The sequence below is a fragment of the Pseudomonas sp. P1.8 genome (genome assembly GCF_001269805.1).
Taxonomy (GTDB): Bacteria; Pseudomonadota; Gammaproteobacteria; order Pseudomonadales; family Pseudomonadaceae; genus Aquipseudomonas.
Genome location: NZ_LHVM01000015.1, coordinates 57,672 through 115,342, shown reverse-complemented (window position 1 = coordinate 115,342; position 57,671 = coordinate 57,672). Strand labels below are relative to the sequence as shown.

At 51.9% G+C, this 57,671-nt stretch carries 46 protein-coding genes and 2 pseudogenes (2 of these 48 cut by a window edge); 21 read left to right on the top strand and 27 right to left on the bottom strand.

What is annotated here, in order from left to right; genetic code table 11:
* The 3 genes and pseudogenes from AD668_RS16440 to AD668_RS30005 all read right to left on the bottom strand — a co-directional run.
* On the bottom strand, positions 1 to 444 hold the 5' portion of the coding sequence (locus AD668_RS16440; protein ID WP_053160610.1) for a GNAT family N-acetyltransferase. Its footprint begins 54 nt before the window's first position; only the first 444 of its 498 coding nucleotides appear in the window; its start codon is at positions 442 to 444; its stop codon lies beyond the left edge, outside the window.
* Positions 445 to 604: 160 nt separating this feature from the next.
* Entirely contained in the window at positions 605 to 961 is a 357-nt protein-coding gene (locus AD668_RS16435; protein WP_256220689.1) for a hypothetical protein, read from the bottom strand.
* 183 nt (positions 962 to 1,144) lie between these two features.
* A pseudogene (locus AD668_RS30005) lies at positions 1,145 to 1,315 on the bottom strand (DNA polymerase V subunit UmuC); the annotation flags it as partial.
* A 189-nt stretch (positions 1,316 to 1,504) separates the two neighbouring features.
* Here AD668_RS30005 and AD668_RS16425 point away from each other — a divergent pair.
* From AD668_RS16425 to AD668_RS16415, 3 genes are read left to right on the top strand one after another with little or no spacing between them, the layout of a single operon-like run.
* Positions 1,505 to 2,737: an ABC-three component system protein gene (locus AD668_RS16425; protein WP_053160607.1), complete on the top strand. Its 1,233-nt coding sequence runs from the start codon at positions 1,505 to 1,507 to the stop codon at positions 2,735 to 2,737.
* Positions 2,718 to 3,383: an ABC-three component system middle component 1 gene (locus AD668_RS16420; protein ID WP_053160606.1), complete on the top strand. Its 666-nt coding sequence runs from the start codon at positions 2,718 to 2,720 to the stop codon at positions 3,381 to 3,383. The genes AD668_RS16425 and AD668_RS16420 overlap by 20 nt, the downstream gene beginning before the upstream one ends.
* Positions 3,358 to 5,691, top strand: a complete 2,334-nt coding sequence (locus AD668_RS16415) for an AAA family ATPase (RefSeq protein WP_053160603.1) — start codon at positions 3,358 to 3,360, stop codon at positions 5,689 to 5,691. Before AD668_RS16420 ends, AD668_RS16415 begins: the two co-directional genes overlap by 26 nt.
* A gap of 112 nt (positions 5,692 to 5,803) precedes the next feature.
* Here AD668_RS16415 and AD668_RS16410 read toward each other — a convergent pair whose 3' ends face one another.
* Both AD668_RS16410 and AD668_RS28850 read right to left on the bottom strand, forming a co-directional pair.
* Positions 5,804 to 6,538, bottom strand: coding sequence for a hypothetical protein (locus tag AD668_RS16410; RefSeq protein WP_156322356.1), 735 nt, complete (start codon positions 6,536 to 6,538; stop codon positions 5,804 to 5,806).
* A gap of 815 nt (positions 6,539 to 7,353) precedes the next feature.
* Positions 7,354 to 8,516, bottom strand: a protein-coding gene (locus AD668_RS28850) for an IS3 family transposase (protein ID WP_156322355.1) whose coding sequence is annotated in 2 segments (ribosomal slippage) — positions 7,354 to 8,261 and positions 8,261 to 8,516 — 1,164 coding nt in all. Because the reading frame shifts where the segments join, the coding sequence is not laid out codon by codon here.
* Between the two features lie 155 nt (positions 8,517 to 8,671).
* Between AD668_RS28850 and AD668_RS16395 the strand changes: the two genes are divergently transcribed.
* Positions 8,672 to 9,226 carry a restriction endonuclease gene (locus tag AD668_RS16395; RefSeq protein ID WP_053160597.1) on the top strand — a complete coding sequence of 185 codons (555 nt, stop codon included), beginning with the start codon at positions 8,672 to 8,674 and terminating at the stop codon, positions 9,224 to 9,226.
* A 292-nt stretch (positions 9,227 to 9,518) separates the two neighbouring features.
* Here AD668_RS16395 and AD668_RS16390 read toward each other — a convergent pair whose 3' ends face one another.
* Positions 9,519 to 9,926, bottom strand: a complete 408-nt coding sequence (locus AD668_RS16390) for a hypothetical protein (RefSeq protein ID WP_053160596.1) — start codon at positions 9,924 to 9,926, stop codon at positions 9,519 to 9,521.
* Between the two features lie 510 nt (positions 9,927 to 10,436).
* On the opposite strand from AD668_RS16390, the gene AD668_RS16385 reads away from it, so the two are divergent.
* Positions 10,437 to 11,123: a histidine phosphatase family protein gene (locus tag AD668_RS16385; protein ID WP_053160593.1), complete on the top strand. Its 687-nt coding sequence runs from the start codon at positions 10,437 to 10,439 to the stop codon at positions 11,121 to 11,123.
* Positions 11,124 to 12,717: 1,594 nt separating this feature from the next.
* Here the strand turns inward: AD668_RS16385 and AD668_RS16375 are convergent.
* The 3 genes from AD668_RS16375 to AD668_RS16370 all read right to left on the bottom strand — a co-directional run bounded on the left by AD668_RS16375 (position 12,718) and on the right by AD668_RS16370 (position 15,890).
* Positions 12,718 to 13,239: a hypothetical protein gene (locus tag AD668_RS16375; RefSeq protein WP_053160591.1), complete on the bottom strand. Its 522-nt coding sequence runs from the start codon at positions 13,237 to 13,239 to the stop codon at positions 12,718 to 12,720.
* Positions 13,240 to 13,420: 181 nt separating this feature from the next.
* A complete protein-coding gene (locus tag AD668_RS28835; protein WP_082344494.1) occupies positions 13,421 to 13,582 on the bottom strand; it encodes a DUF1652 domain-containing protein in 162 nt (53 codons plus the stop codon).
* A 1,375-nt stretch (positions 13,583 to 14,957) separates the two neighbouring features.
* Positions 14,958 to 15,890: a LysR family transcriptional regulator gene (locus tag AD668_RS16370; protein WP_053160589.1), complete on the bottom strand. Its 933-nt coding sequence runs from the start codon at positions 15,888 to 15,890 to the stop codon at positions 14,958 to 14,960.
* Positions 15,891 to 15,999: 109 nt separating this feature from the next.
* On the opposite strand from AD668_RS16370, the gene AD668_RS16365 reads away from it, so the two are divergent.
* Complete coding sequence (locus AD668_RS16365; protein WP_053160587.1) at positions 16,000 to 16,251, top strand: DUF2790 domain-containing protein; 252 nt, start codon at positions 16,000 to 16,002, stop codon at positions 16,249 to 16,251.
* 12 nt (positions 16,252 to 16,263) lie between these two features.
* Here the strand turns inward: AD668_RS16365 and AD668_RS16360 are convergent, their stop codons facing one another.
* Both AD668_RS16360 and AD668_RS16355 read right to left on the bottom strand, forming a co-directional pair.
* Positions 16,264 to 17,520 (bottom strand): OprD family porin, encoded by a 1,257-nt coding sequence (locus tag AD668_RS16360; RefSeq protein WP_053160585.1) that lies wholly within the window; start codon positions 17,518 to 17,520, stop codon positions 16,264 to 16,266.
* A 269-nt stretch (positions 17,521 to 17,789) separates the two neighbouring features.
* Positions 17,790 to 19,130 carry an aromatic acid/H+ symport family MFS transporter gene (locus AD668_RS16355; RefSeq protein ID WP_053160583.1) on the bottom strand — a complete coding sequence of 447 codons (1,341 nt, stop codon included), beginning with the start codon at positions 19,128 to 19,130 and terminating at the stop codon, positions 17,790 to 17,792.
* 619 nt (positions 19,131 to 19,749) lie between these two features.
* Here AD668_RS16355 and AD668_RS16350 point away from each other — a divergent pair.
* Positions 19,750 to 20,457, top strand: a pseudogene (locus AD668_RS16350) (thiamine pyrophosphate-dependent enzyme); the annotation flags it as partial.
* A 209-nt stretch (positions 20,458 to 20,666) separates the two neighbouring features.
* Here AD668_RS16350 and AD668_RS30375 read toward each other — a convergent pair.
* Entirely contained in the window at positions 20,667 to 21,179 is a 513-nt protein-coding gene (locus AD668_RS30375; protein ID WP_371259808.1) for a methyl-accepting chemotaxis protein, read from the bottom strand.
* Between the two features lie 1,055 nt (positions 21,180 to 22,234).
* On the opposite strand from AD668_RS30375, the gene AD668_RS16340 reads away from it, so the two are divergent.
* Positions 22,235 to 23,026 (top strand): IclR family transcriptional regulator, encoded by a 792-nt coding sequence (locus AD668_RS16340; protein WP_053160581.1) that lies wholly within the window; start codon positions 22,235 to 22,237, stop codon positions 23,024 to 23,026.
* A gap of 44 nt (positions 23,027 to 23,070) precedes the next feature.
* Here the strand turns inward: AD668_RS16340 and AD668_RS16335 are convergent, their stop codons facing one another.
* From AD668_RS16335 to AD668_RS16310, 6 genes are all read right to left on the bottom strand, one after another.
* Positions 23,071 to 24,417, bottom strand: coding sequence for an OprD family outer membrane porin (locus tag AD668_RS16335; RefSeq protein WP_053160637.1), 1,347 nt, complete (start codon positions 24,415 to 24,417; stop codon positions 23,071 to 23,073).
* Positions 24,418 to 24,547: 130 nt separating this feature from the next.
* On the bottom strand, positions 24,548 to 25,318 hold the full coding sequence (locus AD668_RS16330; protein WP_053160579.1) for an SDR family NAD(P)-dependent oxidoreductase: 771 nt from the start codon (positions 25,316 to 25,318) through the stop codon (positions 24,548 to 24,550).
* Positions 25,319 to 25,351: 33 nt separating this feature from the next.
* Positions 25,352 to 26,665 carry an MFS transporter gene (locus AD668_RS16325; protein WP_053160577.1) on the bottom strand — a complete coding sequence of 438 codons (1,314 nt, stop codon included), beginning with the start codon at positions 26,663 to 26,665 and terminating at the stop codon, positions 25,352 to 25,354.
* Between the two features lie 103 nt (positions 26,666 to 26,768).
* Positions 26,769 to 28,310, bottom strand: a complete 1,542-nt coding sequence (locus AD668_RS16320; protein WP_053160575.1) for a 3-hydroxyacyl-CoA dehydrogenase — start codon at positions 28,308 to 28,310, stop codon at positions 26,769 to 26,771.
* 34 nt (positions 28,311 to 28,344) lie between these two features.
* Positions 28,345 to 29,553, bottom strand: a complete 1,209-nt coding sequence (locus AD668_RS16315; protein WP_053160574.1) for a CaiB/BaiF CoA-transferase family protein — start codon at positions 29,551 to 29,553, stop codon at positions 28,345 to 28,347.
* Positions 29,543 to 30,376, bottom strand: coding sequence for a MaoC family dehydratase N-terminal domain-containing protein (locus AD668_RS16310; RefSeq protein ID WP_053160572.1), 834 nt, complete (start codon positions 30,374 to 30,376; stop codon positions 29,543 to 29,545). Before AD668_RS16310 ends, AD668_RS16315 begins: the two co-directional genes overlap by 11 nt.
* A gap of 286 nt (positions 30,377 to 30,662) precedes the next feature.
* Here AD668_RS16310 and AD668_RS16305 point away from each other — a divergent pair, with 286 nt between their 5' ends.
* A complete protein-coding gene (locus AD668_RS16305; RefSeq protein ID WP_053160570.1) occupies positions 30,663 to 31,082 on the top strand; it encodes a VOC family protein in 420 nt (139 codons plus the stop codon).
* Between the two features lie 219 nt (positions 31,083 to 31,301).
* Here AD668_RS16305 and AD668_RS16300 read toward each other — a convergent pair whose 3' ends face one another.
* A complete protein-coding gene (locus AD668_RS16300) occupies positions 31,302 to 32,210 on the bottom strand; it encodes a LysR substrate-binding domain-containing protein (protein ID WP_053160568.1) in 909 nt (302 codons plus the stop codon).
* Positions 32,211 to 32,338: 128 nt separating this feature from the next.
* On the opposite strand from AD668_RS16300, the gene AD668_RS16295 reads away from it, so the two are divergent.
* The 4 genes from AD668_RS16295 to AD668_RS16280 all read left to right on the top strand — a co-directional run bounded on the left by AD668_RS16295 (position 32,339) and on the right by AD668_RS16280 (position 39,975).
* Positions 32,339 to 33,511: an efflux RND transporter periplasmic adaptor subunit gene (locus AD668_RS16295; protein ID WP_053160566.1), complete on the top strand. Its 1,173-nt coding sequence runs from the start codon at positions 32,339 to 32,341 to the stop codon at positions 33,509 to 33,511.
* An 86-nt stretch (positions 33,512 to 33,597) separates the two neighbouring features.
* Positions 33,598 to 36,777, top strand: a complete 3,180-nt coding sequence (locus AD668_RS16290) for an efflux RND transporter permease subunit (RefSeq protein WP_053160564.1) — start codon at positions 33,598 to 33,600, stop codon at positions 36,775 to 36,777.
* Positions 36,778 to 36,783: 6 nt separating this feature from the next.
* Complete coding sequence (locus AD668_RS16285) at positions 36,784 to 38,253, top strand: efflux transporter outer membrane subunit (RefSeq protein ID WP_053160562.1); 1,470 nt, start codon at positions 36,784 to 36,786, stop codon at positions 38,251 to 38,253.
* A gap of 465 nt (positions 38,254 to 38,718) precedes the next feature.
* The gene (locus AD668_RS16280; protein ID WP_053160560.1) at positions 38,719 to 39,975 is read left to right on the top strand and encodes an OprD family porin; all 1,257 of its coding nucleotides are present in this window, start codon (positions 38,719 to 38,721) and stop codon (positions 39,973 to 39,975) included.
* A 198-nt stretch (positions 39,976 to 40,173) separates the two neighbouring features.
* Here the strand turns inward: AD668_RS16280 and AD668_RS16275 are convergent, their stop codons facing one another.
* Positions 40,174 to 40,629: a winged helix DNA-binding protein gene (locus AD668_RS16275; RefSeq protein ID WP_053160558.1), complete on the bottom strand. Its 456-nt coding sequence runs from the start codon at positions 40,627 to 40,629 to the stop codon at positions 40,174 to 40,176.
* A 272-nt stretch (positions 40,630 to 40,901) separates the two neighbouring features.
* Here AD668_RS16275 and AD668_RS16270 point away from each other — a divergent pair, with 272 nt between their 5' ends.
* From AD668_RS16270 to AD668_RS16255, 4 genes are all read left to right on the top strand, one after another.
* A complete protein-coding gene (locus AD668_RS16270) occupies positions 40,902 to 41,522 on the top strand; it encodes a TetR/AcrR family transcriptional regulator (protein ID WP_053160556.1) in 621 nt (206 codons plus the stop codon).
* A gap of 124 nt (positions 41,523 to 41,646) precedes the next feature.
* The gene (locus AD668_RS16265; protein ID WP_053160554.1) at positions 41,647 to 43,155 is read left to right on the top strand and encodes an efflux transporter outer membrane subunit; all 1,509 of its coding nucleotides are present in this window, start codon (positions 41,647 to 41,649) and stop codon (positions 43,153 to 43,155) included.
* Positions 43,152 to 44,339 carry an efflux RND transporter periplasmic adaptor subunit gene (locus AD668_RS16260; RefSeq protein WP_053160552.1) on the top strand — a complete coding sequence of 396 codons (1,188 nt, stop codon included), beginning with the start codon at positions 43,152 to 43,154 and terminating at the stop codon, positions 44,337 to 44,339. Before AD668_RS16265 ends, AD668_RS16260 begins: the two co-directional genes overlap by 4 nt.
* A gap of 12 nt (positions 44,340 to 44,351) precedes the next feature.
* Positions 44,352 to 45,872 carry an MFS transporter gene (locus tag AD668_RS16255; protein ID WP_053160550.1) on the top strand — a complete coding sequence of 507 codons (1,521 nt, stop codon included), beginning with the start codon at positions 44,352 to 44,354 and terminating at the stop codon, positions 45,870 to 45,872.
* A gap of 177 nt (positions 45,873 to 46,049) precedes the next feature.
* Here the strand turns inward: AD668_RS16255 and AD668_RS16250 are convergent, their stop codons facing one another.
* From AD668_RS16250 to salA, 5 genes are all read right to left on the bottom strand, one after another.
* Entirely contained in the window at positions 46,050 to 46,973 is a 924-nt protein-coding gene (locus tag AD668_RS16250; RefSeq protein ID WP_172681831.1) for a transporter, read from the bottom strand.
* 313 nt (positions 46,974 to 47,286) lie between these two features.
* Positions 47,287 to 48,738, bottom strand: coding sequence for an aldehyde dehydrogenase (locus AD668_RS16245; protein WP_053160548.1), 1,452 nt, complete (start codon positions 48,736 to 48,738; stop codon positions 47,287 to 47,289).
* A 31-nt stretch (positions 48,739 to 48,769) separates the two neighbouring features.
* Complete coding sequence (locus AD668_RS16240) at positions 48,770 to 49,918, bottom strand: NAD(P)-dependent alcohol dehydrogenase (protein WP_053160546.1); 1,149 nt, start codon at positions 49,916 to 49,918, stop codon at positions 48,770 to 48,772.
* A gap of 56 nt (positions 49,919 to 49,974) precedes the next feature.
* Positions 49,975 to 50,913, bottom strand: coding sequence for a catechol 1,2-dioxygenase (catA, locus tag AD668_RS16235; protein ID WP_053160635.1), 939 nt, complete (start codon positions 50,911 to 50,913; stop codon positions 49,975 to 49,977).
* 51 nt (positions 50,914 to 50,964) lie between these two features.
* Complete coding sequence (gene salA / locus AD668_RS16230; protein ID WP_053160544.1) at positions 50,965 to 52,263, bottom strand: salicylate 1-monooxygenase; 1,299 nt, start codon at positions 52,261 to 52,263, stop codon at positions 50,965 to 50,967.
* A gap of 138 nt (positions 52,264 to 52,401) precedes the next feature.
* Here salA and AD668_RS16225 point away from each other — a divergent pair, with 138 nt between their 5' ends.
* Entirely contained in the window at positions 52,402 to 53,301 is a 900-nt protein-coding gene (locus tag AD668_RS16225) for a LysR family transcriptional regulator (RefSeq protein ID WP_053160542.1), read from the top strand.
* A gap of 129 nt (positions 53,302 to 53,430) precedes the next feature.
* Here AD668_RS16225 and AD668_RS16220 read toward each other — a convergent pair whose 3' ends face one another.
* Positions 53,431 to 54,339, bottom strand: coding sequence for a LysR family transcriptional regulator (locus tag AD668_RS16220; RefSeq protein WP_053160540.1), 909 nt, complete (start codon positions 54,337 to 54,339; stop codon positions 53,431 to 53,433).
* A gap of 104 nt (positions 54,340 to 54,443) precedes the next feature.
* On the opposite strand from AD668_RS16220, the gene AD668_RS16215 reads away from it, so the two are divergent.
* Positions 54,444 to 55,397, top strand: a complete 954-nt coding sequence (locus tag AD668_RS16215) for an alpha/beta fold hydrolase (protein WP_053160634.1) — start codon at positions 54,444 to 54,446, stop codon at positions 55,395 to 55,397.
* A gap of 83 nt (positions 55,398 to 55,480) precedes the next feature.
* Here the strand turns inward: AD668_RS16215 and AD668_RS16210 are convergent, their stop codons facing one another.
* A complete protein-coding gene (locus AD668_RS16210; protein ID WP_053160539.1) occupies positions 55,481 to 56,380 on the bottom strand; it encodes a LysR family transcriptional regulator in 900 nt (299 codons plus the stop codon).
* A gap of 106 nt (positions 56,381 to 56,486) precedes the next feature.
* Between AD668_RS16210 and AD668_RS16205 the strand changes: the two genes are divergently transcribed.
* Both AD668_RS16205 and AD668_RS16200 read left to right on the top strand, forming a co-directional pair.
* Positions 56,487 to 57,116 carry an NADPH-dependent F420 reductase gene (locus tag AD668_RS16205; RefSeq protein WP_053160537.1) on the top strand — a complete coding sequence of 210 codons (630 nt, stop codon included), beginning with the start codon at positions 56,487 to 56,489 and terminating at the stop codon, positions 57,114 to 57,116.
* A gap of 20 nt (positions 57,117 to 57,136) precedes the next feature.
* Positions 57,137 to 57,671: the 5' portion of a class III extradiol ring-cleavage dioxygenase gene (locus AD668_RS16200; protein WP_053160535.1), read on the top strand. Its footprint extends 299 nt past the window's final position; the window shows 535 of its 834 coding nt (coding positions 1-535); the start codon lies at positions 57,137 to 57,139; the stop codon falls past the right edge of the window.

The following is a 57,671-nucleotide window of genomic DNA, read 5'->3' as shown; positions in this document are numbered from 1 at the left end:
AGTCATCGCTTGAATATATCGGTAGCCCTGTTCCCTGAAGAAGTCCACGTACTGATCCCTGCAGCGCAGGTGGATTGACTTCTTACCTAGCCCTTCGGCGATGGGCTCAATATTCTCGATCAATGCTTGAAGATAATAATCTCGCTGAAACAACGGATCGACCGCAATTGACCTGATGTGAAAGCAAGGTGCGCTCGCACCCTCATTGCACTGATCTTTGAAGCCTTCTTCCGTGATGTACTCGTCATTCGAGTGGCCAAAATGAGCAAAGCCTACGAACGTGCCGTTATGCTCATAGATGAGGAAGTTCTCGGGGTTGCGTTGAATCCACTCCTGAAAATCTTCCAGGGTCGCGTTTGCGTCGCCGACGCAGGCTGAACTCTCAACGCGAAAACAATTCACTGCATCGTCAGCGGTGGCGGAGCGGTATTCAGATGCCCACATATCAGTACCTCGATGATTCTAGAGGCCTGCATGCTAATCCGTATGCAGACTCCATGCATCACGCCTCGTGAGCCGTAACGACCGTCGTAGAGCCTTCGCAGATAATTTTTCGCTAGATCTGCCTCAGCTGCTGAACGTCTCCGGACATCTCCAGGCGAGGTCAGGAAGCGGACACTCCTTCACGCCTGTTGAGCTGTTCCAGCACCAACTCGAGGAATCGGCTGGCAAAAAAATCCCAGTCCCATTCAGGAGCATCTGAGCAAACGTCGACCAAGCCTTCGAGGCCACCTAGGAAAGCAAGCAGTGAGGTTTGAGCTTCGACCAAGGGTTGCCCGTGTGCAGGCAGGTTGAGTTGAGGCAGGACGTTCTGGATCACGAAATCGCTGCAGTCTCCCACTAGGTAGGTATCTGTGAGTTCCACGTAGTATTCGTGGCCTGCTTCGGACACGACTGCCAGCGAAATCAGCTTCGGGTCTCGGTTGAGCTGATTGAACTCGCAGTCCAAAAACAGCTTCATCCCCTGCCCCCTGTGTGTACCTAGTTCATGCCTGCCGCTGTACAGTTGGCAAAACGATCAAAGCCGGCTGGCTTCTTTTATGACTTTAACCGATTACCCAGACGAGTCTATGCCTGCACTCACAGCAAGACAGGATTGCCAGGTACGAGAACCTGCTGAAGGGGCTCTGAAAACTTGATCCATCTCACTCGCTACCGACTGAGCAGCCGCGAACAGGTCACCGATGATCTCGTTCGGCTGGCTGAGGTCGAGAAGCAGCACCTCGGCCTTGCTGTAGCAGAAGCCCTCCCGATAAACCCGCTCCACGCCCTCCTGAACTGCCTTTGTCAGCAAACGCGTATCGTCCGTTGGGTAACCTACAAGGAAATCTCGCGACAAGGCGGCACTTGCCCTCTTCGACTGAATTTTTTTTATAACAAGAATTTGGCAATAGATAACTGCCTTTAAGGTGCAAAAAAACGCTTACATGACGTACAGCCCTCTTGAAAAGCAGTGATATCATAAGGCCACGCTGACAATTCGCTATCAGTGAAAGGAGTTAATGTGAGTCAAGACGATGATGAAAAGTACCCAGCCAGCGCAGTGTCATCGTGGAGCGGCTATGTGTATCAAGGAAAAATTGCTCTGTATCACTCTCTCATGCTCATCCATGGCGGTGATCTTGACTTCGAGCTCCAGCTTGATAGCAGTGATGACTTTGCGATTTACAAAGACGGCAAAATCCACACAGCCCACCAGGTAAAGGCAAAGATAAGCAGTTACCGCAGCGGTTACATAAAAGCTTTGGAGCAGTCTACTCTAATTGAATTTGATAAAGTAAAAGGCACAAATCGTTTCTTTCACGTCTCCGTCGCCCTTGACGATACAGATGATCACGAGGGAAAGAGCGGTGAGAAAGTAAAGTTTTACAATTATGATAAAAAGCCGTACTGCGGACTTGGTGAAATTGAGGGGATAACCAAAAAAACTATCCGCAATATTTTTGCCGCCCAAAAGATAACTTACAGCGACGATCTAATCGAATTCAACTATTGCCTACTATCTGAAAAGATCAGTACCAAGGCAATTGAAATTCATAGGCTCAATCAAGAGGATCGGGTGGCAGCAAACCAAGCAGCCTATGAAGGCCGCATCTCAGGCAAGGAGATCATGAATGATATCCTCACTAAAAACCCGCACCAAGATAGAGACTACTTCGCTGTTGAATTGAAGGCCAGGCTTCACAGTCATCTGGAAGAGCGACTCGACCAGGCACTGCCAACTATGACTGACGCTACATATGAGCGGGCTCGACGTTTGTTTGATCACATTCGCTCAACCCAAGCTAGGGAGATGAAAACGCTGTGCCAAATGATGAAGCCATCGGAGCGTTTTCAAGGCGTTCAGACAAACGATATCAGGCGGTACACCAAACTCATCCAGGCTATATCTGTGGAACCTATCTTCAATCACCTTCCGCATTACCTCGATAGCGAAAATCGCTTCTACATCCCGACTGCTCTTGATATTGATGAGAGCAAAGAGTGCGAAGCCGATATGATTCGCGAAATGAAGAACAACAGCGACCTACTTAGACTGCTTTTTGAGTACAACCATCTCATTGCAAGCAAGTCAGAAAGCTCATTTACATTTAACACTAAATTCACTCACTCGGACGACTTAGATGACAAAAATGTCGTCGAAAAAATTGAAAGCAATATAACCAAATCACTTTGCATTAGCATAGTGACAAAGGACGACGCGGAGGGTCAACTGAATGATAAAACAACTTATTAATGAGGCACTGGTCGCTCACGATTTCGTGATTGAAACTGAAACAGACACAACGAGCTTTTATGTCCGTAAATCAGCGTCGGCGATTAGGTTTACGGTGCTGCATACCTTGGACGACCTACCTGGGCCAGCCGAGCTGAATGCTAGAGTAAACCAGCTTGCTCCGGAGTCGTTTACTCACAATCCAAGCTTCAAAAAAAATTGCGATTTGATTTGCATTTATCGCTTGGATGTATTGGCCGAATTCCAAGATCATGAGGAAGAAATTTTCGCCATCGAAGAAGACCCCCATTTCTACAAGAAATACATCCTCTACTACAGCGCAGCGGAGGAAAGTGTTCTTGCCAATTTTTCCTATGACAAACTTGTAACGGTCATTGCTGATAAAAAAGAATTCCTAGACTACAAGATGGAACCTTTAAAGGCCACGCAGTACAGCTTTGCCGCAAAAATGTTCATCAAGTTTCCATTTCTAGAGCTACCGCCCCATGAGGGAAATCACGTATCCCTGCGTTTGCAGGCCGCTGAAGCCGTCGCGCAGGCTGGGCTCAGCGACACATACCAAACCATGCAGCAAGTAACAAAAAATAATGCTGACGATTTGATCAAGGAAATGATTCGTAATGAAATGGCAAATATCCAAGATTGAAATCTCTAGCTTCAAAGCGTTCAAGCATATTTCTTTGGATCTCGGCGAATCATCCCTTTTGATTTTGGATGGCCCAAACGGCTATGGTAAAACCAGCATCTTCGACGCCATCGAATTGCTGCTTACTGGCCAAATCAAGAGAATCCAAGATCTTTTCTCGACGCTATTGACGAAAAACAAGAAAGACTACGCAGACAATCTATTCTGGAATAACCGATCCGGGGAAAATGACCTTCACATAAAAATAGAGTTTGTGAACGAAAATCGCAAACTCACTTTGGCTCGTCACTGCCCTGCAAAAACCTTCAAAAAGAAATCTAATAATCGAGCCGACAAGTATGAACACTTCAAACTCTACGAGCTACCAGAGTTCGACTCGCTAGACTTCACACAGCAAAATTCTCGTGAAAATCAGTATCTCGAGGAAGTATTTGGGAAGCATTTTAGAGAAAATTTCTCCTTTCTAAACTACCTGGAGCAAGGTCAAAATCGACTTCTCCACACACGAGTGGACGACCGTAAGACCCAGTTAGGAAATCTCTTCAATATCAGCGACATTGAAACCGAGATCGATACCTGCAATACGATCTCCACTAAACTCACAAAGTTTATAAACGACCCTGAGCGCAAGTCTAAGTCAGAAGCACTTACAGAGGAAATGCAAACCCTTCGAGGCGTGCTGCAAGCTGACCTAGGCACCATTGACTATAAGAAACTATCTACCACAGATGTGCAACCAGTGTGGGATGCGGAAGTTCTGTTTGCAACCTATTCAGCAGTGGATCATTCTATCTACCAAGACTCTGTACGAAAATTCATAGAGCTCTTACCGCTTAAGGCAACTATAAGTACCAGAGCTCACAATGATTCGGTAGACGCCTTTATTGTCCGAAATGAAGAGCCATTGAAAAGACTGGCAGAATTTGGTGTAGACCTTGAGAAGCTAGATGAACAAGACACCATCAAGAAAGAGGTTGATGGTTTAGAAAGCTCGTCGGCTATTATCAAACGCGGCGCCACTGCAGTAAAAACCGAGGATGCTAGAAAGTTAACCAATTGGGCCGAAGGCCGCCTTGAGTGGTTTGAAGGGCAAATTCTGGCTCGTGACAGCCTTCAAAAGCAGAGCACCTCCAATGCCAGCACTATCGCCGAATTGGATCGCCTCAAAAAACTCCTAATCGACCAACACAACAAGGTTAACCCAGACGATCATTTGTGTCCGCTCTGTGGTGCAGACTGGAAAGAACGCCAGTTAATGCTGGATGCCGTTGATGAAAGAACTAGGCGAATCTCCGAATCACTGAGCCAGGATGGCCAAACATTACGCGATCTGATCGCAGCTATGGACGCTGAGCTGTCCTTAATTAACACATTCATCCAAGAGCGTCTTATAGCGCTTACGCCTACTTTCAACCCAAAGCTTCATGAGGCGCTGACGAAGATCAAACCCCGACTTCCAGCCATCGTTCAACTGTTAACAAACCTGAAAGAAAGAAATATCCAGATTACTCACTCATTTACTGAAATAGAAGACGTAGTGAATGAGCGCTTTGAAAAAATTAAAGAAGCGATAGAGGCTAAGAAACAAACCGAAGCAGATGGCCTTCCGCTCCCCGATGATTGGCGAGAAACAGTAAATTCTGCATTCAAAGACCTACAAGACTTCTATATAGTCACTGCGGAAGACCTGAGCAACAAAAACAAGTACATCTCGCTAAAAGCCAATGAAGCACAGAATGCTAGACTTCAAACTTGTCTAACCGACATCAGCACAATTGAGAAAGAAAATGAAGCGGCCAGAAAGGCTCAAAATAAAGTCGACAGATTGCGTGCTACGCTGAAACGAACCGAGGAGGACTACACCGATAAAACAATTGCGGCAATTGAACTAATTTTCCACATCTACAGCGGTCGCCTCATCCAAAACTATCAACGCGGATTGGGGCTGTTCATCGAGAGTCGAGAAGGCACACAGCTTCAATTCCTGACTGCGGAAAGATCTGAACACGACGCTGTCATGTCCATGAGCTCTGGTCAGGTCTCTGCACTCAGCCTTGCTTTCTTCCTGTCGCTCAACAAAGTCTATGCGCGGGTTCCGCTCATCTTGATTGATGACCCGTCGCAATCCCTGGATGAAGTGAACGTCGCCTCCCTAACCGACCTACTCCGTTGCGAACTCAAGCATTGCCAGCTGATCCTGTCCTCCCACGAGGACGACATCTCGGCCTATATGCGTTACCGCTTCGACAGGGCGGGTTTGAGCACGAGCTCACTCAACATGCAGCTCCTAGCTAAGGAAGCCTCGTAACGGTTGTGCCGGCCACCTGGTTGGGGCTGGGTGGCCACAGGACTGGAAGCAAAATGGAAGGCTTACGTGAATTTTTTGGGCGCAAGCAGTCCCACGGGGGCGAGCTATAAATCTACCTTCCAAGCCCTAGAAGGAAATGATCAACGCGTTCGAACAGGTAGGTATTCGGATCAGATCCTTCATCTTTGGTGATCAGCAAATCGATAATCTCGGGCACCGAGAGGGGTATGATCAGCTTTCCATGCTCTCGCATCGCCCCGGCGATCACAGCCTTAGCTGAATCAGCGCAGTCCTCATGTGAAATCACAACTGCGACCTTCCTGAGAGCCGAGGGATATAGGTAACGCTCGGTCGTGACAATCTCGTTCTGAGTAATGGATTTGCTGTAATTTTTGAACTCGAAGACCACGTACCTGCTTCCTAAGTCCTCCAGCATCAGACGCCACACCTCGGCTGCCTTTGCCAAGATTCGGCACACCAGATCTCTACGATGCAAAGTGTCTACGGTACGGGACTGCTCATGCCATCCATGGAGGTCATGTTCAAAGAGATACTTAAGCGCATTGATGCAGGCGTTCTCGAAATCAGTTGCCATTTCCCGGCCACGGTCGATAGCAGCTAAAGCATCGGCCAGCACCTTTCCTCGCTTCGGCTCCGCAGGTGCATCAGCGGCACTGCGTCTCATAAACGTCGGCAAGCCAAGGCTCAAGGTTTCAGCGCTCTTCGGTGTATCAGCTTCGAAAAGCTCCTCAAATTGAGCCAGGATGTCAGGGAACGGAGCCGCCATCTCAAACAGCTTCGTTTCATCCCAAACCTTAACAGTAGGAAATACTTCTGCGACGCGCATAAAACGTGGCCCCATCGGACACGATATTGCCAGCACGATAGTGGATGCCCCCATCCTACTGCCTCTATCAGCAGTGTATTCCAAGGCGCGTTTAAAGGTAGAAGACGGAGGTGGAGAGGAACGTCGATAGAATTTGGTTTCAACCATTGTCAATGCATCTCGCCGACCAAAGACAATGTCAGGCTCTAGGCCCAGTATGTCTTCTGGTTCCTCTCGGACGTTATGTTCACCCAACCGCCTTAGGAGATCTGCGAGGAGAGATGTGAAAGCATATGCTGCTCGAGTATAGGCTCCGCCACGGTGTATGCTGTTCATGAACGCTTCCTTTGCAAACGCAATCTTTCTCAGAATGTTACTGTCGGTTCGGCTTGGATGTTACTGACGCTGAAGCGGTGCGTGCAAGGCGAGGAACCCAGAAGCATTCAACATGGGAAATTCACGGGCCGGAGCACAGGCATGATCGAATCATTCCCTGGCTCTGCTCTACAAATCAGTGGAGCCGGTTCGGTGACGGGAGATATCCGTCTCCAGTGAGACGCCTGAAGGCTGTACGACTTCAGCCTCCCCCTTCTCGATACTAAATACATGAAAGACGCGACTGACCAGTTAGCCTTGCTTGATAAAGCAGGAGCCGCTGCTGAGTCGTTGTGCGAACTACGCACGGAGCAACTCCAAACATTGTAACGTCGAGGTAGCTGAGTGTTCCCTCCCCAACCGACAGACAAAGGCTTCTTGAACTTTTAGACTTGGCAAAGCCAAAGCTTATTGCGATGGGCAGGCTGGAAAAAATGGAAGCTAGGCTCAGCTTGTAGTGGTCAACTAATCCCGGACACGACGTTAAGTTTTTTCTCGGCCTGAGCTGGGGCCAGTCCGTTATTGAATTGGTGCGGTCTAATCCAGTTGTACCGATGCATCAGGTAATGACTGATGTCGCGGTGCGCTTCTTGAGCTGTCATGTAGCCCACGGTCGGTATCCATTCAGTTTTCAAGCTGCGAAACACACGCTCCATCGGCGCATTATCCCAACAGTTTCCACGACGGCTCATGCTTTGGCGCATGCGGTAACGCCAGAGCCGTTGGCGAAACTGGCGACTGCCATATTGGGCGCCCTGATCCGAGTGAAACAGCAGCCCTTGAGGCCTGCCACGCTGTTCGTAAGCCATGTCCAACGCCTTGATGACCAGATCCGCATCCGGCTTGTTTGACAGCGCCCAACCCACAATTCGGCGTGCGTAGAGATCCAGAACGACAGCCAAGTAATGCCATTTCCCTTGAGCCCAGATGTAGGTGATGTCGCCACACCAGACTTGATTCGGCGCCGGCACATCAAACTCTCGATTCAAGATGTTCGGAATGTCAGGCCGCTCAACCGTCGTTTGTTTGTAGGCATGTGATCCAGGTTGTTTGCTAACCAACTCCAGCTCCCGCATCAGGCCACGCACCTTGAACCGCCCGATTTGCTCACCGTCTTCCTGCATCATCGACACGATGCTGCGGCTACCGGCGGCACTTCGACTTTGCGTAAACAGTTCGTTGACCCGACTGCGCAACCGAAGCCGCTCAACGTCCGGAGTTCGGCGCCTGAGGCGGTGGGCGTAGTAACACGAACGAGTGACATCAAAGACTGCGCAAAGCCAATCAACCGGCTCTTGGGGGCTCAGTTGATCAATCAGCGCGTGCGCTCGTGCTCTTCCGACATCAAGAGCGCGGTAGCCTTTTTTAAAATGGATTTCTCCCGCTCAAGGCGAGCGATTCGAGCTTCCGATTCCTGGATTTTCTGTTGCTCTGGCGTCAGCGCCTTGCTCTGCGGAGTCAAGCCGTTGCGCTCCTGCTGGAGTTGGTTAACCCAGCGACGCAACGCGGACTCGACCACCCCAAGCGAGCGACTGGCTTCGATATGGCTATAGCCTTGATCGAGCACGAGGCCTGCGGCCTCGCGTTTGAATTCAGCGGAAAAGGAACGACGTTGTTTGGTCATCAGACACCTCTATCTGGCGAGCATTCTCGCCTAAATGGGTGTCCGGTTTCATTAGACCACTACAGCTCTCAATAACCTCATCGCAGCAGTTTGTGTAGGAACACCACCCACCAGCTGTAAGCTGGAGGGGGCAATCTCAATTTTAAGGACGACAAATGTTTCCACCTATGGCGAACCCCTATCTCGAAATCTCAGCTGCAGAATTTGAGCGGTTGGTCAGGGACTGGATCCTCAAACAGGGTGGTGAACTGACATCGCTGGAGGTGAAGCACGACATTAAGGTCGAGGCCTACGACTCAACCTACCAGATCGATGTGCTGGCGAAATTCCAAGCCTTTGCGGGCGCCGAATTCATCGTTCTGATTGAGTGCAAAAAATACCGTAACGCAGTCGAGCGGGAGCTGGTTCAGGTACTGCACGACAAGGTGAGATCCGTCGGTGCTCACAAAGGTATGTTGTTCACCACGACAGGGTTTCAATCCGGCGCGATAAAATACGCCAAAGCGCACGGCATAGCGCTGGTGTCGATCATTGAAGGCGCAGCTACCTACGAAACTCGCTCCGCGTATCCAGTCGCGGCGCAGCCTCCAGCCTGGCTCAACCTACCGAAATTTGCGCTCTGGCACGTCGGGGAGAATGACGCTGGAAGCATCTCGATGAAATCTCTAGGTCGTGCCGACACGGAGATCAAGGAGATGTTGGGTTATTAGTGCAAACGTGGGGCTCTAGCTACTGATGATCAGGGATGTGTGGGATGTCGGCTCTACTGTTCGAGGAGCGCCTTACTGGCACCAAGCCTCCCCGGCAGGTGAATTTTCAATGATATCAATGGAGATACTGAGCTCTTGCTGCATGTGCTCAAAGACTTTTCCGAGACATGGATGAGCTTTCGATTCTCGCAACGCGTTCACTAGATCCAGCAGCTATCTTCCTTGGGCCAATGGCATATGAATGTCGCAATACACAGTGTCATCGTCGTCTTTTACCATGCCCGTCACTCACTCAATCTGTTCCTGGTTTGTATCTCGCAGCCCTATGCTGCTCCAGATGCCGCATCTCTGCTTCCCACCTAGCCAGGAATTTATCCCAGTCCGTTGCGTAAGGCCCCTCGACCACCCGTGTCGAACCGATGCTCGCCTGCTGGAAACGCTCCCTCCATGGCTGTGGAATGGTCATTTCCAAGACGATATCGATGCCGCAGTTGTGATGCTGCACCGGGACAGAGGCACGAACTTCATTGAGCTCGAGTGACTCACCCATTGAGGGCGTGCCGCTTCGCTCCTGGTCGTCGAGGTCATCAAGGATGGCTAAGGCGTCAGCTGCCTCGGGGTCACCTGGAAGGAATCTGGCAATCTCCCATAGCGCTCTCCGCCTAGTGCGCTCAAGCTTTCGGAGTTCATCGTGGGTCATTTCAGTCTCTTTCAGGTCGGTTGAAGCTGGGCTGCGGTAGTGGCGTGCCGCCGCTGGCGGAGGGCTGTCGTGAACCGAACCGTGGCAAGCCACGTTTCGGCCCTACGGGCTTTCATCCCGCACGCCTGCGCGCTCCGCTTGCTTGGTGCTCGCCTGGAAAAGGTAGTCTGGCGCAGCGAACCTGAATTCTGGCTGCGCTTTCCAGCGGGCGAGGCAAGCGTTGCACTCAGCTCGCAGGAAACCCACTTTTGCTACAACCTGAGGGGTTAGATCCAGTCTTCTTCACGTAAGTGACACATATGCTCTCTCCAGTGGACGTAGTCGTTTCCACTAACCTAGCGCAGGTATGTGTCCGAATCCAGCTCTGGAAGGCCTGCCAACACCGTAACTGATGTAGTGTCGTCCGACGAGACGCGGTTGACGATCACAGGAATCATTCTGACGCATTCGACCAGAGCGCGAAGGTATACTCGCTTTACGTGTGATAGCCACTGGGCAGGTATCTGATTAATGAAGCATGTCCGACTAATCCGTCATGGCGAAAGTGCCGCCAACGCAGGCGAAGCCAGTCGGGATCACGCAAGCATTCCTCTCACGATGAAGGGTGTTGAACAAGCGCACCTGGTGGCTCAGTCGTTCAACCATGCTCCTGCTCTCATAGTCACCTCCCCGTTCTCTCGAGCGCAGGCAACCGCGATGTCGACCGTCGCTGCCTTCCCTACTACCCCGTTTGAGATCTGGCCCATCCACGAATTCACCTACCTTGAACCAGCGCGGTGTGCCAACACTACAGTTGCCCAGAGGCGAGGTTGGGTGGAGGCATATTGGGCCAAGTCAGATCCCGCGTTTACGGATGGTGCTGGCGCCGAGTCGTTCTTTGACTTCATATGCAGAGCTCAGTCCTTCCTAGATCAGCTTGCAAAGCATCCCGCCCAAGACATCGCGATATTTTCGCACGGGCAGTTCATTAACGCCGTAGCTTGGCTGATTGACCGTAAGTCGCTGGTCATTGATGGGCGAGCCATGGCGGACTGGCGTGAGTATGAAATTACCAACCACGTTCCAAACTGTTGCGGCTACATGTTATCGATGCATCCAGACGATTCAGCTTGGAGAGTAAGCCCGTCAGCCCCTGAGGAGCCGCGAATGGAGGTAATTCGAGGCGTACCAGGCAGAGCCTACCAAAGCCGCACGTGATCCTGAACGCCTGCTCATTGAAGAGAGAGCAAACGCCCTATATGAAGCTGGTTATCCGCCACCTGATGATGATTCGGCTATGCATGCTGAGCAAAGACTACAAGCTGCCAGAGAAGCTAGGCAGTCATCCGAGGCAGGCCGCGCGAACGGAAAAACCCAATCTGGGCTTTCGGCCATAGAGATATCCCAGGTACTGCGAGAGGTCACCTTCGGGCGACGAAGCATGACAAAGGTGGGCGAGGCGTCATGGGATGAGACTTATGCCGGCCACTTCGTGATTGATGTAGAGGGTTGGCTGATATCGATCTACAACGACTGCAATGAGCTCGACTACTGCGAGGAGTGCAAGAGTCCAGATGGGAGAGACTGGTCGTTCGATTCAGGTGATAGATACGGGACAGATCCCATTGCGCTGTTATCGACATGGGAGCATCAGAACCTACATCAAATGTTGAAGGCCCTCTAGTCGGACAGGGCATCCTTGGGCGTGCCCCACTGGGGTCGGCTGTCGTGCACCGAGCCACGTAGTGTCTCGGCCCTTCCGGGCGTCCATCCTCACGCCTGCGCGCTCCGCTTGCCCATCGCCCACAGTATATCGACTTGAAGACTGAAGCTGCTGACATCATGTTCTTTCAACATTTCCAACACAGCCCTAATCCTTGAAATACATACTTATACGGATTTTTGCAGACAAAACGTAAATACCGTGCGATTTTTTATTACATTGAATTGGTCTGCCGCCCTCAAACTCGTCGAACGTCAACAGATTCAAGTGCAGCGACTAATTTGTCGCAGAAATCTCTATAAAAAAGGTAAAAAATTTAGACTACTACTCAAGTTTCGAGTTTCGCCTCCGTTTGATTAGTCATGCGACTTATTTTTTGGGAAAATAGAAACTATGAGTACAAAGCTGCCACCAAACAAATTTTTTACTTTCAAATATGGCTCGCTCGAGGGTAACTCGCACGAGTTCACGTTTGCTATCTTCACTTACCCGGACACTTCCAAAGGTGAAGTCATCAGACGATGAAAACAGTTACTGCGTTCTTCTGGATACAGAACCCAACGGCGTAATTTCAATCAAAATCGATGAGTTTCGCTTTAAGTTCACGCCTAAGCAGGCTATGGCGCTGGCCTCAATACTCACTCAGCTATCAAGAGAAAAAGGATGAATTGCCTAGTCAGCCAACGATATACTGCAACCGCGCTCGCTTGATTCGGTGGCCCCTGGGTTGAATAACTGAACGCTCAAAGAGGAGTGTGCATTTGATTGGCCAGTCCGTGCGTGAGTTGCCCTGGAGGGCAGGTTGGAACGGGTGGCTGAGATGTTGGGGCATCGCAATCAAAGCACTACACTGAACTACTTGCGCTTGCCATAGCCAAGTTCGCAGAAGCGATTCGCTTATGGAAACTAAGCCTTGAGGGTGGTTTAGCGCTAGGGGACGGCTATGGTGAGCGATGCCGTTCCCGTATAGAAGATGTCTTGGCCCTATCTAGTTCTCATCCTCCCGCCTGGGGGTTCCGCTTGCTTGCAGTTCGGCCACAACCAGCTTCGCCCGACTTCGCTTCTAGACATTATAGAAAACCCTTCAAATCAAGTTGTCGCGACCTCTTGCGAGGCGTTGAGCAAACCCTCACTTAGCCAGGTCGCATCATCTTGCGTGAACGAGTAACACATGAAGGGGAACACTAACTCGTAACCCCCGTCCTGGATTGTGCAGACCACAATTGACGTTGTGCCTGAAGATGAACCCTCAAAGAAGTCTCCGCTAGCGTCTTCAATCGCAATCTCGCCATTTGCCCAGTATTGGCGGGCGCTCATTCCAGCAAGGCTATGAGTTTTAAACAATCCATTCGGCCGGTTTCCGAATTCGGCTTCATAACTTCCTTCGCCTCCTGAAATAGCCAGTGCTTTTTTCAGGCACGCTGAAATCTCTTGGGCGACTTCAGAAGTGACGCTGAATTTTACGATGTCTAGCTCAATCATGATTCGCGCGGTCGGAAGCAGCTCGATAGCGCAAGTATACGTTTCATCAAATTCCAGTCCGCGCCACGAATCGAACTCTTTAAAAATACGGAAATCAGCGGATGCTTTTGAAGTCTGGAACATGCTCATGGGAATGCCTTATATGGTTGCTCTGATAGATACAAACGGATGCGTTTCGAGAAACTTGAGATGCTTTCTGAAATTATTTCGCGAAGGTTGAGCGGTGGGCATTCCAAATGCTGGTTCTCCTGCGACCAGAAATCGATGAATTTCTCAAAATCGTGAAGGAAAGGGCCTACTTCAAGTCGAGTCAAGTCGATCCAAACACACCCGGGACAAACAGTTCGACACGGCCCGAGGATGGCTCAATCATCTTGATCAAAAGCGACCCTTTAAGGTTCACGGAGCAAGTGCAGGAGTGGGGTAACAAACCACTCTCAACGATATGTCGGAGCTCTAAAGCTGAAATCATTACTGTTCCTTGCCTATAAGTCCCAGGAGTCAAGGACGCGCCGAAGCAAAATTCACGACGAATTGTTTCAGCTGCTCTGACGGGACTTCGTTCTGACTGTCTACTTCCGCCGCTACCTGACAACCTCTGTACTGTGAGCCTGGCGGTATAAAAATAACGGTCAGATGCTTCACGCCCTTGATGGCGAGATGATCCACGAATGACACACAATGAGTCGTGCGGCCGCCGGACGAAGTTATCCCGCCGCTCAAAAGACCCAATAACTATATAAAAATTGTGTCTATTTAGATATTTTTTGACTACAAATAATAGCAGAGGGCCTAGCGGCCCCAACGGGCGAGCTATCACATGCAATCCCAGCCCCACCCGCTCTTTTGTATTTCGCGCTTGAAATCGAGACAAAAAAGACAGTCAAAGCAAGAGCATTAACGACGAAAATGCAAAATGAATAGTAATAGCTATTCAGCCCGAGCCTTGGGAGGCTGGGCCACCGCTGCTCTTTTTTGTCCTCAAATAATAGATCTCCGTTTTTGAAAAATGATTTCAATGGTGGCCATTTGAAATTTTTATAAATTTTCCCCCAGCGGGTCATGAGCCCCAGCGCTTCATAGCGAGAGCAGAAGTACCTGGAGGTTCATGGGCAGGCTGTTATGTACCTGCTGGTTTTGCATGACCTTAAGTTTCAGCAATTGTGCGGCTGTTTTCATGAACGGCTCCGATGCTAATGACGGATAAAAAAATGCAAAAAAAGGGCCTGAAACCGTTTGGCTCCAGGCGCCTTTGCCTGTTCTTATGGGGTGCTAGTGCCTACTTCAACAGCTTGGCGCGCACTGAGCCAGATGGCCTATTAGCCCCATCGATCTTCGTTGAATGAGGGACTGTACAGAGGAATTCGTATCTAGTAACCCAATTCGAATCTCGCAGGCTTTGTGCCAGCCGCCTGCAGAGGATTCAACATCTGGTGAAGTCCGGCTCTCCAACGTAGCGATGTGGTCACGGCGACCTCGATCAAAGAGAATTTCAATGGGTTTTACCCGCATCCAAGAAGAGACGTGTTTACCCTCAAGTCGAATCGCTGAGCTAACTGAGACAAAAGTCCGCTCCACCGCTTCCGACTGGTGCACGTTGTCACGCAGGAAGCTTTACAACAGTGCATGTTCCAGTTACCTCATTGGATTGGAAAGCCGTTTACCAGCTGAGCCGAAAGCGGTAATGCGAGGATCGAATCCTTACAATGTCTTAGTTAAAACTCGGGCGATCAGACAACTGAATCGTGCAAGGAAATTGGACGTTGAACAGACCACGCGCTGCCGCTAAAGCGGCGCAGGTCGTCCCGATGAAGCACAGATGCTCTTGAGAGGCAGCTCATCGGAATTCAACGAGCCCAATACTCTGGGCTCTCGATAACGCTGACATGGCTGGCGAACAACGAAGGCAGATGAACCTGTAGGTATTCCACCCAAGTCCGTACCTTGGCGTCTAGGAAACGTCGAGAGGGATAGAGCGCAAAAATATTGCGTTCCCGCAATCTGCAGTCGGGAAGCACACGAACCAAGGTGCCGTCACGTAAACCCGGCGTCGCACTGAAGAATGGAAGGAGGCTTATACCCATCCCTTCTTCCGTAGCCTTAACCATCGCATCCGCTACGTTGGTACTGAACGGGCCTTCCGGTGAAATCGTTACATCTCCCTGTTCCAATTTGAAACGCCAAATGCCCTCTTGAAAATCCTGAAGGTGCAAACAGCGATGGTCGCTCAATTGGGCGGGTTGCTCGGGAATCCCCTTTTGTGCCAGATATCCTGGAGCGGCACAGACCACACTAAATATCTGCCCAACTGTCTGACAAACCAGTGCAGAGTCCGGTAGGGAGTGGGCAATCGAAATAACAATATCGTGCCCTTCCTCAAGGGGGTCGGGATTATGCTGAGAGAGCGTTAGCGTGATTGAGACATCAGGGTATCGCTCGCTATACCCAGCAATTAATGGCGTGATCAGGACACCGAGACCGCTCATGCAATGTACACGTAGTCGTCCTCTAGGATTGAGATGCGCACCGCGTGCCTCTACCGTCGCTTCAATCACATCTTCCAGGATGTCGCGACAACGCACGAGAAAACGGTCGCCGGATTCTGTGAGGCTTAGCCGCCGAGTTGTGCGGTGTAGTAGCCGGGTTTCCAAATGCTGCTCCAGATCGGCAATCAAGCGGGAAACCTGCGCGCCTGACAGATCTAACGCGTCGGCAGCGGCTGAAAAACTGCCACTGTCTACCACCTTTGCAAACACCGTCATGTTGTTCAGCAAGTCCATTACTTCACGTCCCGATTACTACGTTATGTGTACAGGTCAATCTCTCTGTGTTGCATTTATCTGATTCTCAGCCCTGATAAAATTGGCAGCACATCCAGAGGGTTAAATCATGAACAGCAAACTCATCAAACACATCAGCCTCTCGTTTTTTTTCATCACCACTGGCGCCACTGCGGCAGACAGTATTTCGAGCGCTGCATCCGCTGATACCAAAAGTCTTGATATGCAACGCGTCGTTTCAATCTCTTCGGTACCCGTCAGTTGTCAGGTGGAACCGGTAACCATGGTGTATATTGACAACCAAGGCCTCAGCCATACCATATCTTACAAAGTGATGGGTACCTGCCAAGGTGGCGTCTGATCGGCTCTCCGATCAGAAAAGTTTCCAGGTGTAACTCAATATCAAACGATTCTCGTCAACGTCGGTGCGATAATTAGAGCGCGCCATGACATTGCGAACCCGCACGCCCAGTCCGCTCAACAAGCCATTTTGAAACGCATATCCAATATCGAGGTCACGCTCCCGATCCTTCCCTTCAAAACCACCGCTGGTCTCGACGTTATTACCTTTGATGTAGCGTACAGTAGTAGTGAGACCTGGTATTCCCATGGCTACAAAATCGTAGTCGTATCGGGCCTGCCAAGAACGCTCATCCGTCGACGCAAACTCATACGTAGGTACCTCGTTACCTAACGGGGAAATATTGGCAAACACTCTGGGGAATGCGCTCTCTCCAAACATTGCCTGGTATCCAATGTAAAAGGTATGGCCACCGCGCTTTGCAGATAACAGAGAAAATGCCGCCTTGTTATCGATATTCCCCAGCAGCTCGCTGCCGTCCTCCTTCGCATTGTAATAGCCGAGATTGGCACCTAACACCCAGTCACCCACAGGCTGACTGTGCTTGAGACCAAGGAAATTTTGGGCGTAAATGTCTTTCAGTTGGCCGTGCCACAAACTGACACTGGATCGATTGGAGTTAAAACTGTAATCGCCACCGAAGTAGTTGAATGCATCACTCTCGGCCTGACGTTGAGGCACAAACCCCAACATGGCGATCATCTTCTCATCGCCCGCTTCATTGCGAAGACTGGTGCTGGTCAAGTGACCGGCTTGTAAGCTAAGGCCACCAATCTCACTGGAAGTGATACTCACACCCTGATAACTCGGGGGCAGCAAACGTATGTCGCTGAACGCGAGCACTGGAAGATTGGGCTGCAGTTCCCCGACCTTCAATTCAGTGTTTGAGATTTTTGTCTTAAAGGTTAATCCGAGGCGACTGTAATCATCCGCCGCTCGCCCGTCGCCTTGTACAGGCAGCAAACCAGTATTGACCCGATCAGGGCTACTATCGAGCTTCAGACCCAAAGTGCCTAAAGCATCGACGCCAAAACCTATCGGGCCTGTTGTGTACCCGGATTTGAACGTCAAGATAAAGCCCTGTGCCCACTCCTCGGCTTTAGACTGTTGATTGGCACCGACGATATCAGAATAGTCGCGGCTAAAATAATAGTTACGAGCCTGCACGGTAGCGGTAGAACCCCCGATAAACCCCTGATCCGCCGCCGATGCGGCCAAGGGCATAATAATAAGTGAAAGCAAGATACGCTGGTTGGTCGGTTGGTTCATGTCGTCGCTCTTATTTATTGTTATCGACTGCTATCAGCAGCGTGTTATCACGATCGGTTCATATGCTGGGCATTAGACTTTCGCGACTGGTGCTGTAATCGCACGCCGCATCCAGGCCTTTCTTAGGTGAATACTTTCAGACAGCGCAATACGCAGTCGCCGCTGAAACTTTTATTTTTCGTTTGATTATTTGAAACAACATGCTCTACAAGCAGCATTTTCCTGGGCAAACGAGCCCTCCTTGGACTCGTCTTTCTGCTGACTCACCCTTACGGCGAAACGACTTGCTTGGGAGATAAGATCCGACGGCTCATGGCGTTTTGTATCAGGAAAACCAGTACAGCTATTGCTCCTACCAATCCTGGTATGGCGAAGATCAGGAAGTTCGCCTGAAGCGGCAATGACGAAGCTTGCAATACACCGCCCAGCAACGGGCCAATGATTGCGCCGGTGCGACCCACGCCCATCGCCCAGCCGAGGCCTGTAGCCCGTACCTCGGGAGGATAAAATTGGACGGTACAGGCGTTGGCCAATATTTGCGTGCCGATGGTGCAAGCACCCGCAATGGCGATGAGCAAATAGAGCACTGGTAATGGTGCTTTAAGGGCGAGCAGGCTGAGGGCCAGAGCCCCGCAACTGAAGTAGGCGAACAAGACTTTAGCTATGCCTATTCGATCACCCAACCATCCACCGGCTACTGCGCCGATGATCGCGCCCACGTTCAGCACCACTAGAAACGCCAAACTGGAGTTCAAGCCGTATCCCGCAGCGGTCATGAGTTTCGGTAACCAAGAGCTCAACGCATAGACCATCAGCAGGCAACAGAAAAACGCCAACCACAACATAAAGGTGCTTAGTTTGCGACCATCCCGGAACAGCTTCGCAATCGACACGCTAGTGCCTTTAGCGACTGCCTGGCTTAACTGATCGCTTTCGCTGGGTGCATAACTCGGTGCGACTTGCGCCAGCAACCCTTGGGCTTTTACGGTCTGGCCAGTGCGCAGGAGGAAATCCATCGATTCAGGCAACTGCCGAATCAAAAATGGCAGTACCAGAAGTGGAATCAAAGCCACATAGAACACGGCTTGCCAACCCCACTGAGGTATCAGCACCATACCCAGTCCGGCAGACAACATACCGCCTAAGGAGTAGCCACTGAACATAAGCGCGACTAAGGTGCTGCGCGATTTCTTTGGAGCGTACTCGTTCATCAACGCGACAACGTTTGGCATTACCCCGCCGATTCCTAGACCCGCGATAAAACGACATAACGCAAAAGCCTCCGGGCTTTGCGCCATGCCATTGAGGGCCGTGACGCCGCTGAAAAGCGTCACGCAGATCATGATGGTTTTACGTCGGCCGATCCGGTCAGACAATGACCCAAAAAACAGAGCACCCAACATCATACCGACCAGTGCACAACTACCTAGTGCCCCGGCCTGTATCGAGCTCAGTCCCCACTCGGCCATCAATGACGGCAGCACGACGCCGTAGATCACCAGATCGTAGCCGTCGAAGATGATGATCAGCGCGCACCAGAATAGTACGCGCGCATGGAAGGCGTTGAAGCGTGCCCCGTCAAGCAGGGCTGTTACATCGATTGTACGCATGGCATCGCTCTTTTTGTCATTGTTATAGAGCCGGAGCTTTAAACGCCTCCGGGCTTTGCGCGGTGCCCAATTAGCTGGTTAACCTGCGCGTTGCGCTTGAGTGACACCAGCTATTCAGGATTAGGCATGCGCAGATCATGGCCAACGTGTCGACGGTGATAAATGCAGTGATTCGTATACCCACTATTTCGAGCGTGAATGAGCATAGGGGCGGAGCTGAGTAAGGCGACCTTGCAAACGTTCTGAAGGTGAAGCATTTGATACGACTGCAACTCAATGTCGCCGATTACTCGCCTGCGAACACAGTCTCACAGGGTCATGGATAAAGCTCTTGCATCAGTGAGTGCTGAGTTCGTTTGATTGGGGTATCGAGATCCGTCCAGACCAAACCGAGGGCAGTCTGATGACCTTCCAACTTATGGGGGGGCTGGAAATGACATTGCGTGGCAAAGTCTTCGCGGCACCTGATGGAACGATACCCACCCACAGCCCTGCCGAAACCAGCGCCAGCATCGTCGTGTATTGCCCTAGCTCAGCAGCAGTGTTCAGGTTCGTTTCGAATCCTGCGAGCGCAGCAATCAGTTCGTCATGCATACCCGGCGAAAATCGTCGTGATCGCGACATAGCCGATGCTGTGTGGCAGATCGGCAAAGCGCTGAACGGTACCTACATTGGGGTTTCACCCGCCTGCTGGAGATCCGCGAAGCTAACGAAATCCTGATCACCGAAGGCGCCGACGGCAGCCGCTTCCGGTGTATCCACGCCGCCTGGTCGCTGACATCCGTCGCGTGTTGCCGTAAAAAGGTATCGTCGCCCTGGACAACGGCATCTTCAAGATCTGGTTCGCTCGCAACTACAAGGCGCACAAGCAGAACACTGTGCTGCTGGATAACGCCTTAGCGACCATGGGCGCCGGCTTGCCTTCGGCGATGGCAGCGCACCTTGTGCATCCGCATCGTTCGGTAATTTCGGTTTGTGGTGACGGTGGTTTCATGATGAACAGTCAGGAACTGGAAACCGCTGTGCGCCTGGCATGCACATCACTGTGGTGATCCTGCGGGACGACGGCTACGGGATGATCCGCTGGAAACAGGCGAATATGGGGTTCACCGATTTCGGCCTGGATTACGGTAACCCGGATTTCGTCAAATACGCCGAAGCCTATGGTGCCAACGGCCATCGTGTGGAAAGCGCTGCAGGCCTGCTACGACTGCTGGAACACTGCATCAACACCCCGGGCGTGCACGTGATCGACTGCCAAGTCGACTACAGCGAGAACGACCGCATTCTCAATCATGAGTTATCTGAACGCTCGCTGAGCGCCTGAAGGAAGATGCCGCCGAGTAACTTTGATTCGGTGGAACACGATGTCTGCTAAAGAGGCACAAAAGCAAAGCCCCGGAGGTTCGCGGCTCCAGGGCTTCTATTTTCGCCCCCATCCCTTAATGTTGGCGAACGTGGCCGGCACAATACCAGTAGCTATTGGATTTATCTCTACGACCATGGATAAAAGCTTTCGGCAAGCAAAGCGTCGGTTTATGGAACAAGAGTCTGACGCCGACTTCCCCGACCGGGAGAGGACACGGGCACTTGCACCAACTCGGGCACCAACGACTCCACCTGACCTGCCAGCAATCGTTGTTCGGCTAGTCGCGACATGACCCTTTCTACAATCTCCATTCGCGCCACGGCAGCGTCACGCAATCCTTGCATCGACTGCAGGGCCTCGTCGGACTGCGCTAAGCCGTTGCGCGCCGATACGCTGAGGTGGTCGATCCCGCCACGGGCGTCTTCGGCCGTACGCTCCAGACTTTGGGCAATCTGGTGAATCTGGGCACTGGAATCGGCGACGCGCCTAGAAAGGTTTCGCACTTCATCTGCCACCACGGCGAAGCCGCGACCATGCTCGCCCGCACGAGCTGCTTCGATTGCGGCATTGAGGGCCAACAGATTTGTTTGCCGAGCGATGTCTTGGATGCTTCCGACCAACCCGCTGATTTGCACGGACTGCCCACCTAGTTCGCCGAAGGCAAGAGCCAGGTGTTCCATGGACTGATCGAGCTCGCAAAAGATAGCGGCTGAGGCTTGGATACTCTGCGTACTAGCGCTGACTTTACTTCCTGCGTCGCGGGCTAATTGGTTAGCAAAACGCATATCTTGTTCGGTCTCCTCGATTGCCTGGCTCAATTCGCTGAGATTATTGCGTAAACGGGGATCTAGCATCGGGGGCTCGGGCTTTGAAACTGCATTGACAGAAATCTCTTGTGGCAATACGCGGGTTTCTACCGGCACCTCAACCTTCACCTCGATTACTTGCACTTTTACGAAGTGATATAGCCAGCCTGCAGTCACCATCGCCAGAACGATGAGCGACAAACTGGCGAAAATGTACTCGGGATAAAATCCTGCGACAAGGCAGGTTATGACTGCCCCGCCCTGCACCAGAGCTGCAAAGCGGGTGCGCGTTGTGAATTTCGACATCATGATTCCCCTGCCCGCATGTCCATAAAGGCTTGCCGAGCTAGATTCGTTATTGTTTTTGGTATGACCCGCGGTGACCTGTCCGGATGCGTAGGGCAACCGCCGAGGATTGCTCTTCCAGCATGCAAGCAAGCTTTGGGCAATTAATGTTAGCCGGGGGTTGAAGGTCGGGACTATCCGATCTGTGTAGACCTCTATCCGTTTTAAAATCTGTTTACTTTTCTTCCTTCATTCCGCATCGACTATCCAGAGGTGTCTCGAGATATAACTGGTGAATCAAAATCAGCTAAATGCCGTATTACATTTAGGTTCATCGCCTTGAACCGGCACTGCCCGAGTGCTCGCAAGGAAGTCACTCGTTTTATATTTGCTTGACCAAGTGCATAGGTGAATGTAGTGTAGGCTTCATTAATGATTGGGCGGGGTCAACTGGTGGTAAATCCTTACAGGCCCCACCGCGTGGGACTATGTTGAAGTCCACCCAGACTCTCGCTTAGCACCGAGTGCCATCAATGCACCTCTAATCGGGTACCGTCAGGGTCGGTACGGCATTACTAAAAGTGGTGTATGGCCCCCATGCTGCTCCCAGAATTTACTTTCGACGTTTTGAATGGAACAAGAATATGAGTGAAGAACTCGTAGCTAAAACAACAGACTCTGAAACCAAAGCTTATGCAGCGCCAGCGCTTGAAAAAGGACTCGATATCCTTGAGATGCTGTGCGCGACTGAGCAACCACTTACGCAACGTGAAATTGCTCAACGACTCGGGCGTAGCGTAGGAGAAGTTTATCGAATGATAAACTGCCTTGTAGGCAGAAACTACGTCAGTTTGCTAGATGACTCCTACAGCATTACAACCAAGTTATTTGAACTTGCTCATATGAATCCGCCTACGCAGCGTCTCTTGAATGAGGCGAGGCCTATTATGCATAAGCTTTCGAACGACCTGGAACAATCTTGCCATCTGACGCTGTACGGTCAAGGGAAGCAAATGGTGATCGCGAAAGTTGATGTTCCTAGCGGAATGGGATTTAGCGTGCGCGTAGGTGCTGAGCTTGACGTTATTGTATCGGCGTCTGGTAGGGTGCTACTAGCTTTCCAGGATAAGGGTGTGAGGGAGATTCGAATCGAAGAATCTCTCGCGAGAACTCCGGAATACCAAGATCCGCAGTTAGACATGGTGCTTGAACGAATTAGGTCTGATGGCTTTGAATCTGCACACAGTATTCAAGTCAGGGGGCTGCATGCCATCAGTTTTCCGATCCTTGATGTCAATAACCACGCTATTGCAGCATTAACAGTGCCTTACTCCGAAAGGATCGATCAGCGAGGACGTAAATCGATATCCGATGCTCAGATATCGCTGGGCAATGCGGCTAAGCTGCTATCAAGTAGAGTGGGCGGAAAACAGTAACCAAGCAGGGCTGGCAAGCCAAGTTGCGGCTTGCCGCCACATGTTTATTTGAATGAATATGTATAATTCAGATAGAGACGCGTTTGGTCTACGTCAGCCCCACCTTGACTGCCCGGAACTTCAGTTCTGAAATTCCCTCGCATGAGAGAAGCGCCAAAATCCTTCAAAGGCCCGGACTGAATGACATAGTCAAGTCTCATATCCCTCTCCCACTCGCTGTACTCTCGCCCATTTCCCGTTCTGTCCTTAATATTTTCGCCTTTGAGGTAAATAAGAGACGCCTTCAAACCAGGAATACCGTTCGCAACGAAATCATATGAATACTGGCCAAAAGTGGTGTTTTCACCAGCTCGTATGAATGTGTTCGCCATTACATCGGTAAAAAGATAAACAGAGGCCCCACCCTGCCCTTCGAGACTATTTTTTCCGTCTCGCACGCTTCCGGAATTAACATAGACCATGCTTCCATCATCGCTGACGCTTTGGTAGCCCAGCAAAAGTGCATGCCCCCCAAAACTATAGGTCAACATAGCTGCCCATGTTTGGTTTTCCACTTCTCCGGGTTTACTTGCGAAGCCACCAGCATTGTTGAATACATATCCGTTCGACCCCGACTTACCATCTGAGCCATTGTCGAAATACCGGAGATCCCCTTTCAGTGTATGCCCTGGCATAATTTGATAGGTGTACACCAAGCCTGCAAAATCCTGCACGTAATAATCTTTAAGCTCAGCGTGATAGTATTGGAGAAGAAGATCTTTAGTGGGTGACCAGTCACCACCGATAAACGTGAAGCTGTTTGAGCCTCGCGCGCCACCGTTGACGGCTAGTGCCGAATAATTACTAGAGGCTCGGCTACTCCCATCTGTGATTTTTCCGCCAACCAGGTTGAGCCCATTCAATTCCTTTACGCTGAGGATTCCTCCTTCAAACGCCTGAGGCATGACCCTAGAGTTGTTGGAGACAAGGATGGGTAGGTTCGGCATCAGCGCATTGCCTATTTTCAGCTCAGTCTGCGATACCTTGAATTTTGCGTTACCGCCTAGCCTAGCCCAGGTATCGACTGGAGAGCCGTCAGACGTAACAGGAGTAACTGTGTTAACCGTCGACGCTGATTGGTTGTCGATTCCACCACCCAAATTGAAAGCAGTGAGCGCTTGAACATCAAGCCCAAAACCCACAGTCCCCTCAGTAAACCCAGAAGCAAAATCTGCCCTAAGGCCAAGGGCGGTCTGACGTTGGTCAGCCCCACCAGCTTCCCTTACATCATTCTCAAAATAAAGAGACCGGGCCCCGACTGAAGTTTTGGCATCCTCTAAGAAACCAGCACTCAGACAATTGGCGCTCAAGATGGTGAGCGAAGTAGCTATCGCGACCTTTGTAACTTTCACTTTAATGCCTCTTGTATTTATTATTTTAATTTTGGCAGCATGCGTCAACGCCGGTGACATATCGCCTCCAGTTGCACACTGCCAAATTTTTGATTAAAGCTTTAGCGGGAACCTAAAAATACGGTAAATATTAATGAATATGGCTACCCCCATTAACGTCTACCGTCGACCCGGTAATGTAAGATGAGTAGTCAGACGCCAAGAACATACACGCGCCGGCAATATCTACTGCGCGTCCGGCTCGCTGCAACGGAATGGACGCGACAATCTCCTTGTATTTATCGGCGCTCATACCATCGATCATTCCAGTCTCCGTCATCGAGGGGCAGACAGTGTTCGCCCTTATACCGTGAACTCCAAACTCTCTCGCGATGGTCTTGGTCAGACTAATCACTCCACCCTTTGATGCCGCATAATGAGCCCCACCAACCAAGCCGCCTCCACGCTGAGCAGCGACAGAGGCAACATTGATAATAGAACCGTAACCCTGGGTTTTCATTATTCGAAGCGACTCCTTCGACAAGTTGAAAGCCCCTTTCAAGTTTATGTTTATCATCCTGTCAAAGTCTGGCTCTTCAATTGATAAGATCGAAAGTGATTGCACGATTCCGGCGCAGTTCACCAGAGCGTCAACTTTGCCAAACTCTCTGACCACCTCATCAAAAAGACCTGCACAATCCAAGGAGCTTGAAATATCACACTTTCGGCCGATGAGCACCGAGTTCATTTGGTTTTTCTCATCGATAGTGTGTTTTATGGTGGCTGCAACGTCTTCATCCATGGCAACGTCGACAGCAATTACTTTTGCACCTTGACTTGCAAAGAGATCAGCAACCGCAAAACCAATCCCTCTAAGGGAAGCTGCCCCAACCACAACACATACTTTATCTTTCAAAATCATTATGACTCTCCGAATTTTATACGGCAGTTAAGTTCAGCGTGACATTTCTAAGTGACGAGTTTCTGGGCTGAAGATGATTGCGATCATTGCCACGCTGATAATCACAGCACAAAAAATTGTGACGGGCAGCGTTGATCCACCACTGTTTTGAAGCAACCAGGCGACGACAAACGGAGTTGGGCCACCTGCGACTAGGTTCGCGCCGGTGTACGCTGCCGCAGATCCGGAGTAACGGACTTTAGTTGGGAATGGCTCAGCAAAAAACGCAGGCTGCACCCCAGATTGAATTTGCAAAAAGCCTACAAATGCGGCCATTGCGGCGAATATCACGTACCAGTTTTTGGTATCGAGTAGCGAGAAGTAGATCAGTGAGACCAACAGCATCATCACCGAAGCGAATAACATGACCGGTTTTCTGCCCAAGCGATCACTCATGGCGCCGCCACCGATAACCATCACTACCGCCAACAGGTTTGCGCCAGCCAAGCAAAGGAAAGCCATCTGGCTGTCCATTCCTAGGTTTTTAGTGAGGTAGCTAAGAGAGAACACAGTGATTACGTAAAAGCATGCGGTCGGGGCACACCAGATAACCAATAGTCGCAGGATAGTCCTAGGGTACTGTTTGAAGACATCAAGCCCTGAAACCTTCTCTGTCACTCCTTGGGATTGAGCCTTCTTGAATGCCGGTGTTTCAGTCACGCGCATCCGAATATAGACTCCGACAATTACTAGCAGGAAACTCATCCAGAAGGGAATACGCCATCCCCAGCTCTCGAACTCAACGATGCCCATGACAGCGATAAGCCCGAACATCATGCCGTTCGCACAGGCGGAGCTGAACGAAGAACCGATATTGATGAACGATCCATACAGGCCTCGCTTACCTTTCGGGGCGTGCTCCATTGTCATCAACTGCGCACCAGTTGCTTCACCTCCAAGAGCAAAGCCTTGAAGAAAACGCAACGCGACTAAGAAAATAGGCGCGGCAATGCCTATCGTCTGATACGTCGGAAGGCACCCAATCAAAAAGGACGCACCACCCATTAAACAAAGGGTATAGAGGAGAATGTTCTTGCGGCCGATGCGGTCACCCAACATACCAAAACAGATTCCACCCAGCGGTCTAGCGAAGAAGCCAATTCCGAAAGTGATGAAAGCTGCCAAGATCCCCATATTGGGATCCATAGCCGAGAAAAACAATTTAGGGAACACGGTGGCCGCAACGGCTCCGTATGCAGCAAAGTCAATCCACTCCAGGGCCGCTCCAACAGAACTGGCTACCGTAGCGCGAATTGCCATCGACTCCTTTGGCTTTGTTTCAACATGATCCAGCGTCGCTTCCGTCATATTAGACCTCTTATATTTATTGTCGTCCCGATATATCTGCGTATCTCTACAACTGTCTTCGGCTTCCCTGCTTTGTGTTTCCTGTACCAACTCAACCGATCACTTAGTTTATTTTTAACTCCTCTGTTTTTAGTGAGATCTCCAACAAGGCGCGCCTTGTTAACCAAGGTGACGGTCGGTAACGAGGATCACCTGAGCTCTGGTGAATATTCTTCAAAATTTTCAAGATGACTTTCGCGCCAATATGATCGCCAAGTTCAAAAGGGCCCATTGGATATGCCAAACCTAATTTCACAGCTAAATCGATATCAGCTGGGGTTGCGATCTCTTGTTGGGCGATGTCGCATCCCGTATTAACAATCATTGCGACAATGCGTTGGGCAACGAAACCGGTGGAATCTCTGATGATGGTGACGGGCGATCCGCTAGACCCGAACAATGCGTGCGCCTGTGATCTCGTCGACTCGCGAGTGGCAGGAGTCGTCATCAACGTTACTCGTTTGCCAGTCGAGAAGGAGAATAGCGCGTCTATTGCGATAACCCGGGTCGCGTCCACCCCCTCCTCTACTGCTGCGGTGGTTGCATCAGTGCCGAAGGGAGTGAGAAGGATCAACGACTCGTCATCTGGCTGGTCAGTATCATCAATCATTACACTGGTCTGCTTGATGAGCTCCAATACTCTCTGTGCTGCAGACGGGTGCCGCTTACTTATCCAGACTTTTACTGGAAGAGCACCGAGCTTCGAGATCTCAATCGGGGTGCTCTGCTTTCCATCGACGTATGTGTAAAAACCATCTCCACTTTTGCGCCCGAGTAAACCCCCGGCAAGTCTCGCCTTGGCAATTGGCGATGGACGAAAACGCGGCTCTTCGTAGAATTGGTGATAAATCGCCTCCATCACGGGCTGAGATACATCAAGGCCCGTTAAATCTAGTAACTCGAACGGGCCGAGCTTAAAGCCGGCCTGCTCACGCATTATCGCATCGATCTGTTGGGGCGACGCCACACCCTCGCCAAGGACTTTCAAACCTTCAGTGTTCATCGCACGTCCTGCGTGATTCACGATGAAACCTGGCATATCTTTGGTGCGCACCGGGGTATGCCCAATTTTGTGCGTGAATGAAACAAGCGCGTCCGACACTGCTGGGCTCGTCCGTATCCCTTCGATCACTTCAGCAATTTTCATCAATGGAACAGGATTGAAGAAGTGGAATCCCACAAAGCGCTCGGGATGCGTACACACCTGCGCAATCTCGGTCACTGAAAGTGAAGAGGTGTTCGTCGCTAAAATGCAGCTTTCGTCGACAGTTGCCTCAAGCGCCTTGAAGATGCCTTGCTTGACGTCGATTCGCTCCACGACCGCTTCGATGACCAATTCGCAGCGGGCCATGTCCGACAGTTCTCCAACAGCCTTTAAACACGATTTGGCGTTAGCGACCTCGGCTTCTGACATCTTTCCTTTGCTTTCAAGTTTGTCGAACATGGCGCAAATCTGTCCGGTGGCGGCGAGCGTTGCCTCCGCATTCGCGTCATAAAGCAGTACTTCGACGCCAGCAGCAGCGGCAATCTGGGCAATACCTCGCCCCATTGCGCCTGCGCCAACGATCCCAATTGTTTGGATTCGATCTACGTTCTGGACTGGCATCGTGTGGACTCCTTCTCCTTTGCGGCTGATCAGATCAACGGCCATGGGCAACGTGAGCCGCGCCCGAAGTGACAAGTTCATTGATTTGGTCAGCATCAAAGCCAAGCTCAGCTAAGAGAGCGTTCGTCTCCCAGCCTTTCGGCTGACTCGGGGCCCCTGCACTTAGGTAACTGCCGTTGTACTTCACTGTTGACCTGATCCAGGCAGTCTTGCCCTCCGAGGGATGCAGTTCATGATTGATCAAACCAACGGCCTGAAGATGTGGATCTGTAGGCAGCGTTTCGAGGGTGTGACAAGGTTTGGCCGCAATATCTGCTGCCTTGAAATCCGCTAACCATTCGGAAGTGGTTTTTTGAAGCAAAGGCGCTCCACGTATTTCGAACCACTCGTGGACATATGCAGCGCGTCCCGCAACTGTCGCAAAACGCTTGTCAACAATCAGACCGGCTTTACCCACCGCTGCTAGAAAAGCTCTGACCTGAGAATCAGTATTCACGGTGAAAGAGATCCAGCCGTCAGCGGTTTGCACGGGTTTGTTATAAGGGCTTAAAAGACGCTGATCACCGCCTGGCCCAACCGGTGGATCAAAACTCTGCTGCGCAAGATGCTCTTGCAGTACGAACGCCGACATTGTCTCGAACATTGGGATTTCGAGACTTACACCCTCACCAGTCTGTCGACGCCCATAGAGTGCAGACATGATTGCGCCAGCGGCAATTTCGCCCACGACGTGATCGCAAATCAGCATCGGAACATAGCGAGGAACACCGTCTCTTGCGAGGCTGAGCCCTGTCATCCCGGTAGCTGCCTGTATAACGCTGTCATAGGTGGGCTCCCCTGCGTAGGGGCCATCCGAGCCATACCCTGTGATGAGGCAATAGATCTTGTCGGGATATCTTTGAAGGATGGTTTCCGAATCAATATTCAACTTTTTCAATGCTTGAGGACGCATGTTGGCGATTACCACATCAGCGTTTTTCACCAATGCGTCCATCACCTCGCGGGATCCCTCTGCCTTCAGATTCAGGCAGATATTGCGCTTGCCACGGTTCAGATGCAGATAGGTACCTGAGTGCTGCCCCGTGGGAGAAATGCCTCCCAGACCCCGCATCAGGTCTCCTTCAGGGCTTTCAACCTTGATGATCTCAGCCCCATATTGAGCAAGTCTGGACGAACAGGCTGGCCCGACAACAACGCTGGTTAAGTCGAGTACCCGAATACCATTGAGAGGCTTACTGGTCATTGACATGAACCTCCATCTCTGCGGCCAGCTTTCCGATGTCGTTGAACACCTTCACCATCAGAACCCCATCATGTTCATCGCGGGCAATGGTCAGGCGGCGGCCACTAAACAACGGTGCTAGATAGCGGAGCTTTAGCTTGCTCGGTATGACTCCGAGTTCTTTGTCCAGATATTCCGTAAGAAGGAGCGTGACGAGACCGCCATTGACCACCAGATCTGGAAAGCCTTCGACATTGCGCGCGTATTCACGATCCAGATGGATCTTGTGAGAGTTGAAACCCAGCGCGGAGTACTGAAATAGGAGAGTGTCATCAGGGGTCACGACCTTCTGATGCTCCAAAGAAATTGGCTCACCTGCGCCATTTTCCGTGGGTCGCTGTGCGGCTGGAGGCATTAGAAAAAACGTCTGAAGTTCTCTAACTGCGACTTCTAAGCTTCCTTGGGGGGTTAGCTCGTGCGCTGTCGTAACGATCGCTACTTCTCCGGATCGAGTGGCTTTGCGCTCGATTCCAGCGACGAAACTTTTGCGGCTGACATTGCTGCCAATCGGTATCGGTTTGTTGAAAGTCACCTCACGGCCTGACTGCAACAGCCGAGGCAAACCAAGATCTGGTAAGGCGACACCGAGCCCAGGAAAACCATCAGACCGAACACGGGATCGAGGTGTATCAGCTCCCAGCAAGATGAAGTGCCATCCCTGGGGTAATGCCATGCCCTCGCTGAACCCGTCCAGTGGGAGATCAAGCATCGACGCGACTCGCCGAACAGTGCTGAGAGAGCAAGTCTCCAGCCGAATCGAGACTTCTGCCAATTCCTCACGCATGGAGCTTCCTCCTAAACCATGTGCAAATCGAAGGATGCACAGGTGAAACTGTTATTGTGTATTCGAATCCTATCACGGGTTTTTCCGGATTGTCACCGAACACACAAATTAAAAATTTCACCAATGCACTTGCAATTTCATATGCACATCGTTTTATGATGGGCCGTCGGTTAGCCCGGCGCATTAGCAAGAATCTGTCGGGCTTTTTAATCGCCAATCGGCGCATCGAAGGCGTAGGCCCCAGGTATGAGCCCCTTATTTCCAATTACAATTCAAAGGATCAGCCATGAAATTCCATTTCCATCACATGAACCTCTGCTCTGAAAACGTCGGTCGCCTCTCTTCGTTTTACCGCTCCATTTTTGACCTCGACCGTATCGAGGACGAGGAGCACGTGCGCTGCAACACCGACACAGCGCATGGCTATAGCGCGGAAGTAGATTTCGTAACTGACGGAGCTGTTGAGTTTCACTTGGCGACCAAGGACATTGACCTCAGCTTCCGTATGAACCAAGCCATCAATCCTCTGCACAGCGGCCACTTTTGCTTTCGCACAGATGACATCGAGGGCTTCAAGAAGCGCCTCGAGGAGCTGAAAATTCCATATGCGGATTACGGGGTTTGGGCCATGGCAAACTGGTATCAGATCTTCTTGCAAGATCCGGATGGCAATATCATCGAAGTGCACCAGCCAATAGCTAAGTAACACCTCAGCGCTCAAGCACTAAAGGCCCGCCATGCCCATTTCTTCGGAGGAATCGGGGCATGGCGGGCTTTGCTGTTGAATGTATTCGAGCTTCATGGCGTAAGGACGCTGCATGAAGATGCCCCAATTACTGCGGGATAGATCAACTCAATCTGATATTGACCTTCAACATTCACGGCGACCGAGAAAGCGGGAATGGCATGAAACGGTTCGACCTGGTCACTTGAGCTTTCCTGCTTCACCCAACTCGATCAGCGTATCAATCAAACACCTCACCTTCGGTCTCAGATGCGCGGTCTTTGGCCACAGTGCATAGACGGTCAATGGCTCGGGTTCGAGCGCTTCGAGTACGCTGATCAACGCGCCTGTCTCAAGATGTTTGCTAACGACACATAGCGGCATTTGGCACAATCCTAGCCCAGCCATAGCAACGTCGATCATAGCCTGGCCGTCACCAATCTGATGGGTGGCTGGTGGTACGAAGCGTTTAACATCACCGTCTATCATCACTCGCCATCCCAGCGGCTGCCCCCGCCTATGGGTGACAATACAGGCATGATCGTTCACATCCGAGAGGGTCTGCGGCGTACCTCTGGCGCTCAAGTAAGTTGGCGCCGCACAAATGATCAGACGCTGCGAAGTCAGTGGGCGCGCAATCAGCCCCTGGTGATTGCCCGGGTCACCAAAACGAATCACGAGGTCAACGCCCTCTTCCACCGGATCAATCAGATGATCAGTGAACGTGAGCGTATAGGACAATCCTGGGAAGCGCTGACCTATATCCATCATTACCGGCAATATCAAATGTCGCCCCAGCGCGACAGGCATGTCGACCCGCAATTGTCCTGACGGCTCGTGCGCTTTGGACGTCAGGCAATTTTCCACATCCCGGATTTCATCTAACGCTCCGCTGCACGCCGCCAGATAAGCCTCACCATCCGCGGTCAGCGATAATTTGCGAGTAGTACGGTGAAAGAGCATGACCCCCAACCGTTGCTCCAAGCGAGCGATAGCTTTCCCAACTGCGGACTTGGAAACATCCAAGCGTTCAGCCGCTTCGGTAAAACTCACGGAGCGAGCGGTTGTAACGAAAGTGTGGATGCCGGCGAAATTATCACTTGATGACATGGGCGAAGCTCATTGAGGACTGAAAGGCGACAGTTTTGGGATCTAAAGCGTGTTTATCGGAAACTCGGTCTACTTTAGCATTGCCCGCCTTTCGTACCTATCCCCTCAGTTTCTAATTTGTTGAGCCCATGAAATTTATAAAAGATCGCCCAATTTCACTCGCTGTGGCGCTAACTGCCGTTGCCATCGGTTACCACCTTCTCGATATTCATACCGAAAACAAGGCCATGGCAAACGAAACCGTTGGTGTGTTGCGTCCGGAGGTGGACATCGCGTCCCCTGTTTTCGCGCATATCAACGAGTACCAAACCTATTCGGGCAAGCTTGAGGCTATCGATATCGTCAACGTGCGCCCTCTCGTATCAGGTAGCATCACCGGTGTTCATTTTAAAGATGGCGCTCATGTGAGGCGCGGTGATCCACTTTTCACCATCGACACCCGCTTGTACCAGGCTGCAGTAGACCAGGCCAAGGCTGACGTCGCTGGCGCTAGCGCACGAAATTCCTACGCTCAAATAGATGCGGCACGCGCCAAACGCTTGCTGATTCAGAACGCGATTGCCAAACGGGATCTGGACGCAGCACTGCAACTGGAGAAGACCACCTTTGCAGAGCTCAAGGCCGCCGAGGCCCGCCTAATGACCGCAAATGTGAATCTGGACTACTGCCATGTCGTCGCACCTGTGAGTGGCAAGGTTTCTCGCGCAGAATTAACTCTTGGCAATGTGGTGACCGCGGGCGCCAACTCTCCTGTGCTTACGCGTGTCGTCTCGATCTCCCCGATCTACGCGGCGTTTGAAGTTGACGAGCAAACCTACGTCCGTTTTCTTGGGCAACCTCACGATCAGCCGGTGAACGTGGCACTGGGACTTGCCAACGAAAACGTGTTCGGACGTCAAGGTGTGGTGGACTCGATTGACAACCAACTCAATGGTAAATCGGGCACGATCCGGGTGCGGGCTCGCTTCGACAATGCCAATGGTTTGCTGGTGCCGGGCATGTATGCCCACGTGAAGGTAAGTGCGGGTCAACAGCGTCAAGCTCTGTTGATCAACGAGGCCGCAGTCGGCACCGATCAGGATCGAAAATTCGTCATGGTCGTCGACATTGGAGGGCGCGTGCATTACCGCGAGGTCAAGCTGGGCGACCTCTACGATGGAATGCGTATCGTCGACAGCGGGCTTCAGGCTCAGGATCGAATTATCGTCAACGGGATGCAGCGTGTGCGTGCCGACGATGAGGTCATCCCGCGCGAAGTCGCTATGGATACCCGGCCCGGCATCTTGGCCGCGAAGCGTTAAATAACCTAGCTCTCTAACTCTATTTCGCCTCCCGATGCGCCATTCCAGCGCGTCGCCGCTCCCCTATTGCCGAAGAAAAACCATCGATGAAGTTCTCCCGTTTTTTCATTGATCGCCCCATCTTCGCGGCCGTATTGTCGGTCGTGATTCTGCTGATGGGCATCATTGCTGCGTTCAAGTTGCCAATTGCCGAGTACCCCGAAGTGGTGCCTCCGCAAGTACTCGTCCATGCCGAGTTTCCTGGCGCCAACCCCAAGGTAATCGCAGAGACTGTTGCTGCTCCCCTTGAAGAAAAAATCAACGGCGTTGAAAAAATGCTGTACATGCAGTCGCAGGCAAACAGCGACGGACAGATGACGACCACCGTCACTTTTCAGTTGGGCATGGATCCCAACCTCGCCCAACAGTTAGTGCAGAACCGTGTCTCCCAAGCATTGCCAAGGTTGCCCGAGGCCGTGCAGAAGCTGGGTGTTACCACGATCAAAGCATCAAGCACCATGACTTTGGCTGTTACGCTGTTCTCGCCTATCGACCTGTATGACGTCGACTACCTGCACAACTACGGACTGATTCATATCCGTGATCGACTGGCCCGGATTCAGGGTGTCGGTGATGTGCAACTCAAAGGCGGTGGTGATTACTCCATGCGCGTCTGGCTTGACCCGCGCAAGCTTGCGGAACGTCAAATGTCGGCAACCGACGTAGTGAGCGCGATACAGGCCCAAAACGCTCAAGTATCCGCAGGCATGGTGGGCGCAACGCCTAGTGCCCCTGATGTGAAGATGCAACTGGACATTAACGTCAAGGGGCGTCTTCAGACACCTGAAGAGTTCGAAGCTATTGTCGTCAAAACCAACGCCGACGGCGGCGTTACTTATCTACGCGATGTAGCGCGTGTGGCACTTGGTGCAGCGGATTACACCCAGAGCACGCACCTCAATACAAAGGTTTCGATGACGATCTGGGTCTTCCAGCAGCCTGGCGCGAACGCCCTTCAGATTGCCGATGATGTACGTCGTGAGATGCTGGATATCGGCAAGGATATGCCCAAGGGTGTGAGCTACGGGTTCAACTACGATCCGACCCGATTCGTGTCCGCGAGCATTGAAGCCGTCGTCCATACCTTGCTCGAGGCTATCGCTCTGGTTGTGCTGGTCGTCATTCTGTTCCTTCAGAACTGGCGCGCTTCGCTCATCCCGTTGCTGGCAGTACCGGTCGCCATCGTCGGCACCTTTTCACTGATGCTGGCGTTTGGTTTTTCAATCAACGCGTTGTCGTTGTTCGGTATGGTTCTCGCCATCGGTATCGTCGTCGACGATGCCATCGTGGTCGTAGAAAACGTCGAGCGAAATCTGGAACACGGGTTAAGTCCCAGAGAAGCGACGTATAAGGCAATGGATGAGGTCAGTGGCCCGATCATTGCCATCGGACTTACCCTCGTTGCTGTATTCGTGCCCTTAGCGTTCATGTCGGGTCTGACTGGTCAGTTCTATCAACAGTTCGCGATGACGATTGCAATCTCGACGATCATTTCGGCCTTCAACTCTCTAACGCTCTCGCCCGCGTTCTCCGCTCTGCTGTTGCGCAGTCCTCACGCGCCTAAAGACCGACTGACCCGAGGCATGGACTTCGTGTTCGGCCGTTTTTTCAAAGCGTTCAATCGGCTCTTTCAGCGCGGATCAGATGCCTATGGCAGCGGTGTAGCCCATACCCTGAAGCACAAGGGCGCAATGATGTTTTTGTATGCTTTGCTGCTCGGCCTGGCTGTCATGATGGGGAACATCGTACCGGGTGGATTTGTTCCTGCGCAGGATAAACAATATCTGATCGCCGTGGCTCAACTACCGAATGGCGCTACATTGGCGCGCTCGGACGAGGTCTCTCAGGAGATGGGGCGGGTGGCGCTTACGGAACCAGGAGTAGGTTTCACAGTTGCGCATGCGGGGCTTTCGATCAACGGCTTCACCTCATCGTCCAGCTCGGTAGTACTGTTTCTGCCTCTCACCGCTTTTGAAGAGCGTTACGGTAATGGCAACGACCTCAGTGCGGATACGATCGCAAAGTCGTTGAACCAAAAGTTTGCTCAGATCAAAGACGCCAAAATTTCGGTGTTCTCACCGCCTCCAGTGCTGGGGCTTGGCACACTGGGTGGCTTCAAGCTTCAACTGGAAGACCGTGGCGCGCTGGGCTATCAGGCATTGCATGATGCCACGGAGGCATTCATTGCAGCCGCGGCCAAGGCTCCTGAGCTGGGCCCGTTGTTCAGTAGCTACGACATCAACATTCCACAGCTGGACGTAGAAGTCGACAGGGTGAAAGCCCAGCAACTGGGTGTGCCCATTGATGAGGTCTTCAGCACTCTACAGATTTATCTGGGCTCCCTGTACGTCAATGACATCAACCGTTTCGGTCGGGTCTACCAGGTACGTGTACAGGCTGACGCCCATTACCGCGCATTCTCCCAGGACATTGGCCAGTTAAAAGCCCGCAGCCGTACCGGGGAAATGGTGCCATTAGATAGTCTTCTGCGTGTCAAGCCGACCTATGGCCCAGAAATGGTCGTACGTTACAACGGCTTTACCGCCGCAGATCTGAACGGTGGCCCGGCACCCGGTTATTCCAACAACCAGGCTCAGGCTGCCATCGAGCGCATCGCCAAAGAGACCCTGCCTGCAGGAATCAAGTTCGAATGGACTGACCTCGCCTATCAGCAACAATTGGCTGGTAACGCAGCGATGATGGTTTTCCCTATCTGCGTGTTGCTAGTGTTCCTGGTGCTCGCGGCTCAATACGAGAGCCTTACATTGCCGCTGGCAGTGATCATGATTGTACCCATGAGCCTGCTGTCTGCACTTTTGGGTGTATGGCTGACCCACGGCGATAACAACATCTTCACCCAGATAGGTCTCGTGGTGCTGGTGGGGCTATCGGCCAAGAACGCCATTTTGATTGTGGAGTTTGCCCGGGAGCTTGAGATGCAAGGACGAAGCATCGCGGATGCCGCCATTGAGGCCAGCCGTTTGCGTCTGCGACCAATTCTGATGACTTCAATGGCCTTCATTATGGGTGTCGTGCCAATGGTAGTCGCCACTGGCGCCGGCTCCGAGATGCGTCATGCCATCGGTGTCAGTGTATTTTTCGGGATGTTAGGAGTCACAATTTTCGCCTTGCTACTCACCCCGCTTTTCTATGTTTTGCTGCGTAAGCTATCCGGCGGTAAGCCGCTGCGCGCCGGACATCATCAGACTGCCGATATTGAGGCCTGACCGCACATGAACTTAAACATTCCCAAGTTTTGGGCGGGCATGTCGCTAAACACCTTAGCCCTGCTCTCACTGTCAGCTTGCCAATCAATGGCACCCGACTACACAGTTCCAACCGACACGTCAGCGGCACAGTTCAAAGAGCAAAACCTGACGCCTGAGCAAGGTTGGAAAACCGCACAGCCCGCCGACCAATTCCCGCGTGGTCAGTGGTGGGAAGTCTTTGGCGACACAACGCTTAACGACCTGGAAACGCGCGCTCTCAATGCAAACCAAGGCTTGAAAGAGGCCATGGCCAGGGTTCAGGAAGCACGGGCTTATCATCAAGGAGTAGAAGCTCGTCGCCTTCCAAGCATCGACACAGGCTTTGGCCCGTCGCGGGAACGAAGCTCACGCTCTTCGACCAATGATGCGCAACCGGCAACGACCTACTGGCGGGCGCAACTAAACGCCGGCTATGAGGCCGATCTGTTTGGCCGGGTCAGCGATGCAATCAAGGCTGCCGGTGCCGAATCTGAACAAAGCGCTGCGCTATACCAATCAGTGCTGCTGGCTCTTCAAGCGGATGTGGCAGTTAATTACTACCAACTACGCAGCCTTGATGCACAGATAAAGGTCTACGAAGACACACTCAAGCTACGTCGGAGTGCGCTTGCTTATGCCCGTAGTCGTGCGGAGAACGGACAGGACAGCCAACTGGATTTGATGCGCGCGCAAACTGAACTCTCCACCACCTTGGCTGATTCGTTAGCTTTAGCGCGAGCGCGGGCTGCGAGCGAGCACAGCTTGGCTGTGTTGCTGGGGCAGGCACCAGTGACGTTCAATTTCTCTGCAAACCCGATTCAACCGCTCAAGCTACAAATACCTGTCGGCGTGCCGTCGGCACTGCTGGAGCGCCGGCCAGACATCGCGGCAGCGGAGCGTGCAATGGCGGCAGCCAATGCTCGTATTGGAATCGCTAAGGCGGCATTTTTTCCTTCACTTACGATCACTGGAACGGCTGGTTTTGAGGGCAACACTCTTGGCGAGCTGTTTCAAGGCTCAAGCACGGCTTTCTTGCTTGGGCCACTCACGGGGACGATGCTGCATTTACCGATATTTGACGGAGGCAAGCGCAAGGCAGACCTCACAAACGCGCAAGCCGCCTACGAGGAACAGGTCGCCCACTATCGTCAAACTGTGCTCAATGCATTACGTGAAGTGGAGGACAACTTGGCAAGCGTTCGCCTACTGCAGCAGCAAACACAGGCGCAGATTTTAGCCACTGATTCCTCAAGGGGTGCCAGCCGTATTACCCAGGCGCAGTATCAGGAAGGCGCAAGGGACTACTTGAGCGTATTGGAGGCTGATCGCAGCACTTTGCAAGCTGAACGAAGTCTCGCCAGTCTGTATGGCGAACAGTCTATGGCCACCGTACGACTGATACGTGCGTTGGGCGGCGGCTGGGAGCATCCAGCCATCAGACCTATTACTCGTTAATCCCCGGGTTGCTGTTCCAGACATAGAGCGCGTCAGTATGCGCTCTATGCAGCGTCCGTCCGCAGGCAACAGTGACCTCTGCTGGATCGCGGTTTCAGCTCCCCTCCACAGCTGATTTTTTTGGGATAAAAAAAGACCCGCGCGTGGGCGGGCCAAAAAAATCACCAAAGGGTTGATGAATTGGAGATACACCAATAAGTGCGAGAACCGCGCCTTAGGTATTCATCGCCGCCACCATACCTGCATTTTGAGTTTCTACATCATTGATTTCATTGATAATTGGAATCAGAAATAGGACTTATCCCAGTAGTGCTTTCAATAGTATTTATCGTCCCGCTGCAACGGGTGGGAACACCTAAATACATAATCACCCCTGCCAATAACCCGGATTCAACTGTGGTTATCACGACGTTTGCAGCCTCCTGCCGTCACTAAAATCAAGAACACTGCTTTTGGGAGTATCCGATGCTCAACCCTAAACAAATCGCGATCGCGTGCGCGCTGATTTCGACAAGCACACCCTATGCGTTCGCCAGCGATCAATCTGAAGCTAAAGGATTCGTTGAAGACAGCGACCTGAATCTGTTGTTGCGGAACGCCTATTTCAATCGCGATTACAAAAACCACACCAATGATGCCAAGGTATGGGGCCAAGGGTTCATTGGTACATTTCAGTCTGGATTCACCCAAGGAACCGTCGGTGTGGGTGTCGACGTATATGGCTTGTTGGGTGTCAAGCTCGACAGCGGTCGCGGTCGCAATTACACGGCTTTTTTTGATGCTGACAGCGATGGCCATCCAGTCGATGACCTTTCGGAGGCCGGCGCAGCACTGAAACTTCGTGTCTCCAATACCGTGTTGCGCTATGGCAATCAGTTCCCGTCAATGCCGGTGCTAGCGTATGACGACTCGCGACTATTGCCTCAAGCCTTTACCGGCACGCTGGTCACCAGCAAGGAAATCGAAGGTTTGGAATTGAACGCCGGACGGTTCACCGCAGATAGCCCGATGGGCGACCCGGCACGCGATCCGAATCATCTGAAAAGTATCGACGTAATTGGTGCTACCTATAGCGTGACCGACGCCTTGAGTGTGGCGGCGTACCACTCCGACGTGAAAGACACCTACAAGAAGTATTACGGCAACCTGAACTATACGGTGCCGTTGTCCGATTCCCAGGCGCTGAACCTCGACTTCAATATCTACCGTACCGACTATGCCAACGGCTCTCAGGCGGCATTGGATTTTGGTGGCGACGGTGTCAACGACACGAACACCATCTGGAGCTTGGCGGCGAAATACAGCGTCGGCTTCCACTCCTTTATCGTCGCCCATCAGCGTAACAGTGGGGATGCAGGTTATGCCTACGACTATGGCGACGGAGGTAGCGCCATTTATGTCGCCAACTCCTACTACTCCGACTTCAACCTGAAAGACGAAGAGTCTTGGCAACTCAGCTACGAGCTGGATTTTGCAGGTTTCGGTGTGCCCGGGCTCACCTACAAAACCGCCTATGTGCGCGGTAGCAACATCGATGCAGGAGGTGAACAGGACGGTACAGAGCGTGAGTTCTTCAACCAGGTCAAATACGTGGTTCAGGAAGGTACACTCAAGGATCTGTCATTCAAATTGCGAAACTCGATCTACCGGGCAGACCGCGATGTCGGCCCTAATTTGAACGAAGTCAGGGCCATCATTGAATACCCTCTAAACATCCTTTGAACCAGTGCGTCGCGTCCAGCGGCGCACCTCGATGTCCATCGAGGTGCCGAGTTAAAGCTGAAACCAAGTTCGTATGGCCGGAGGACTTTTCAATGGATCTTAATATGGCACAAAAAATTCATTGTTTTCAGCCCGGATTTTGGTTTTTTTGACTAACTGCTGAGCGACGGATTTGCCTGATACATTGTTGTCAAATGATTAGTCTGATTTCTGCAACGAATTTTGAATTAAATTGGCAACTGGCAACATTGCAGGGCCTGTGAACAGTTTCACCATGTTCATTACATCCGAACCTACGCTACTCAAAATCCCATCCCATGCTTCACTTAGAGATATCAGCGCAAGCTCATACGCTTCAAGGCCTTCATCCGATAACTGGAATACAACCAATCGCCTGTCTGGGCGATCACGACGGCGCTGAACATACCCACACCTCTCGAGCTTCTCCATCACTAAAGATGCCTTGGTCGGCGCGATGTTCAAATACTTACTGCACATACTTGCGGAATTGATAGCGCCATTTGCTAAGCCATCAAGAGCCCGAAACTCCAAGTCGGTCATACTATGTCCAGATAAGACCTTCTCCAACCATTCCGCCATAGCTTTATTTACGCCTTCAAGGACATTGAATGCGGTGATAAAGTGCGTTCCCACTCAAACCTCCCAACAATTTTCCCTAGCTAGACTCAATAGCGAGCTTCGGGCTATCACAGATGAAAATGTGGTGTGTAATGATTTCAATCAACAAAAGCCTGAGAACTGTAACAGCCTGCTTGTAAATTGATCATACCTAAAATCAATACACACTATTCACGCTTTGAATGGTTGATACACTTCTAATTTGTTGACCAGAGATCACTTAAAGCCTATAAATACCGACAGTTTCTATTGCTGAATTGAGACCTGAGTATTCCGTACGAGCATCTATGACCACGAAGACTAATCAGACAAAACCTGTCAAAGCGCGCAGCCGATCCTCTATCGGTGCAGTGCGCAGTCCTCAGAGCACAGAGGCCATTCTTGAAGCTGCTGCAGCAATCCTTGAAGAGCGCGGCTATCAAGCATTCACAATGGATGCGCTGGTGGAGCGAGCTGGTTCCAGCAAACCTACTATCTACCGTTGGTGGAAGAGTAAGAGTGCACTGCTTAGAGATGTGTACGAGCGCACTGCCCTAACCTTTGTGACTCAACCAAACACCGGTGATTTGGAAAAGGATCTGATCGTTCACTTGCGTTCGCTTTGGCATTGGTGGCGTACATCAAGCGCAGGCGAGACATTGCGCAGCTTGATTACCGAAATCCAGCATGAGTCAACAGCTCTTGAGGAGTTCAGGAGAGAATTTCTTCCACGTCGCGAGCGTACGTTGCGAAAGATCTTTGCTCGAGCGGTAGAGTCGGGAGAAATCCACGAGGGCGTTGACGTCGACACCGCAGTCTCGATGCTCACCGGCATGTCCTGGCTTCACCTTGTCACAGCAGATCTTGAAAACCTAGACGACATCGATAACGCCGTTGGCATCATCGTGAATGGTTTAAGACCAAGATAAAGCACGACTTATAGCCGCTTCCGCGGCTTTTTTATGAGCTTAACGACACTCGTAGTGTTTATTAGCATCCCAAGCCGAAGCCCTCTCCCTTACTTATTTTCATCACATGCTTCAGAGAAATTTAATGAGAAGTTCACCGATTCAGGGCGTGAATGACAGACAGCCCATCACAACGCTTAGGAGGAGCGCATTGTTAGCAATTGCGCTTGTGATGCTCTCTGGATGCTCGTTCAGTGATCTGAAACCTCAGGCGGAGATGTTGCAGCCATCCGAGGTCAACGACACGCTAGCTAACAGTGGAATCAAGCTCTCCGAGGCTGCTTGGCCAACCGTCAATTGGTGGAGCAGTTTCAAAGATCCACAACTTGATACGTTGATAAACGAAGCCCTCAACAACAGTCCCACACTCCGAGCCGCCGCAGCGCGTGTCCACCAAGCAAGCGCGCTGGAAGCAATACAGGGCGCTCAGTTGCTACCTGATGTGAGTGCAGCCATGAGCGTCACTCGAGAACGGTTCAGCTCCAATGGCACGACGCCCGCACCGGCCAAAGGTACATGGCAAAACGTGCACCAAGGGACGTTGAATGTCGGTTACGAATTGGATTTTTGGGGTAAGAACCGGTCGTCAGTAGAGGCAGCAGTGGGTAGGCGGCGGGCATTGGAGGTCGATGAGCGCGCAGCCTCTCTCATACTCTCCTCCTCCATCGTACAAACTTATATCGGCTTACAAAATGTCTATGAACAGATCGACGTTGCCCAAGCCCTGCTCAATCAGCAAGAACAAATTGAAGATCTCACCAAAAAGCGTTTCGCCGCCGAGCTTGGTACTGAAATAGATATCAAACAGTCACAAGCATCGCTACCTGCCAGTAGAGCAAATATCGCAGCGCTCAAAGAGTCCATCGAACTCAATCAAAACAAACTCGCCTCGCTGTTGGGTAAAGGGCCTGACCGTGGACGCACGATCACACGACCGAAACTGCAGGCAAGTGACACCATTGTGATGCCGTCGAACATCCCAGCTGAACTGATTGGCCATCGCCCGGATGTGGTGGCTCAACGCTGGCGAGTCGAGGCCTCAGGCCATGAGATTGAAGTTGCTAAGGCACGTTTCTACCCGAATGTGAACCTGACTGCGTTCATAGGATTGCAGAGCCTGGCTTTCGATACGTTCAACGATCACAGCAGCCGTATTTTAGGAATCGCTCCGGCGATAAGTCTGCCTATTTTCGAAGGAGGCCGCTTGCGCGGCAACTTGGATGCGCAAGACGCGGCATACGATCTGGCTGTAGAAAACTACAACCAGACGGTTGTGGATGCTCTTCGAGATATAGCCGACCAATTGTCGTCGCTTCGCTGGTTGAAGGAGCGGATGGCTCAGCAGAACGAGGCCGTGGCAACTGCAGTTGCCGCAGCAGATCTTGTCAATAAGCGCTACGCCGCTGGCCTTGCGACCTATCTACAAGTACTGGCTACGCAGAATGCAACGCTTGCTGAAAAACGCCAACTGGTCGACTTGCAGTCCAGAGCGATTTCCTTACAAGCCAACCTCAGCAGGGCTTTGGGTGGTGGGTACCGCCCGGAAATGTCCGTAACCGCCATTACAAACTCTACCGTAGCTAATAAATCATGACTTCAAACACGCTCCCCTCCTCTGAAACCGCACCACGAACAGCGCGCTACTTGCCGCGATTTTTTTTGATTCTTGCCATCGCATTCATATTGGCTGCTCTGGGTGGCTGGTACCTGGTTAGGCTTGGAACAGAAACCACTGACGATGCCTACGTCGATGGCAATATCGTTCAGGTCACTTCACAGGTCAGCGGCACGGTGACAGTCATCAGTGTCGACAATACGGATCACGTTGATGCTAATTCACCTCTTGTCACACTGAATGCGGTAGACGCGGAGATCCAATATGAGCGCGCGAAATCCAACCTAGCGAGGGCTGTTCGCCTGGCGCGAACGCAGTATTACCAGGTGCAACAGCTGGAGGCTGAGGTCAACCAACGTCAGAACGATGTGCGCAAGGCTCAGGACGATGTCCGCCGCCGCAATCAGCTTGCCTCCAGTGGCGCAGTCTCTCGTGAAGAGATCAGCCATGCTGAAGAGGTTCTGAAGAATGCCGTCGCAAGCCTGGATGGAACTCGACATGCCTTGGCTGTTCGCCTTGCCATGGTAGACAACACAACGCTTCGCACCCACCCAGATGTTCTTGTTGCAGCAAGCAATCTACGTGACGCCTACATCTCAATGCACCGCACCCAGATCTACTCCCCCACCTCAGGCTTGGTGACCAAACGCAACGTTCAAGTTGGGCAGCGGATCAGCCCGGGCGTAGCACTGATGTCGGTCGTCCCCGTAGACCAAGTTTGGGTGAACGCTAACTTTAAAGAGTCGCAACTCCAAAATTTGCGTATTGGACAACCAGTCCACCTGAGTGCGGATGCGTACAGTCGCAATGTGGACTTCCACGGAACCATCGTTGGACTGGATGCTGGCACCGGCAGCGCCTTTTCGTTGATGCCAGCACAAAACGCAACAGGCAACTGGATCAAAGTCACGCAACGCGTGCCTGTTCGAATCGCTCTCAGACCAGATGAAGTAGCGCGAAACCCATTGCGTCTTGGCCTCTCAATGCGTGTCTCGGTGGACACCACTGATACCAGCGGGCCGGTGCTAAATACGCAGACGCCAAAGCAGGCAGCTTACAGCACCGATATCTTTGATAACGAGCTTAGAGACGCCAACGGTATCGTCGAAGCAGTGATCATTGCCAATTCGGACAGTGCTGGCTCCACACACGTTAAATTGTAAAGGTGGCCGACCATGTACAGAAAAAACGCCGCCCTGTTACTAACTGTTGCACTGCTCTGCGCCCTGGAGTATCTGCAGGCAGGCATGATCGCATTTGCCTCGGCGCCGATCCGAGGAGAAATCGACGCGAGTCCTGAAGAGTTCACGCTTGTCGCCGCGCTGTACGCGTGCATAGCCGTCGTGGTCATTTCCAAGCAACGCTGGCTGGTCGAGCGGTTAGGATGGCGTAACTTCATGCTGGGTTCTATCAGCATTTACGTACTGGGTGCATTCGTGTGTGGCGTGGGGAGCGACCTGAGTACCTTCACTGTCGGTCGCGTGATCATGGCATTGGGCGGTGCATCGTTCATGACATCCGCGCGTTTGATGGTCAATCTGCTTCCGGCCGGCCCGGGGCGTTTTGTCGGGGTCAAGGTGTTTGCCACCGGGCTTGCTGGTGGGACAGCTTCCGCCCCATTCATTTCATCACTGGTGGTGGTTGAAGATACGTGGCATGCCATTTTCTGGGTATTGGCCGGAGGTGCTGTTATCGCAGCTTTTCTGTGCACCCGTTTTCTACCCAATACCCTCGCTCCGGAAGATGAGAGGACGCCGTCGAGCCCAGCAAATATTCTGTTATTATCCGTTAGCAGTTTCTTCCTTCTCTACGTCCTGCAACGCTCTTACTATGACTTTTACAATGAGTCATTCATTCTCATCGCATTTGCTTTACTGGCTGCACTGGGCGTGTACACCTTCTTCCATGCCGAACACGGCAAACGAGCGCCGTTTCTCAAGGTTAAAGACCTTATGCAGCATCGTTACATGTTGGGGGTGGCCCTCTTCTGCTTCACGTACATACTGCTTGGGAGCAATAACTACATCCTGCCGTTTTTTCTGCAGACGGGGTTGGGGTACTCGTGGGACACAATCGGTACTTTTCAGGCCTTTGGACTGGTGGGTGCACTGATAACATGGGGCATCATGGCCGCCGTCATTCCAAAATTCCCCGCTCCGAAGAAATTCTTTGTAGCTGGGTTTGCAGCACTGATCGGCTTCGGCTGGTTGTTCTCATCTCTCTCGCCCAGCGCCAACATGTGGTCAAACATCCTCCCAGCACTCGTCCTCAACGGCTGCTTTGTGATGCTGGTGCTTGCAACCGCCGCCATGCAGACATTTCGTGACGTGACCCATAACGACACCCTGTTCGCACACGCCTACCAGATTAAAAGCATGATGGGACAAATTGCGATGGCAATGGGTACGACAATCGCCACCCTCTTTCTGCAATGGCGCACTACCACCCAGTACAACAATTTGAACGGGCATTTCAGTTCTGCTGATCCACTTTACTTGGAACAAATTCAAGATTTAACACATGCCTTGGCTCCCCAGGTCGGTGAAAGCCACGCAGGTCAAATGGCTGTTTCGATGCTCGCACAAAACCTGCATCAGCAATCGACCCTGGTCGCGAGCATGGAGTATTTTTGGGCAGTAATTGCTGTCGCAAGCCTGGCGTTGGTCGTTTCGATGACACAAAAGGCGTTCAAATAGACCAAAAAAATCGGGACGGTAGGCATGGTGAGATAAATAAACCTCATCATGCCTACCTGGTTATCCAGACTTTTTCCTTCGAGCAGCGCCAAAAAATCACAAAAAAAATGCATTTGGCAGTGCGAAAATAAAGGTAGCCATAAGCCTGATATGAGCGCTGCCAAGTGCCTATTTGAATCAGAGAGGGGTCGTGAATTTAATCCAGAAGGCCTCTCCTTCGGGGCGGTTGCGGACATCGCTTTCCTTTTGCCACTTGGCGGTTACAAACCAACCGGCTTGGTTAGCATATTTAATCGACGGGCCAATCGCGACGGCGCGCCCTTTTCTGTCCTCCAGCTCTTGCCCGTCCTGATTATCATTTGTGGTTTGGTGATACACGTAGCCACCGACTCCTACCACCCAACCATTACCCAGCCCCCACCCAAAAGAGTAGTCAGCATGTAATTCCTGACCTGAACGATAATCCGTGGCTGGGTTACGAGCGTTGAAGTCATACATCACTTTAAGGTCACCGTTGAGACCCGAAGGATCAACGTATGTAAACGCCGCTATCGGCTCGATCGCCCAGTAGTTACGACCAAGGTTCGCCAGATCGTCGCGATCGTATTTCCCCGTAGGTGCGAACACATCAAACGCATATATGGCGTGAAATTTATCGCTGTAGTGATAGCCCAGCGCCGGGCCAAAAATAATATCTCCCACCCCCGTCTTTCGCTGGTGCTCATCAGCAACATCTACCCTGAGATCAATCAGTGGGACGTTCATATGGAAAGCTAACGCACCGCTGAGCAGTTTCTGTTCGGTAACCCAGATTAGCCTGGGAGCGATCACATCCGCACTCAGATGAAAGTCATCAATTGCTTGCTTTCCTCGATTGTCAAGAAGCCGGTCAGCGCGATAACTCTCTGCAAAGACCTGCCCATAGATGCCGGGTGGCGGCATAGCGCCGGTCATGTAGTTCTCCGCACCCATTGGATACGACGAACCTCCACCCTCAGTGGCCTGCACGACAGGTAAGGCAGCGGTCAATGCCGCCCCGACGATCACGCGTTGGGCATTCCTAAAAAAATCAGCTGAAACATCGGCTTTTTTATTATTCATTTTCTCGACCATGAGTTATTTGACTGCGCATGCCAACTCGACTTCGTTTAGTTAGAGCGAAGCGCACGAATTTTTAGGGGAATTTTGAATTGAGTTGCGGAAGTAATTGGTTACGTTCAAAGCAGTCCTGAGCAGGACAGGTGATTTGCGCGAATAGTTCGGTTCTGTTGTCTTTGTTATAGAACCGGGGTACCGCACTGTGGTACCCCAATAATGACGAGCCGTAAGCAGTGTTATGAGAAAACTGCCGCTGGAGGATCAATCGATCGTGCGCATTTAAATCATAAGATTTGATTGAGCACTCGGCTGAACTTCAGAAAGGATAAGGCTGGTCGGATGGCTCTACAGTGACCCATTTGACCTCGGTGAACTCATCGATTACAGCACTGCCATCGAACCGGCCGTAACCACTGTTTTTCATGCCACCATAAGGAGCTTGAGGTTCGTTCTGAACTGTCGCACCGTTGATGTGAACGCAGCCAGCATCCAGTCGACTGGCGAGTTCGAGTGCGCGACTGACATCACGACTGAAAATCGAGGAAGACAGACCGTAGGCGGTATCGTTAGCGACCTGCAGAGCCTGTTCTGCTCCTCTTACCCGAACGACTGTTGTCACCGGCCCAAAGGTCTCTTCGTCATAGATCTCCATCGAAGATGTCACCTTATCGACCAGCGTGGCACTCATGAGGGCGCTCGTGCCCAAGCCGCCGGCTACTATTTCTGCGCCCTTGCCTACAGCATCGTCCAACATCTGGTTGATCCGCTGAAGCGATCCTTGGGAAATCATTGGCCCGATGACGCATGAAGGTGAAGCCGAAGGTTGACCTGATTCCAGCCCACGCACTCGCTCAGCGAACTTCTCAACGAACGCATCAGCAACAGCTTCGTCGACAACGAACCGTTCTGTCGACATGCATATTTGCCCCTGATAGAGAAAGGCGCCGAAGACTGCGGCGTTTACAGCACCATCCAGATCCGCATCATCAAGCACTACAAACGGTGCCTTGCCACCCAATTCCAGCAAGCATCGCTTGAGATGCTTAGCACTTGTTTGGGCAATCATTCGGCCAACTTTGGTTGATCCGGTGAAATTGACCCGGCGAACCGTATCGTGGGCAATCAGTGCGTCGGTTACGGCTGCGGCATCCCCAGGCGCCGAGATGATGAAGTTGAGCACACCTGGTGGAAAGCCAGCCTCATAGAAAGCTTCAGCGAGCAGCTGGTGAGTGCGAGGACTGTTTTCTGAGCCTTTGAATATAACGGTGTTGCCACATGCCAATGGATATGCGATCGCACGAGCACCAAGGATGACTGGCCCATTCCAGGGCACGATGCTCAGCACTGTGCCGATTGGTTGTCTCAGTGTCATCGACAGGGTGTTGGGTTTATCAGTTGGAATGGTTTCACCCTTGATTTGGGTGGTGAGCGCTGCTGCTTCTCGCAGGAGATTGGCTGAGGCCCCGACGTTAAACTGCGCCCATAGTTGCGAGGCTCCAATTTCCTCTGCCATGACGCTGCAGAATTCTTCCATCTTACTCATCAGGACATCAGCGGCGGCCAAGAGCAGACGTCGGCGCTCAGTTGGGCCTACCTTCGACCAAGATTTGAAAGCCTGCTGAGATGAGTCGGCAGCGCGAACGGCATCCTCGACGGAACAAGCTGCGCCCACCGTGATAACTCGGGAGTTGATCGGATCGACTCGGTTGTAGGTCTTACCGTCAAGAGCATCTTGTTTGACGTTATCGATTACCAGTTGAACATTCATCTGTCGTACCTTGATTGAATCGAAAGAGTTGTCAGGCTTGATCTGCCGAAGTCGGCATGCGCAAGATCGGCTTGATCGTCACGCCCCGTTCGCTGTCCGCCATAGCTTCATTGACTTGGTCGAAGGAATAGAAACGGCAGAGCTTGTCGAATGGAAAACGCCCCTGCATGTACAGGTCAACGAGAGTCGGGATAAACGCATTGGCGACGACGTCACCCTGGACGATGCCCATGATCCGCTTACCAGGAATCATCACGTCGTTTATGTTGAACGCGACCTCTGTCCCGACCTTGGTTGCACCAACGATGCCGCACGTGCCAAGCGTGGTCACTGCATCAATTGCTTGTCGAAGTACTTCAGCGCGACCAGAACATTCAAGGCTGTAATTGACGCCGCCACCGGTGATTTCGTGAATACGTTTGACCGGGTCTTCTTCACGGCTATTGATCACATGCGTCGCCCCCAGCTCAAGCGCCAACTCCAAACGACTAGGTGTGACATCCACCGCAATGATCGTAGTAGCGCCGGCAACCTTCGCGGCCATGACCGAGGCTAGACCCACTGCTCCGGCTCCAAAAGCCGCAAAACTGGCGCCTGCCTCAACCTTTAAAGCTTTAAGGACAGAGCCCGCACCAGTCTGTATGCCGCATCCCAACGGGCCTAGTAATTCGAGCGGCGCGTCCTTTGAAACCTTTACTACGTTGCGCTCGTTAGCGACTGCATAAGTTGAAAACGACGACTGGCCGAAAAAATGATCGTGAATCGGTGAGGCATCATCGCAACTGCAGGTAGAGGTACTGCCATCAATACGTCCGCCACCGAAGTTCAGCGGATGCATGTGGGAGCAATGTGCGGGATGCCCAGTTTCGCAAGGCAGACATAAGCCGCACGACATATAGGTCATCACTACGTGATCACCTGGGGCAACAGTTGTAACTGCATAACCTACCGACTCAACTATTCCAGCACCTTCATGCCCGAGGATGATGGGCAGTGGTGTTGGAAAAAGCTGATCGCGCACTACCATGTCGGTATGGCAGACACCCGTTGCTACAATCCTTACTCGAACTTCAGTGGGTCTTGGAGCTCCGAGCTTTGCACTCTCGATTTTCAGTTTTGCACCAGTCTGGCGTAAAACAGCTACCTTCACATCGATGGCTTCAACGTCGCTTTGGGACATGTTTGTCTCCTCTTAAGACCAGATTTCCGATACTCGATTTCGGTTCGAATTTCCTATCAGGCCTCTTGCAGAGCTCGTGGCCGCTTGCTGCGTTGCTCTGACTGTGGATTAGCAGCTGGACGCATTTCGAAATTGAACTCCATCTCTGCGAAGCGCCCTGCTACACCTCGCGCTTGGGACTGCTGCGCATCGTCGATGAAATGAACCTCACCCACCAATCCCTCACGGGTTGCGTACGCAAAGTCATCCCATAGATACGCATCATTGGAAAGGTTAATCTGGGTGGTCAGATGATCGAAACCAGGCGCGGAAATGAAAAAGTGGATGTGGGCAGGTCTTTGACCGTGACGACCCAGTAGGTCGAGACACTCTTGTGTCGGGCCCGACGGGTCACAGCCGTAACCTGAGGGCACGATGCTCTGTGCTTGATATCGACCGTTCGCATCGGTCACGATTCGGCGGCGAAGGTTGTACTCTGACTGAGTTTTGTCGAAGTGGGAGTAATTGCCTTTTGTGTCCGCCTGCCAAAGATCAACAAGGGCTCCGGCGATCGGTTTTCCGTCCAGACCGATAACACGCCCACTGAGAAACAATGTTGTAGCCTGGCCGTTCTCAGAGCCATCATCCATGCGAGCAAATCCCTCGCTCAAAGGCGCTCCGGCTACATACAACGGCCCTTCGATAGTGCGAGGAGTGCCGCCAACCCTGCCGACACTTTCTTCTTTAGCATCGTGCAGTAGGTCAAGAAAGTGCTCTACTCCTAATCCTGCAACCAGAAGTCCCGCTTCGTTCTTCGCCCCCAAACGATTGAGGTATTCAACGCCGGCCCAGAATTCGTCGTCGCTGATTTCCAGCTCTTCAATGAGCTTCACGCTTTCTTGGAGGATACGCAGCACTATCTGTTTGTGCCGCGCGCTGCCATGGGTGTTGCCGAGACCTGACGCATCGCGAAGGAAGGATTGAATATCACTGGCATGGGAAATGGTTACGGTCATCATTGGGCCTTTTCTTATAGGATTGAAGTCATTCGTTTCGGACGTGCTTGATCAGCTGACCTTTCTTTGTGCTGCTTCTGTCCAGCCAAGTTGGGCGCGTGACGCCTCCAGATCGGCTTGCATGTCGTGATTCCAAAGCCAGTCGAAACGGCTAGCTAGCGTGCTGGAAAGTAAGGGTTCGTTTGCAGCTACTTCAGGGTCGCGCAATTCATACAGCTCGCCCGCCTCCCAAGAGGTACGTTGGACTCGACAGGCTCGAGGTCTACGAATAGCGTCATATACGCTGAGAATTTTGCTGGCTTCGGTTTCACAAGCACGAGGGTCGCCCAATAGGCGTGCAAGCAACCATGCATCTTCCAGGCCCTGACCTGCACCTGCACCTTGGTGAGGAAGCATCGCGTGAGCGGCATCCCCGATCAGTGCGACGCGGCCGTGGACATAACCAGGTAACTCAGCAAGATCGTGCAATGCCCATAAGGTCGGAGCCGGGATGCATTCAAGAAGAATCCGCGCGGCGTCCCCCCAATCTGAGAATGCATCGAGCATCTCTGCCTGGGTTGTAGGTTTTACCCACGGCGCGTCTGCGGGCCAGGTTGGATTGGGCTTGCTGCGATCAGAAACGAATGCAACTACGTTGATCAGCCTCCCCTGCTTAACGGGAAAAGTCAGAATATGGGTATCAAGCCCCAGGTACATTTGAGGTACGTTGACCAGATGCTCATCAACACCTTGTGCACGATAGGCAGCGCGCAGTTTTTCGCTATCAATCATGCCTCGGTAAGCGCTGGTGCCACTGAAGCGAGGGGCCACAAGCGGCGCGCCAATACCCTTTAGAACGTGGTCACGAATAGATGATTTAATGCCGTCAGCAGCAATGAGCACATCACACTCGTGATGCGTGCCGTCTGTAAACGTGACTTTTGTGCGTTGTCCCAGTTGTTCGACGCTGACAGCTCGTTTATTAAACTGAGCAATGCCGGCGGGCAGCTGTTGCGCAAGGACATCCAGGAAGTCAGCTCGGTGTACCGACGACTGACCTACACCTTCGGCAATGCTTGACCCAAGATAGCCAGCATCTTCACCGCGTCGCCATTCGAACCAAATATCTTGCCAAGGCTCCTGCGTACGGTCAGCGATCTGATGATATGCAGGGCCGATTCCAAGCCCCTCAATAGCACGGACAGCGTTGGCTCCAAAGGAAACACCAGCACCCACCTCTCCGAATGCAGGAGCAGATTCAAATAGCTGCACACTCAGGTGGCTGTGACGACACAGATCCAGTGCCAACGCCACACCGGCAATTCCTCCACCGACAATACCGACTTGCAAAGCAGATTTCAGACTGTTCATGGGACAAAACCTTATGTTGTTTTTGTGTATGCCCCAATAATGGGATGATGCCCACTATTGATAAATAGCCCAGACCCAATAGACTGTATCACCAGTCTGAATACAGGCGGCAACCTTAGCCTCAACGAGAAAGCAGTCATGCATTTACGAGAAATTGACCTCAATTTGCTGGTGGTCTTTCATCAATTGCTCATCGACGGCAGTGTCTCCCAAGCGGCCGATAACTTAGGGCTAACGCAGCCTGCAGTGAGCAACGCACTAAAGCGTCTTCGCACAACGCTTAAAGACGATCTTTTTGTGCGAACAAGTAATGGAATGGAGCCGACGCCGTATGCAGAGCAGCTCGCTGATCCGGTGTCTCAAGCGATTGGAACGCTTGTCGGAGCACTAAATAGAAGCGACGATTTTGATCCCGCAACCAGCCACAGACGCTTCATGGTTGCAATGACCGATATCGGCGAAATCTATTTCATGCCCCGCCTGATAGCCGCTTTGCTTGAGCAAGCGCCCGGTATATCGGTAGTAACAATCCGCAATCATGCCGGCCTTTCACAAAGCTTGGCTGAAGGAGAGATCGACTTGGCGGTCGGGCTTTTGCCTGGTCTGCAAGCAGGCTTTTATCAGCGACGCCTGTTCCACCATCGTTATGTCTGCTTGTGCCGCAAAGATCACCCCCTGACTTTGCAACCGATGAGCCTGGAAAGTTTTTGTGAGTACGGGCACGTCAGGATTGCCGCAGCTAATACTGGGCATGGTGAGATAGATGCATATATGCAGCGAGCAGGATTGAATCGAGACATCAAGCTAGAGGTGCCGCACTTTGTCGCTGTGGGCTACATTCTTCAAAACACTGATCTGATCGCGACGGTGCCAGAACGTTTCGCAGCCAGTTGCGCTGCCCCCTTCGGTCTAACCACAATGCCTGTGCCAATTCCACTGCCGGAAATCGCCATCAATCTGTTCTGGCATGCGAGATATAACCGCGACCCAGCAAACAAGTGGTTTCGACAGTTGATGTTCGATCTCTTTAGCGACTGACAAATGGAGATGCGGCGAATGCTAATCGCCGCCTCACCGCTCCTATTCTTGAGGGCGTTTCAATACGAGTCAGCAAGAACGGTTGTACCCCGTACAGCAGCTACGCCGCCAATGCCATGACGGCATGCGTTATTTGTTTTGAGTTTTTTCCACGCCGGCGCCAAATGCCGTCGTGGCGAAGTCCAAAAAGGTACGCAGTTTTGGCGTAATTCGACGATCAGGTGCATACAGCACATGCAGTGCACGACTTGGAACCGGATAATCTGGTAACAGTGGCACTAATGTACCTTGCTGCAGTGATTCAAAGACGAGTTCAATCGGTTGGAGCATGACACCCAGCCCTGCCACTGCCGCGCAAAGCAATGGCTCTCCATGATCAGCCATGTATCGGCCGCTGACAGGAACAGCAACCCTGCCCTCTGGCCCGTCGAACGTCCAATGCGTACGCAATTCAGTATGCGAGAAACCCAAACATTCATGATTCTGAAGATCCCATGGAGTTCTGAGCGCGGGTTTGTTTTTCAGGTAGGAAGGTGCGGCGCACAATATGAGCCTATAGGGTGCCAGCGGGCGAGCTATCAAGCCGCTGTCGGAGAGCTGTCCCACCCTAAATACTACGTCGAATCCCTCGTCGATAAGGTCAACAGCTCGATTCGCTAATGTCAGCTCAACGCTGATCATCGGATTCGCTTGCATGAACTCAGGAAGTCGAGGCGCCAATGACTGCATCCCGAAACTGACAGGGGCATTAATTCTTAAGCGCCCACTCGGCAGGGATTGGGTTTCAGCAGCCAGGTTTTCAGCCGTTTCCACCTCTGTCAGTATGACTTTACAGCGCTCGTAAAACTCCCGCCCGAAATCAGTCAGACTCTGGCGCCGCGTGGTTCTGTTTAGCAGCCGTACACCCAGACGCTGCTCCAAATGATTTACATGCTTGCCGATTAGTTGAGCAGACATCTGCATGGCGTCGCCCGCAGCACTGAACGAACCCATTTCGACCGCTTTCACGAACGCCGCCATACTGCTCAGTCGATCCATTAACTATGTTCCGTTTCGAATGTAGCGTCATTTTGAGTATTTATCTCATGGCGTTTCAACTCTTATCTTTCATCAATAAACTCCACACCTGCAGGTGCTTTGTCTTGGATTACCCACTGAACGACCAAACGCTCCTTACCTTGCTTGGCGAGGACTTCTACTTCCCACACGAAATCATCGGTCAGGCCTGCAAGGTTTCTGATTTTGATGGGCTTAAAGTGAGCAGCTTTTCCACCAGTGACAATGTCAACCTCTGCTATTGGGAGGCCGGTGCCGGCAGACCACTGATTTTCATCCCAGGCTGGTCGGCAAATGGCGCCATGTATTTTCATCTGATGCACATCTTGAGCAAGCACTATCACGTGTACGTTCTTGATGTTCGCAATCAGGGACTGTCGCAGCGGGTGAAATTTGGTAACCGGATTTCACGCTACGCCCAAGATGTAAAGGAGCTAGCTGATCATCTTGAGCTGGACGAAGCGGATTATTGTGGTTGGTCTATGGGGGCATCCGTAATGTGGGCCTTTATCGACCTGTTCGGAACGACAGGCATTCGTACGCTAAGCATCATTGACCAAGCTCCATCGATTTACTGCCATGCGGACTGGACAGAGCAGGAACGGCTTGAGTCAGGGGCGTTTACGACATCGCCAGAGAGAATGATTGCTTCATACGTCAATATGTCCCCGACAAACACGCTGATTTCTGCCAGCAGAGTCGTAGAGCGCGCAATGGCTCTGGATTCCCCCTACTTCCATAACGTGATAAGCCTCGTTCAGTCGGTGGTCGAGGATGACATGGCATTTACAGGCTTGGTTCTTTTTGATCACGCGACCAATGATTGGCGAGACGTCATCCAATCAAAAATAGACGTGCCAACAGCTATTTTTACTGGGGATTACAGTGATTGGCTAGAAAGTCAACACTGGATGAATGCAGTAATCAATGATTCGGTGCTGCATGTCTACTCCAAGGCCGATCAGGGTGACCACTTTCTGGCGTTCAAAAATCCCCTGAAGTTTGCCTCCGATCTACACGCTTTCCTCGAGCGGACTTGAGACTCGGCACGTTGGCGCTCTGCTTTCTCAGACGGCTGATACTCACTTTCGATCAACCGGCTTTTTTATCTGGAAGGTGCTCATCATTCCTCCCATTTTGGCTGAGCAAAATGTTCCGCTAGGAAATTGATGAGCACCCGCACCTTAGGGGCAAGATGTTTTCGGGTTGGGTATACAGCATAGATACCTAGTTCGACCGACTGATACTCAGTCAGAATTTCTACCAGATCCCCGCGGCGAAGATCTTCGGCCACCATGAAGCTTGGCTGTAAAGAGATACCTCCGCCCGCTATTGCTATGCTGCGGCAGGTATCGCCATTGTTGCAGCGCAATACCGAGCGAGTGATGACACTTTCGTTGCCATTCGGCCCTTTGAATTGCCACTCGTTCCTACTAGCAAAGTTCGTGTACGCGATAACTCCGTGGGCTGTTAGATCGGCGAGTGCGGTCAACGGCTCGTACTTATCGAGATAGGACGGCGCTGCACATAGGCACATTCGAGTACTCGCCAGGCGACGCCCAATTAGGGAGGAGTTCTCCAGTCGTGCGATGCGTACTGCAGCGTCAAACCCCTCCTCTACAAGATCCACGATCCGGTCATTCAAGCTGATATCCAACTCCACCTTAGGATAAGCCTTCATGAAGTCTGACCAGACGGGGGCAAGGTGCAATACACCGAAGCTCACTGGGGCGTTGACGCGAAGCACCCCGCTAGGTTCTGGCGCGGCAGAAGAAACAGATTCTTCAGCTGCATCCATCATTACCAATACTTCGCGGGCTTGGTCATAGAACTGACGCCCTTCCTCCGTTAGGGACAACCGTCGCGTTGTACGGTGCAGTAGGCGCACGCCGAGCCGATCTTCCAAACCGCTCACGTATCTGGAGATGGCCGCTTTCGACATCTCCAGTGAATCTGCCGCGCCGATAAAACTTCCCCTGTCCACGACGGTGCAAAACACCTGCATTTCAAGTGCTCGATCCATAACTGTCTCACTTAAAGGAACTATATGTTTCATTAGGCCTTATTTATCTCATTTTTGACACCTATAGAATGAGCCCATCAAGGTAACTCAACCGAATGAGGTAGCTATGAAAATCACAGTAATTGGTACCGGCAATATGGGTTCGGGTTTTGCCAAACAACTTTCGGCTGCTGGCCACAGTGTTCGCGTCACCGGTCGCGACATCCTCAAAGCAGAAGCTTTGGCCGACCAGTATCCAAATGTCAGCGCACACGGAGCGGCTGAAGCGCTTGCAGACAGCGAGGTTGTTGTCATTGCTACCGGTTACGTAGATGCCGTGCCTGCGCTGCAAAGCCTAGGAGATCTGGGCGGCAAGATAGTGATCGATATCACCAACCCGCTCAGCGCTGACTACATGTCCTTGACGATGGGCCATGACACCAGTGCTGCGGAAGAAATCGCTAAGGCGTTGCCGCAGGTTCACATTGTCAAAGCGTTCAACACCTTGTTTGCACAGGTTCTGGTAGATGGCCCGAAATTCGAGAATGAACAACGTGGAAGCGTTTTTGTAGCCGCAGACAACGAGCGCGCCAAACAGACTGCGGTATCACTCGCACAGAGTATGGGCTGGAACACCGTAGATGCTGGCGGATTGGTCAATGCGCGCTACCTCGAGCCATTGGCTGGTCTAAATATCTATCTCGGGTATGGCGCAGGTTTGGGCACGTCTATAGCCCCCGTCTGGCTGAACAAGTAATTTTCATCGGAGCATTCACCATGGCCACCTCATTCCCACTGTTGTTCGTATCACATGGTGCTCCAATGTTCGCAATAGAGCCCGGCTTGGCTGGTCAGCGGCTGGCCGAGCTCGGTCGCGAACTGCCGAAACCTGATGCCATCGTCATCCTGTCTCCACACTGGATGACGCGCGGCGAAGTCAGCGTGACAGCGAGCACCGCGCCTAAAACTATTCACGATTTTGGAGGCTTTCCCGAGGCGCTGTACAAATTGCAGTATCCAGCACCGGGCGCACCTGTACTGGCAGAACATATCGTCAATATGCTGCAGACGGCTGGCTGGAAGTCTCGGCTCGACCCTAATAGAGGTCTTGATCATGGCGCTTGGGTACCGCTTTTGTATCTGGCACCCACTGCGGACATCCCGGTTGTTCAGGTATCGATGCCTTCGACTCTCGATACGCGTCAAGCCTGGAAGCTGGGGGAAGCGCTGAAGCCTTTGCGCGACATGAATGTCCTCATAGTGGCTTCGGGAAGCCTTACACATAACTTGTATGAGTTCCGAGGTAATGCCA

Coding starts and splice junctions, on each gene's coding strand:
- AD668_RS16435 (WP_256220689.1), bottom strand. CDS start 961: ATGAAGCTGTTTTTGGACTGCGAGTTCAATCAGCTCAACCGAGACCCG.
- AD668_RS16420 (WP_053160606.1), top strand. CDS start 2,718: ATGATAAAACAACTTATTAATGAGGCACTGGTCGCTCACGATTTCGTG.
- AD668_RS16415 (WP_053160603.1), top strand. CDS start 3,358: ATGAAATGGCAAATATCCAAGATTGAAATCTCTAGCTTCAAAGCGTTC.
- AD668_RS16410 (WP_156322356.1), bottom strand. CDS start 6,538: ATGCGCGTCGCAGAAGTATTTCCTACTGTTAAGGTTTGGGATGAAACG.
- AD668_RS16395 (WP_053160597.1), top strand. CDS start 8,672: ATGTTTCCACCTATGGCGAACCCCTATCTCGAAATCTCAGCTGCAGAA.
- AD668_RS16390 (WP_053160596.1), bottom strand. CDS start 9,926: ATGACCCACGATGAACTCCGAAAGCTTGAGCGCACTAGGCGGAGAGCG.
- AD668_RS16385 (WP_053160593.1), top strand. CDS start 10,437: ATGAAGCATGTCCGACTAATCCGTCATGGCGAAAGTGCCGCCAACGCA.
- AD668_RS16375 (WP_053160591.1), bottom strand. CDS start 13,239: ATGAGCATGTTCCAGACTTCAAAAGCATCCGCTGATTTCCGTATTTTT.
- AD668_RS28835 (WP_082344494.1), bottom strand. CDS start 13,582: ATGATTTCAGCTTTAGAGCTCCGACATATCGTTGAGAGTGGTTTGTTA.
- AD668_RS16370 (WP_053160589.1), bottom strand. CDS start 15,890: ATGGACTTGCTGAACAACATGACGGTGTTTGCAAAGGTGGTAGACAGT.
- AD668_RS16365 (WP_053160587.1), top strand. CDS start 16,000: ATGAACAGCAAACTCATCAAACACATCAGCCTCTCGTTTTTTTTCATC.
- AD668_RS16360 (WP_053160585.1), bottom strand. CDS start 17,520: ATGAACCAACCGACCAACCAGCGTATCTTGCTTTCACTTATTATTATG.
- AD668_RS16355 (WP_053160583.1), bottom strand. CDS start 19,130: ATGCGTACAATCGATGTAACAGCCCTGCTTGACGGGGCACGCTTCAAC.
- AD668_RS30375 (WP_371259808.1), bottom strand. CDS start 21,179: ATGGAACACCTGGCTCTTGCCTTCGGCGAACTAGGTGGGCAGTCCGTG.
- AD668_RS16340 (WP_053160581.1), top strand. CDS start 22,235: ATGAGTGAAGAACTCGTAGCTAAAACAACAGACTCTGAAACCAAAGCT.
- AD668_RS16330 (WP_053160579.1), bottom strand. CDS start 25,318: ATGATTTTGAAAGATAAAGTATGTGTTGTGGTTGGGGCAGCTTCCCTT.
- AD668_RS16325 (WP_053160577.1), bottom strand. CDS start 26,665: ATGACGGAAGCGACGCTGGATCATGTTGAAACAAAGCCAAAGGAGTCG.
- AD668_RS16320 (WP_053160575.1), bottom strand. CDS start 28,310: ATGCCAGTCCAGAACGTAGATCGAATCCAAACAATTGGGATCGTTGGC.
- AD668_RS16315 (WP_053160574.1), bottom strand. CDS start 29,553: ATGACCAGTAAGCCTCTCAATGGTATTCGGGTACTCGACTTAACCAGC.
- AD668_RS16310 (WP_053160572.1), bottom strand. CDS start 30,376: ATGCGTGAGGAATTGGCAGAAGTCTCGATTCGGCTGGAGACTTGCTCT.
- AD668_RS16305 (WP_053160570.1), top strand. CDS start 30,663: ATGAAATTCCATTTCCATCACATGAACCTCTGCTCTGAAAACGTCGGT.
- AD668_RS16300 (WP_053160568.1), bottom strand. CDS start 32,210: ATGTCATCAAGTGATAATTTCGCCGGCATCCACACTTTCGTTACAACC.
- AD668_RS16295 (WP_053160566.1), top strand. CDS start 32,339: ATGAAATTTATAAAAGATCGCCCAATTTCACTCGCTGTGGCGCTAACT.
- AD668_RS16290 (WP_053160564.1), top strand. CDS start 33,598: ATGAAGTTCTCCCGTTTTTTCATTGATCGCCCCATCTTCGCGGCCGTA.
- AD668_RS16285 (WP_053160562.1), top strand. CDS start 36,784: ATGAACTTAAACATTCCCAAGTTTTGGGCGGGCATGTCGCTAAACACC.
- AD668_RS16280 (WP_053160560.1), top strand. CDS start 38,719: ATGCTCAACCCTAAACAAATCGCGATCGCGTGCGCGCTGATTTCGACA.
- AD668_RS16270 (WP_053160556.1), top strand. CDS start 40,902: ATGACCACGAAGACTAATCAGACAAAACCTGTCAAAGCGCGCAGCCGA.
- AD668_RS16265 (WP_053160554.1), top strand. CDS start 41,647: ATGAGAAGTTCACCGATTCAGGGCGTGAATGACAGACAGCCCATCACA.
- AD668_RS16260 (WP_053160552.1), top strand. CDS start 43,152: ATGACTTCAAACACGCTCCCCTCCTCTGAAACCGCACCACGAACAGCG.
- AD668_RS16255 (WP_053160550.1), top strand. CDS start 44,352: ATGTACAGAAAAAACGCCGCCCTGTTACTAACTGTTGCACTGCTCTGC.
- AD668_RS16250 (WP_172681831.1), bottom strand. CDS start 46,973: ATGAATAATAAAAAAGCCGATGTTTCAGCTGATTTTTTTAGGAATGCC.
- AD668_RS16245 (WP_053160548.1), bottom strand. CDS start 48,738: ATGAATGTTCAACTGGTAATCGATAACGTCAAACAAGATGCTCTTGAC.
- AD668_RS16240 (WP_053160546.1), bottom strand. CDS start 49,918: ATGTCCCAAAGCGACGTTGAAGCCATCGATGTGAAGGTAGCTGTTTTA.
- catA (WP_053160635.1), bottom strand. CDS start 50,913: ATGACCGTAACCATTTCCCATGCCAGTGATATTCAATCCTTCCTTCGC.
- salA (WP_053160544.1), bottom strand. CDS start 52,263: ATGAACAGTCTGAAATCTGCTTTGCAAGTCGGTATTGTCGGTGGAGGA.
- AD668_RS16225 (WP_053160542.1), top strand. CDS start 52,402: ATGCATTTACGAGAAATTGACCTCAATTTGCTGGTGGTCTTTCATCAA.
- AD668_RS16220 (WP_053160540.1), bottom strand. CDS start 54,339: ATGGATCGACTGAGCAGTATGGCGGCGTTCGTGAAAGCGGTCGAAATG.
- AD668_RS16210 (WP_053160539.1), bottom strand. CDS start 56,380: ATGGATCGAGCACTTGAAATGCAGGTGTTTTGCACCGTCGTGGACAGG.
- AD668_RS16205 (WP_053160537.1), top strand. CDS start 56,487: ATGAAAATCACAGTAATTGGTACCGGCAATATGGGTTCGGGTTTTGCC.